Origin of the sequence: Streptomyces sp. AK02-01A, from assembly GCF_033795305.1 — a bacterium.
GTDB lineage: Bacteria > Actinomycetota > Actinomycetes > Streptomycetales > Streptomycetaceae > Streptomyces.
Genome location: NZ_JARBAE010000022.1, coordinates 57,672 through 115,342, shown reverse-complemented (window position 1 = coordinate 115,342; position 57,671 = coordinate 57,672). Strand labels below are relative to the sequence as shown.

51 protein-coding genes and 4 pseudogenes (2 of these 55 cut by a window edge) are annotated in these 57,671 nt (G+C 68.7%); 35 read left to right on the top strand and 20 right to left on the bottom strand.

Annotation, left to right across the window (positions count from 1 at the left end):
- Positions 1-285, bottom strand: the beginning of a protein-coding gene (locus PV679_RS21100; protein WP_319681887.1) for an aldo/keto reductase. Its footprint begins 717 nt before the window's first position; 285 of the gene's 1,002 nt are visible here — the first part of the coding sequence; it begins with the start codon at positions 283-285; its stop codon lies beyond the left edge, outside the window.
- A 220-nt stretch (positions 286-505) separates the two neighbouring features.
- Here PV679_RS21100 and PV679_RS21095 point away from each other — a divergent pair, with 220 nt between their 5' ends.
- Positions 506-2,875 carry a SpoIIE family protein phosphatase gene (locus tag PV679_RS21095; protein ID WP_319681886.1) on the top strand — a complete coding sequence of 790 codons (2,370 nt, stop codon included), beginning with the start codon at positions 506-508 and terminating at the stop codon, positions 2,873-2,875.
- Between the two features lie 171 nt (positions 2,876-3,046).
- On the opposite strand, the gene PV679_RS21090 is transcribed toward PV679_RS21095, so the two are convergent.
- A complete protein-coding gene (locus PV679_RS21090) occupies positions 3,047-3,673 on the bottom strand; it encodes a hypothetical protein (protein ID WP_319681885.1) in 627 nt (208 codons plus the stop codon).
- On the opposite strand from PV679_RS21090, the pseudogene PV679_RS21085 reads away from it, so the two are divergent.
- Positions 3,669-4,074, top strand: a pseudogene (locus tag PV679_RS21085) (alpha/beta fold hydrolase); the annotation flags it as partial. The gene PV679_RS21090 and the pseudogene PV679_RS21085 sit on opposite strands and share 5 nt — an antisense overlap.
- A 278-nt stretch (positions 4,075-4,352) precedes the next feature.
- Here the strand turns inward: PV679_RS21085 and PV679_RS21080 are convergent.
- Positions 4,353-4,763, bottom strand: a complete 411-nt coding sequence (locus PV679_RS21080) for a MerR family transcriptional regulator (RefSeq protein WP_319681884.1) — start codon at positions 4,761-4,763, stop codon at positions 4,353-4,355.
- Positions 4,764-4,883: 120 nt separating this feature from the next.
- Here PV679_RS21080 and PV679_RS21075 point away from each other — a divergent pair, with 120 nt between their 5' ends.
- Positions 4,884-5,597, top strand: coding sequence for an SDR family oxidoreductase (locus tag PV679_RS21075; RefSeq protein WP_319681883.1), 714 nt, complete (start codon positions 4,884-4,886; stop codon positions 5,595-5,597).
- Between the two features lie 172 nt (positions 5,598-5,769).
- On the opposite strand, the gene PV679_RS21070 is transcribed toward PV679_RS21075, so the two are convergent.
- Positions 5,770-6,498 carry a MerR family transcriptional regulator gene (locus tag PV679_RS21070; protein ID WP_319681882.1) on the bottom strand — a complete coding sequence of 243 codons (729 nt, stop codon included), beginning with the start codon at positions 6,496-6,498 and terminating at the stop codon, positions 5,770-5,772.
- A 173-nt stretch (positions 6,499-6,671) separates the two neighbouring features.
- On the opposite strand from PV679_RS21070, the gene PV679_RS21065 reads away from it, so the two are divergent.
- Positions 6,672-7,760: a PrsW family intramembrane metalloprotease gene (locus PV679_RS21065; RefSeq protein ID WP_319681881.1), complete on the top strand. Its 1,089-nt coding sequence runs from the start codon at positions 6,672-6,674 to the stop codon at positions 7,758-7,760.
- A gap of 151 nt (positions 7,761-7,911) precedes the next feature.
- On the opposite strand, the gene PV679_RS21060 is transcribed toward PV679_RS21065, so the two are convergent.
- From PV679_RS21060 to PV679_RS21050, 3 genes and pseudogenes are all read right to left on the bottom strand, one after another.
- Positions 7,912-8,799, bottom strand: coding sequence for a helix-turn-helix domain-containing protein (locus PV679_RS21060; protein WP_319681880.1), 888 nt, complete (start codon positions 8,797-8,799; stop codon positions 7,912-7,914).
- Between the two features lie 184 nt (positions 8,800-8,983).
- The gene (locus PV679_RS21055) at positions 8,984-10,438 is read right to left on the bottom strand and encodes an alpha/beta hydrolase (protein WP_319681879.1); all 1,455 of its coding nucleotides are present in this window, start codon (positions 10,436-10,438) and stop codon (positions 8,984-8,986) included.
- A 223-nt stretch (positions 10,439-10,661) separates the two neighbouring features.
- A pseudogene (locus tag PV679_RS21050) lies at positions 10,662-10,814 on the bottom strand (MerR family transcriptional regulator); the annotation flags it as partial.
- A 320-nt stretch (positions 10,815-11,134) separates the two neighbouring features.
- On the opposite strand from PV679_RS21050, the gene PV679_RS21045 reads away from it, so the two are divergent.
- Entirely contained in the window at positions 11,135-11,782 is a 648-nt protein-coding gene (locus PV679_RS21045) for a class I SAM-dependent methyltransferase (protein ID WP_319681878.1), read from the top strand.
- A gap of 159 nt (positions 11,783-11,941) precedes the next feature.
- On the opposite strand, the gene PV679_RS21040 is transcribed toward PV679_RS21045, so the two are convergent.
- Positions 11,942-12,391 (bottom strand): SRPBCC family protein, encoded by a 450-nt coding sequence (locus PV679_RS21040; RefSeq protein ID WP_319681900.1) that lies wholly within the window; start codon positions 12,389-12,391, stop codon positions 11,942-11,944.
- Between the two features lie 613 nt (positions 12,392-13,004).
- Positions 13,005-13,865 carry an enoyl-CoA hydratase/isomerase family protein gene (locus PV679_RS21035; protein WP_319681877.1) on the bottom strand — a complete coding sequence of 287 codons (861 nt, stop codon included), beginning with the start codon at positions 13,863-13,865 and terminating at the stop codon, positions 13,005-13,007.
- 152 nt (positions 13,866-14,017) lie between these two features.
- On the opposite strand from PV679_RS21035, the gene PV679_RS21030 reads away from it, so the two are divergent.
- Positions 14,018-14,635 carry a TetR/AcrR family transcriptional regulator gene (locus tag PV679_RS21030; RefSeq protein WP_319681876.1) on the top strand — a complete coding sequence of 206 codons (618 nt, stop codon included), beginning with the start codon at positions 14,018-14,020 and terminating at the stop codon, positions 14,633-14,635.
- Between the two features lie 445 nt (positions 14,636-15,080).
- Here PV679_RS21030 and PV679_RS21025 read toward each other — a convergent pair whose 3' ends face one another.
- Positions 15,081-15,869 carry an SDR family NAD(P)-dependent oxidoreductase gene (locus PV679_RS21025; RefSeq protein WP_319681875.1) on the bottom strand — a complete coding sequence of 263 codons (789 nt, stop codon included), beginning with the start codon at positions 15,867-15,869 and terminating at the stop codon, positions 15,081-15,083.
- Positions 15,870-16,004: 135 nt separating this feature from the next.
- Between PV679_RS21025 and PV679_RS21020 the strand changes: the two genes are divergently transcribed.
- Positions 16,005-16,610 (top strand): helix-turn-helix domain-containing protein, encoded by a 606-nt coding sequence (locus PV679_RS21020; RefSeq protein ID WP_319681874.1) that lies wholly within the window; start codon positions 16,005-16,007, stop codon positions 16,608-16,610.
- A gap of 31 nt (positions 16,611-16,641) precedes the next feature.
- On the opposite strand, the gene PV679_RS21015 is transcribed toward PV679_RS21020, so the two are convergent.
- Positions 16,642-17,556 (bottom strand): LysR family transcriptional regulator, encoded by a 915-nt coding sequence (locus PV679_RS21015; RefSeq protein WP_319681873.1) that lies wholly within the window; start codon positions 17,554-17,556, stop codon positions 16,642-16,644.
- Between the two features lie 212 nt (positions 17,557-17,768).
- On the opposite strand from PV679_RS21015, the gene PV679_RS21010 reads away from it, so the two are divergent.
- The gene (locus PV679_RS21010; RefSeq protein ID WP_319681872.1) at positions 17,769-18,359 is read left to right on the top strand and encodes a VOC family protein; all 591 of its coding nucleotides are present in this window, start codon (positions 17,769-17,771) and stop codon (positions 18,357-18,359) included.
- A 318-nt stretch (positions 18,360-18,677) separates the two neighbouring features.
- Positions 18,678-19,172 carry an ester cyclase gene (locus tag PV679_RS21005; protein ID WP_319681871.1) on the top strand — a complete coding sequence of 165 codons (495 nt, stop codon included), beginning with the start codon at positions 18,678-18,680 and terminating at the stop codon, positions 19,170-19,172.
- 425 nt (positions 19,173-19,597) lie between these two features.
- Here the strand turns inward: PV679_RS21005 and PV679_RS21000 are convergent, their stop codons facing one another.
- The 6 genes and pseudogenes from PV679_RS21000 to PV679_RS20975 all read right to left on the bottom strand — a co-directional run bounded on the left by PV679_RS21000 (position 19,598) and on the right by PV679_RS20975 (position 26,332).
- Complete coding sequence (locus PV679_RS21000; RefSeq protein WP_319681870.1) at positions 19,598-20,449, bottom strand: fumarylacetoacetate hydrolase family protein; 852 nt, start codon at positions 20,447-20,449, stop codon at positions 19,598-19,600.
- A 138-nt stretch (positions 20,450-20,587) separates the two neighbouring features.
- Positions 20,588-20,887 (bottom strand): annotated as a pseudogene (locus PV679_RS36215) (Tn3 family transposase); the annotation flags it as partial.
- Positions 20,820-21,368 (bottom strand): TetR/AcrR family transcriptional regulator, encoded by a 549-nt coding sequence (locus tag PV679_RS20990; protein ID WP_319681868.1) that lies wholly within the window; start codon positions 21,366-21,368, stop codon positions 20,820-20,822. The pseudogene PV679_RS36215 and the gene PV679_RS20990, both read right to left, overlap by 68 nt.
- Positions 21,369-21,394: 26 nt before the next feature.
- Positions 21,395-21,868 carry a nuclear transport factor 2 family protein gene (locus tag PV679_RS20985; RefSeq protein ID WP_319681899.1) on the bottom strand — a complete coding sequence of 158 codons (474 nt, stop codon included), beginning with the start codon at positions 21,866-21,868 and terminating at the stop codon, positions 21,395-21,397.
- A 271-nt stretch (positions 21,869-22,139) separates the two neighbouring features.
- Positions 22,140-24,800: an MMPL family transporter gene (locus tag PV679_RS20980; protein ID WP_319681867.1), complete on the bottom strand. Its 2,661-nt coding sequence runs from the start codon at positions 24,798-24,800 to the stop codon at positions 22,140-22,142.
- A 1,136-nt stretch (positions 24,801-25,936) separates the two neighbouring features.
- Positions 25,937-26,332 carry a nuclear transport factor 2 family protein gene (locus tag PV679_RS20975; protein ID WP_319681866.1) on the bottom strand — a complete coding sequence of 132 codons (396 nt, stop codon included), beginning with the start codon at positions 26,330-26,332 and terminating at the stop codon, positions 25,937-25,939.
- A gap of 116 nt (positions 26,333-26,448) precedes the next feature.
- Between PV679_RS20975 and PV679_RS20970 the strand changes: the two genes are divergently transcribed.
- The 7 genes and pseudogenes from PV679_RS20970 to PV679_RS20940 form a co-directional block, all read left to right on the top strand.
- Complete coding sequence (locus PV679_RS20970; RefSeq protein ID WP_319681865.1) at positions 26,449-26,988, top strand: helix-turn-helix domain-containing protein; 540 nt, start codon at positions 26,449-26,451, stop codon at positions 26,986-26,988.
- Between the two features lie 490 nt (positions 26,989-27,478).
- A complete protein-coding gene (locus PV679_RS20965) occupies positions 27,479-27,646 on the top strand; it encodes a hypothetical protein (protein ID WP_319681864.1) in 168 nt (55 codons plus the stop codon).
- A 383-nt stretch (positions 27,647-28,029) separates the two neighbouring features.
- Positions 28,030-29,322 carry a 4-carboxymuconolactone decarboxylase gene (gene pcaC, locus PV679_RS20960; protein ID WP_319681863.1) on the top strand — a complete coding sequence of 431 codons (1,293 nt, stop codon included), beginning with the start codon at positions 28,030-28,032 and terminating at the stop codon, positions 29,320-29,322.
- Positions 29,323-29,417: 95 nt separating this feature from the next.
- Positions 29,418-30,050: an MBL fold metallo-hydrolase gene (locus PV679_RS20955; RefSeq protein ID WP_319681862.1), complete on the top strand. Its 633-nt coding sequence runs from the start codon at positions 29,418-29,420 to the stop codon at positions 30,048-30,050.
- A gap of 80 nt (positions 30,051-30,130) precedes the next feature.
- The gene (locus PV679_RS20950; RefSeq protein WP_319681861.1) at positions 30,131-30,910 is read left to right on the top strand and encodes an exodeoxyribonuclease III; all 780 of its coding nucleotides are present in this window, start codon (positions 30,131-30,133) and stop codon (positions 30,908-30,910) included.
- An 84-nt stretch (positions 30,911-30,994) separates the two neighbouring features.
- On the top strand, positions 30,995-31,429 hold the full coding sequence (locus PV679_RS20945) for a DUF6278 family protein (RefSeq protein WP_319681860.1): 435 nt from the start codon (positions 30,995-30,997) through the stop codon (positions 31,427-31,429).
- Between the two features lie 90 nt (positions 31,430-31,519).
- Positions 31,520-31,627: pseudogene (locus PV679_RS20940) on the top strand (amino acid ABC transporter permease); the annotation flags it as partial.
- Between the two features lie 248 nt (positions 31,628-31,875).
- Here PV679_RS20940 and PV679_RS20935 read toward each other — a convergent pair.
- On the bottom strand, positions 31,876-32,619 hold the full coding sequence (locus PV679_RS20935; RefSeq protein WP_319681859.1) for a hypothetical protein: 744 nt from the start codon (positions 32,617-32,619) through the stop codon (positions 31,876-31,878).
- Positions 32,620-32,794: 175 nt separating this feature from the next.
- Between PV679_RS20935 and ggt the strand changes: the two genes are divergently transcribed.
- The gene (gene ggt / locus PV679_RS20930; RefSeq protein WP_319681858.1) at positions 32,795-34,615 is read left to right on the top strand and encodes a gamma-glutamyltransferase; all 1,821 of its coding nucleotides are present in this window, start codon (positions 32,795-32,797) and stop codon (positions 34,613-34,615) included.
- A 132-nt stretch (positions 34,616-34,747) separates the two neighbouring features.
- Here the strand turns inward: ggt and map are convergent, their stop codons facing one another.
- Positions 34,748-35,515, bottom strand: a complete 768-nt coding sequence (map, locus tag PV679_RS20925) for a type I methionyl aminopeptidase (protein ID WP_319681857.1) — start codon at positions 35,513-35,515, stop codon at positions 34,748-34,750.
- 244 nt (positions 35,516-35,759) lie between these two features.
- On the opposite strand from map, the gene PV679_RS20920 reads away from it, so the two are divergent.
- From PV679_RS20920 to PV679_RS20885, 8 genes are all read left to right on the top strand, one after another.
- A complete protein-coding gene (locus PV679_RS20920; protein ID WP_319681856.1) occupies positions 35,760-36,011 on the top strand; it encodes a helix-turn-helix transcriptional regulator in 252 nt (83 codons plus the stop codon).
- A 65-nt stretch (positions 36,012-36,076) separates the two neighbouring features.
- A complete protein-coding gene (locus PV679_RS20915; protein ID WP_319681855.1) occupies positions 36,077-36,460 on the top strand; it encodes a PPOX class F420-dependent oxidoreductase in 384 nt (127 codons plus the stop codon).
- 127 nt (positions 36,461-36,587) lie between these two features.
- The gene (locus tag PV679_RS20910) at positions 36,588-38,120 is read left to right on the top strand and encodes a hypothetical protein (protein WP_319681854.1); all 1,533 of its coding nucleotides are present in this window, start codon (positions 36,588-36,590) and stop codon (positions 38,118-38,120) included.
- Positions 38,121-38,311: 191 nt separating this feature from the next.
- Positions 38,312-39,154, top strand: a complete 843-nt coding sequence (locus tag PV679_RS20905; RefSeq protein WP_319681853.1) for a nitrilase-related carbon-nitrogen hydrolase — start codon at positions 38,312-38,314, stop codon at positions 39,152-39,154.
- Positions 39,151-40,446, top strand: coding sequence for an aspartate aminotransferase family protein (locus tag PV679_RS20900; protein ID WP_319681852.1), 1,296 nt, complete (start codon positions 39,151-39,153; stop codon positions 40,444-40,446). The genes PV679_RS20905 and PV679_RS20900 overlap by 4 nt, the downstream gene beginning before the upstream one ends.
- Positions 40,447-40,533: 87 nt before the next feature.
- Positions 40,534-41,937 carry a dihydropyrimidinase gene (gene hydA, locus PV679_RS20895; RefSeq protein ID WP_319681851.1) on the top strand — a complete coding sequence of 468 codons (1,404 nt, stop codon included), beginning with the start codon at positions 40,534-40,536 and terminating at the stop codon, positions 41,935-41,937.
- 21 nt (positions 41,938-41,958) lie between these two features.
- Complete coding sequence (locus PV679_RS20890; protein ID WP_319681850.1) at positions 41,959-42,960, top strand: TIGR03842 family LLM class F420-dependent oxidoreductase; 1,002 nt, start codon at positions 41,959-41,961, stop codon at positions 42,958-42,960.
- 143 nt (positions 42,961-43,103) lie between these two features.
- Complete coding sequence (locus PV679_RS20885) at positions 43,104-44,651, top strand: NCS1 family nucleobase:cation symporter-1 (protein WP_319681849.1); 1,548 nt, start codon at positions 43,104-43,106, stop codon at positions 44,649-44,651.
- Positions 44,652-44,764: 113 nt separating this feature from the next.
- On the opposite strand, the gene PV679_RS20880 is transcribed toward PV679_RS20885, so the two are convergent.
- Complete coding sequence (locus PV679_RS20880; protein WP_319681848.1) at positions 44,765-45,235, bottom strand: helix-turn-helix domain-containing protein; 471 nt, start codon at positions 45,233-45,235, stop codon at positions 44,765-44,767.
- Positions 45,236-45,315: 80 nt separating this feature from the next.
- Here PV679_RS20880 and PV679_RS20875 point away from each other — a divergent pair, with 80 nt between their 5' ends.
- The 10 genes from PV679_RS20875 to PV679_RS20830 all read left to right on the top strand — a co-directional run.
- Complete coding sequence (locus PV679_RS20875) at positions 45,316-46,029, top strand: SDR family oxidoreductase (protein WP_319681847.1); 714 nt, start codon at positions 45,316-45,318, stop codon at positions 46,027-46,029.
- A 213-nt stretch (positions 46,030-46,242) separates the two neighbouring features.
- Complete coding sequence (locus PV679_RS20870) at positions 46,243-47,388, top strand: alpha/beta hydrolase (protein WP_319681846.1); 1,146 nt, start codon at positions 46,243-46,245, stop codon at positions 47,386-47,388.
- Positions 47,389-47,618: 230 nt separating this feature from the next.
- The gene (locus PV679_RS20865) at positions 47,619-49,970 is read left to right on the top strand and encodes a SpoIIE family protein phosphatase (protein WP_319681845.1); all 2,352 of its coding nucleotides are present in this window, start codon (positions 47,619-47,621) and stop codon (positions 49,968-49,970) included.
- Between the two features lie 209 nt (positions 49,971-50,179).
- Positions 50,180-51,091: an RNA polymerase sigma factor SigF gene (locus PV679_RS20860; protein WP_416069765.1), complete on the top strand. Its 912-nt coding sequence runs from the start codon at positions 50,180-50,182 to the stop codon at positions 51,089-51,091.
- Between the two features lie 293 nt (positions 51,092-51,384).
- On the top strand, positions 51,385-52,992 hold the full coding sequence (locus PV679_RS20855; RefSeq protein WP_319681843.1) for an ABC transporter substrate-binding protein: 1,608 nt from the start codon (positions 51,385-51,387) through the stop codon (positions 52,990-52,992).
- Positions 52,989-53,942, top strand: a complete 954-nt coding sequence (locus PV679_RS20850; protein ID WP_319681842.1) for an ABC transporter permease — start codon at positions 52,989-52,991, stop codon at positions 53,940-53,942. Before PV679_RS20855 ends, PV679_RS20850 begins: the two co-directional genes overlap by 4 nt.
- Before the next feature lie 20 nt (positions 53,943-53,962).
- On the top strand, positions 53,963-54,823 hold the full coding sequence (locus tag PV679_RS20845) for an ABC transporter permease (RefSeq protein ID WP_319681898.1): 861 nt from the start codon (positions 53,963-53,965) through the stop codon (positions 54,821-54,823).
- A complete protein-coding gene (locus PV679_RS20840; RefSeq protein WP_319681841.1) occupies positions 54,820-55,920 on the top strand; it encodes an ABC transporter ATP-binding protein in 1,101 nt (366 codons plus the stop codon). Before PV679_RS20845 ends, PV679_RS20840 begins: the two co-directional genes overlap by 4 nt.
- Positions 55,917-56,963 (top strand): ABC transporter ATP-binding protein, encoded by a 1,047-nt coding sequence (locus PV679_RS20835; RefSeq protein WP_416069764.1) that lies wholly within the window; start codon positions 55,917-55,919, stop codon positions 56,961-56,963. The genes PV679_RS20840 and PV679_RS20835 overlap by 4 nt, the downstream gene beginning before the upstream one ends.
- Before the next feature lie 398 nt (positions 56,964-57,361).
- Positions 57,362-57,671, top strand: the 5' portion of a protein-coding gene (locus PV679_RS20830; RefSeq protein WP_319681840.1) for a hypothetical protein. Its footprint extends 77 nt past the window's final position; only the first 310 of its 387 coding nucleotides appear in the window; it begins with the start codon at positions 57,362-57,364; its stop codon lies beyond the right edge, outside the window.

Sequence of the window (57,671 nt, the reverse complement as noted above, 5' to 3'; positions counted from 1 at the left end):
CGCCTCGTCGCCGCCGGCGGACCTGACGATGCCGAACTTGGTGGCGACGGCGACCTGGTCCCGGCGGCCGGCGATGGCCTTGCCGATGCGCTCCTCGCTGTCGCCGTAGAGGTCGGCCGTGTCGATCATCGTCGCGCCCAGCTCGATCGCGCGGTCGATGAGCGCACCGGCGGTGTCGTCGGTGGCGTGTTCCTGTCCCTGTCCGTAAGGCCGGGCGAAGCTCATCGCGCCGTAACCCACGGCACCGACCGTCAGGCCACCGGGAGTGCGCGGGGAAATGGTCATGGAGCGTTCCTCGCTGGATCGTCGCGCAAGGCATGTCCTCACGTGTGGACCAACGTAAGTCCACACTCGTGGAAATGCCAAACGAGCCATGCTCCAGGGCCCCACGAGCACCGTCGCCGCTGTCAGGGTGTGGTCACGCCGTGCGCCGTGAAGCCGTGCGAGTGGTGAGTCGCCCGGCCTGTGGAACACTGGATAGGGGCCGCAACAGGAGCGGATGATCATGAATACTTCGGCGTGGCGGGAGTCCGGCGGGGAAGTCGTGGAACCGACCGCGGATCGCGTGGCACGGCTGTTGGTCGGCGCCGACGGCATGGTGACCGACTGGGGTTCGGCCGCGGAGCGTCTTCTGGGATACCGGGCTCGTGATGTCCTTGGCCGACCGGTGGCGGATCTGCTCGCGATGAGAAGCGGTGCCGATTCCGGGTACGGCGAGGTTGTGCTCCGGCACCGCGACGGCCATTCCGTGCGCTGCAGGCTCCGGGTCGAAGGACAGGACGGTATGGGCCCTTGCCTGGCCGTGGAGCTGTCGCCGGCCGGGCGCATCCCGCCCTCGGACGTCGAACGGGCGCTCCTGGAGGCGCTGTTCACCCGCTCTCCCATCGGTTTGATCCTCGTGGACCCTCAACTGCGGCTGGTGCGCTTCAACGCCGTGGCGGAGGGAATGCACGGCACCGGGATACGGGAGGTCGTCGGGCTGCGCCCGACTCAGGCGTGGCCCGAGTTCAGCGGCGAGACGGTGGAGCGGGTGATGGGCGAGGTCCTCAGGACCGGTGAGCCCGTGATCGAGTTCGAAAAACGCGGTCGGCCGCCCGGCGATCCCGCGCGGGAACACGTCTATTCGGCGTCCGCGTTCCGCCTCCAGGCCCGCGACGGCCGGATTCTCGGGGTGGCCGACGTCGTGGTCGATGTCACCGAACGCCACAGGGCCGAGCAGCGCCTCGCACTGATGGCCGAGGCCAGCGCGCGGATCGGCACCACCTTGGACCTGCTGCGCACAGCCCAGGAACTGGCGGAACTGGTGGTGCCCCGGCTGACGGACAGCGTCTCCGTGGACATCCTGGATCCGGTGTTCGGCGGGGAGAGGATCCCGCCCGGTCCCGTCACGGGAACCGCCGTCCTGCGGCGTGCCGCCTCGTGTTCCCGCCGCACCGATACCGCGCCCGGGGCCTACGCCACCGGAGAGATCAGCAGCTATCCGGGAGACGCGCCCGCCTGCCAGGTGCTGGCCGACCTCACGCCGCGGCTGGTGCGCGACATCACCGAGGACAGTCCGTGGGTGGGCGGCGATCCGGTGCGGGGACGCAAGATGCTGGAGAACCACGTTCACTCGCTGATGCTGGTGCCTCTCGTCGTCCGCGGCCGCGCCCTGGGACTGGTCTGCTTCTACCGGTGGGCCACGGCGGACGGCCCGTTCGACGAGGATGACCTCGCGCTCGCTGTGGACCTGACGAGCCGGGCGGCGGTGGCCCTGGACAACGGCCGCCGCTACATCCGCGAGCGCAACGCCGTACTCGCCCTCCAGCAAGGCATGCTGCCCCAGCGCTTCCCCACACCCCGCGCCGTGGACTGGGCTCATCACATGATCTATTCCGGAGCCGGCGGCGACTGGACCGACGTCATCCCCCTTCCCGGGGCCCGTGTCGCGCTCGTCACCGGCAGCACCCCGGGCCGTGGCGTGCGCACGGCCGCCACCATGGGCCGGCTCCGTGCGGCCGTGCACACCTTGGCCAATCTCGACCAGGCCCCGAACGAACTCCTCGCCCGCCTCGACGACCTGGTCCGCGCCCTCGGCAGGGAAACCGGCGAAACCAGCGCCGACACCCCCGTCGGCGCGACCTGCCTCTACCTGGTCTACGACCCCGTGAACCGCTGCGTCAGCATGGCCTCGGCAGGCCACCCCGCACCGATCCTCGCCCAGCCCGACGGCACCGTCACCGTGCCGGCCCCTCCCGCCGGCGAAGCCCTCGGCTGCCCAGGTCCACCGTTCGAGAAGGCCGCAATGGACCTGCCCGAAGGCAGCCTGATCGTGCTCCACACCCGCGGACTCCTTCAGAAGTTCCCGGCCCGTATCGGGTCGGCCGAGCTGGAACACCTCGTGACCTCGCCGACCGGATCCCCGCAGAACCTCAGCCTGACCCTCACCGAGACGCTGGTGCCCTCGGATCCGCACGAGGACGCGGCCGTCCTGGTGGCCCGCACCCGCCCGCTGGACCCGGACAGTGTCGCCGTCTGGGACCTGCCGTCCGATCCCGCCGCCGTCGCCACCGCGCGCCAACTGGCCACCCGCCAACTGGCGGCCTGGGGACTGGCGGAGGAAGACGCGTTCGCCACCGAACTGATCGTCAGCGAACTCGTCACCAACGCCATCCGCTACGCCGCGCCTCCCATCCGGCTACGTCTCATCCGCGACCGGGCCCTCACCTGCGAAGTGTCGGACTCCAGCAGCGCCGCACCCTTCCTGCGGCACGCCCGCACCACCGACGAGGGCGGCCGGGGCCTGCTGCTGGTCGCCCAGCTCGCCGAACGCTGGGGAACGCGCTACCAGGAACGAGGCAAGATCATCTGGACCGAGCAGCCGATCACCGCATAGCGCGCGGCGCGAGACCAGGACGGCGGTGCGGCCCGGAATGCGCCGGAGGCCGCGGGGAGGCGCGATCCCGGAAGGCTTCCGGGTTACGGAGACCCGTCCAGGGGCGTCCAGTTGGTCCAGGGCAGGTGCGTAAGCCTCGAACCCTCGCGTTCGGTGGGCGGATTCCAGCGGTTACCGCATGTGACGCTCGAACCAGTCGAGCATCTCCTTGGGCTCCCTCTGGAAGTGGAGGTAGCCGTCCCAGCGCGCCGTCGTGCCGTGGATCCAGACGAGCTTCTTCTCCGCGATCGGGATGTTGTCGTACATGGCCCGCACATCGCTGGGCCGGGTCATCAGGTCGTCGTGGACTTGGTACAGGAACGTCGGGACCGTGACGCTCTTCGCCGCCTCGACCGGTGACATCTCGTCGAATCGGAAGCTCACGATGAGCCGCACCTTCTCTTCGAGCTCGTCGATGCGCTCGCCGCTGCCGAGCCGTTCAAGGGTCCGCCGCATGGTCACGCCGACGGACAGGGGCTGCGGGGAGACCACACAGCGCACCTCCTCGAAGTGCTCGGGGTACATCTGCATCGCGAACATGGTCGCGTTGGAACCCTGGCAGCGGCTGAACAGCCCGATGGTCATGTCCTTGAGCTTTTCGTCGCCGCGCGCGTACATCAGCGAGCCGACGACGTCGCGTGCCTCGAAGCGGCCTCCGCTGCCGATCCCACCGTTGCCTGTGCCGCTGTGGCCGAGGTTGCGCATGTCGTAGGTGAGGACGTTGTAGCCGGCCTCGTGCAGGATCCGGTAGTCGGGCACGAAGTCGACCTCGAATCCGTCGGACGGCTATGACTCCGCGACGATGAGCGACGACATCGCCGAGCTGATGACCCACCTCGGACACGAGACATACGCCGTGGCGGGCGAGGACTGGGGAGCGGTGATCGGCTACCAGCTCGCCGCGCGCCACCGTGACCGTGTCACCGCTCTTGTGTTCGCCGAGGCCCTGTTCCCGGGATTCGGCCTCGCGGAAGAAGCTGGATGTCCCGGTCCTGGCGCTCGGCGGCTCGGCCTTCATCGGCGACCGCAACGAGTCCCAGATGCGGCTGATGGCCCGCGACGTCACCGGACATGTCTTCGACGCCGGCCACGACCTCGCGGAGGAAGTACCCGACGAGATGGCCGACGTGGTCCTGCCGTTCCTGGCCGCGCGCCGGTAACCGCAGCCGGCCGCCGAGGCCCGCGAGCTGAAGCGGCCCCCACGCCGTGGGGCCGCGTGGCCGAGCGGACCTGCCCGGTCCCGCGCCTCAAGAGCCGGAACTCTCCTGACGATCATGGCGCTCCGGGTCGTGATGGCGGTGAGTACCGGCCTCATCTACGTCACAGCACCCAGCGTCGTCGTACGCCTCGTGGCTCCGGCTCATCAGCGGCGCCTGCCGAGTGTCCGCAGCCATGATGTGGTGACCCGAGCGGGTGCGTCGTGCGAGGCGCGGGGGAGTCATCGGCTTCCGGCTGAGGCGGAGTCCCCAGTGAGTGACTGGTCGAGCGAGGACGGGCACGACTCCGTGTCCGGGTGCGTGGCGAGATTGATCAGGACATCGAGTCGGCGGCCCGCTTCCTGCAGCTCAGCGACCTTCGCTCTGATACGGACGCGCTCGTCGAGCACGCGGTCGAGCAACTGGGGACCGACGTGGCGGGCGTCGATGGCCGGCAGAAGGGTTGCCATCAGACGGCTGCCGAGTCCGGCCGTGTAGAGCTGCTGGATGAGCCCCACGCGGTCCACGGCCGACTCCGGGTAGACGCGCTGACCGCTGGCCGTGCGCTGGGGACGAAGAAGGCCCTGCTCCTCGTAGTAGCGCAGGGCACGCGTGCTGACTCCGGCCCTGTCGGCCAGTTCGCCGATACGCATCTGGCTCCTCCTGCTCGTGTTGTCGCCTGTCACGACTTGCCCTTCACGTTGACGTCAGGTTTTAGCGTAGGCGGCACAGGGCGGACGCGGATCTCCCACCGCCCACCGAAAGGACAGAACATGAACATTGCCGGTTCCACCGCGCTCGTGACAGGAGCCAATCGCGGGATCGGTCGGCGCTTCGTCGATCAGTTGTTGGCCCGGGGGGCCAGGAAGGTCTACGCCACGGCTCGACGCCCGGAGCTGCTCGACACGTCCGACTCGCGGGTCACGCCGCTGTACCTGGACTTGCTGGACGAGAAGTCGATCGCGGACGCCGCCGCGGCAGCCCAGGACGTCACATTGCTGATCAACAACGCCGGCATCGCGACCGGGGCCAACCTCGTGACCGACGACCTGGACACGATCCGGCAGGACCTGGAAACCCACCTTTTCGGCACGCTCCGGGTCATTCGCGCCTTCGCTCCAGCCCTCGCCGCCAACGGCGGAGGAGCGGTCGTGAACATCCTCTCCGTGCTGTCGTGGGTCGCCACCGAAGGGACAGGTTCCTACTCCGTGGCCAAGGCCGCGGAGTGGAACATGACCAACAGCGTGCGCCTTGAGCTTTCCGGTCAGCGGACCCTTGTCCAGGGCGTGCACCTGGCCGCCGCGGACACCGACATGACGGCGGGACGCGACGCTCCCAAGATCGACCCGGCGGACGTCGCACGAGCCAGCCTCGACGGTGTGCAGGCCAGGGTCATCGAGATACTGGTCGACGACCCCAGTCGCTTCGTCAAGGCCGCACTCTCGGGCGACCCCGCGCAGCTCTACAGTCCTCCGTCCGGGACCTGACCCTTCCCGGCGCGCCCAGAGCGGGTCTTCGGCTCGACCGGCTGTCGCGCCGGCGGATACAGGCGGCGACGGCGGCGTTCCGCTCGTCGTGGGCGCGATGGCCGGTGCCGTTCGACGCGGAGTGGCGCAGGGCCGCGAATTCGGACTCGATTCATACGCCTTCACAACCGGCTCAGATCAGACCAGTCGCTTTCCAGATGCGTACGAACACGTCGAGCTGCGCGGGGTTGTAGAGATCGAGCATCGCCTTGATCACGGCGTCGGTCGCTGCCTGCTGACCGGCCGCCGCGTGCTCGGCGGTATGTGGTGACCTCGGGTGCTTCTCAAGAAGCGCGCGCATCTGCGGGCTGATGCGCTGAGCGATCCGTTCGCGGGTTTCCTCGTCGGCATCCGGCGCGAGCGTGTCGAACTCGTCGGTCGCATCGTCTGGCTCGTAGTCCTGCAAGAGAGCTTGCCAGTGCTGTGTATCGTCACCGTCGATCACGTGGGAGATCACGGCGAACAATGACCGGTCCGCGTGCGACAATCGCGCTCGGGTCGCCGCAGCCGAAATGTCAAAGGGAAGGTCGGTCGGCACCGGTTGGCGGCGCAGTTTGGCTATCTCCTTTCTCGCCTCTTTCAGCTTTTGAATCGTGGCGGTGAGTTCCGCGTCCACCACGTCCAGGGTCTCCTCCAGATGCTCCGACTCGCCACCCTCCATGGTCGCGATGGTGGCGAGAGGGAAACCGAGTCTGGTGAGACGGCGGATCTGCAGAACTCGCACGAGGTGCTCAGTGCGGTAGGCCTTATAGCCGTTCGGCAGTCGCTCCGGCTCGTCGAGCAGGCCCATCTCGTGGTAGTGCCGGACGGTGCGCAGAGTCGTGCCGGCGAGTTCCGCCACCTCCCGCGTGCTCCAGCCCATGCTGGTCCTTCCCGCTCTGTGTCTCATGGCCATCGCTGACTTGAGTATGCCGCAACGGCACAGTGTCTCCTGGAAGGGCGACCGCGTACGGCGGTGGTGAGATGCCGAGAAGGAACAGAATGCAAACAGCGATGAGGCCGGGACGAAGTCGGGCGTGGATACTCTGGCCCCCGGTGGCAGGCGCCGCATGGATCGCATCCGTAGCCTGGGTGGCCAGTCAGATCGGGCTGGACGGGGTGATCGCCGGCCTCGTGCTGTCTGTCCTCCTCGCCTTCCCGATCGTGAGTGCTTTCGTGTGGCTGGACCGCTGGGCGCGTGAGCGTCCGCGCCGACTTGTTTCGGCGTTCGCGTGGGGTGGATCGCTGGCCGCGTTCTCCGCGATCTGGTCGCAAGAAGGACTCCAGACCCTTGTCGACACCACGGTGAGCACCGATTTCGGTGACTGGTTCCGCCCGCTCGTCATCACGCCTGTCACCGAGGAAGTCTTCAAGGGCCTGTTTCTGGTATGGCTGTTGATCTACCGCCGCAGGCAGATCACCGGCCTGCTCGACGGGATCGTCTACGCGGGTCTCGTCGGCGCCGGATTCTCCTTCACGGAGAACATCCTCTACCTCGGCCGCGCCATCACCACCTTCGCCGAATCAGACACGTCCGACGCGCACGCGGTCGCGGTACTCGGCATCAGCCTCTTCCTGCGCGCGGTGATGGTGCCGTTCTTCCACCCACTCATGGTCACCTTGTTCGGGATAGGCATCGCCGCGTCGGCCGGCAAGCGCAGCCAAGCCGCGCGCATCGGACTCGCCCTCGCAGGTCTGCTCGCCGCGATCACGCTGCACGGTGTATGGGACTGGACCTCTCTCGCCGGAAAGGATCCGCTTCTGATCTACAAAATCTACGGAGCCGTCCTGGTCCCCGTATTCCTCACGATGCTGATCCTCGCGCTCGTGCTCCGCAAGCGCGAAGGGAGAATGATCGCCGCATCGCTGCCGGTTCTCGCGCGCGACGGATACATCGCTCCCGAAGAAGTGGCACCACTCGCGAATCTCAAAGAACGCCGCCGCTGGAGGAAAAATATGCGACGCCGCTCCGGTCGCACCGCGGCTCACGCCACAGGCCGCTATCAAGCGGAGGCGAGCGCGCTCAGCATCCGAATGACCCGCGCACACGTCACCGGAAACCGAGATGGGCTCGACGAACAAGCACAGGCAGCCGCGTTCGCCAGAACGGAAATGCTCAGGGCCCTCGCGGTTTCGAATGCCTAAGGACTGTCCCGTAATCCCGGCGGGCGCGCGGGATTACGGGACGGCCCTTGGGTAAAGGTATGCGGATGGGCAGGCCGGAGGCGCGGACGGCGGTGGACCACTCCCTCACATGTGAGGCGGCGATGCCGTGCGAGGACACGCGTCGGACGGCCTATGTGGCGATCGTCTTGCGGTAGGCCGAGGGCCGGACACCGACGTGGCGCAGGAACGCCGACGACAAGGCGCTGGGTCCGGCGAAGCCGCACCGCTGGGCGATCTGCTCGACGGTGAGGCTGGTCTCCGACAGCAGTCGTTGGGCCAACTCTATGCGTAGCCGGGTGAGAAACCGATGTGGCGTCTCGCCGGTGGCGTTCCGGAAGACGCGTACGAAGTGGTAGACGCTCAAACGCACCTCCGCTGCGATGTCGGCGAGGGTGAGCGGCTCGGCCAGGCGGTCCCGCATGACGGCAATGCCTTTGCGGACAGCGGCGTGCTCATTCCCCGGCACGCGTGGTGCCCGGCCCCGGGACAACAGGTGCACCGCGAGGAACGCCGCAGCCGACTCGGCATACAGGTCACTCGCCTCCCGGTTGGCCGGGAGTGACCGGACGAGGTGTTCGACGACCGGGTCGCCTGTGCCCAGTCTGGCGGACAGCGCCTCGAAGTCCGGTTCGTGCTGGTCCAGTTGACCGGCAGTCTGCTTGATGACGGCCTGCGGGATATGCACCTGGATGGTCGACAGGACCGATGTCGCCGCGTAACTGCGCACCGTTGGCCGGCCCGGCACCATGAGTTCCAGCCGCCCGGCCCTCCAGCGGCGCTTGGCCGATGACCCTCCGGAGGTGACCCGCATCACGGCTTCTCCGGCGGTACACAGCACGAGATGCAGGTCGGAAGTTCCGGGGAGCAGCAGGTGTTCGACCTGGCGTGCGTGCACGAAACACTGCACGAGCAGCGATCGCCAGTTGGCCTCGTGCCAACTGCAGTAGCTGCGACGCACGTACCGCGGCATGTCAACAGCGCCATACGGCGCCAAGTCGAAGTCAGGCGAATCGAACACAGTGGGAGTTTACCGACATCCGCGGGGGCCCAAGAACTGGTCGGAACCGAGTTGCGGTGCGCCGGCCGAGCGGCTGCGCACGAGCACGTCGACGCCCCACCGGCAGTGCGATGGCAGGCCCGGTGCAGGAGTGAGTGTGCCGCCGGAGGCTCTCTTCTCGTGCACCGGGTGGCGCCGCCGGCGGTCAGTTGGGCTCTGCGGCGCAGGCGAGGTCGTGCGCGGGCCGTTGTCCTGTGGTCAGGAATGTCGTTACCGCGTTGTTCGCGCACGTGTTCTTGCCGAAGGGATACACGCCGTGGCCGCCCTGGTCGGCAGTCACCATCCTGGCCCGGTCGCCGAGGGCCTGTCGCAGCCTTCGAGCACCGGCCAGCGGTGTACCCGGGTCGCGCAGATTCTGCACCATAAGGATGTTCGACGGGCCCCGGTCGCTGATGCGCACCGGCGGCTCGACGGGGTCGGTCGGCCAGAACGCACACGGCCCGATATTCGCCGTCATCCCGCCGAGCATCGGATACCGGACCCCGTCGAAGGCGACGGCGCGCTGGTAGGCCCCGATCGATCGCGGCCAGCGCGAGTCGGCGCAGAGCGTGTAGAGGCGGCTGGATACGGAATTGTCCAGGTCCGCTACGGGCGTCCCAGGGGGTTCGGACGGCAGGGGCTTGTCCGTGTCCAGCGCCTGCCAGATCTCGGCCAACGTGGCGAACGACGCGTCGCTGTAGAGCAAGCCGAACGTGGCTCCGCGGAACAACGTGCCGTCGAGCCCCTGAACCGGTTTGCCGTCCAGTCGCAAGGCGAGGTCGAAGTATTTCGCGGTCACCTGTCCCGGTGTCGTGCCCAGGCCGTACTCGGGATGGGCGGCGGCGAACTTCGCGAAGTCGGGGAACCGGTCCTGCAGGCCGCGAGCGAACATGCGCATGGCCGTCACGTCGTAACCGTCGGGGCCCAGGTTGCTGTCGAGTACGATCCGGTCGCCGCGCTCGGGGAACAGCATCGTGTACACCGCGCCGAGGTAGGTGCCGTAGGACGTGCCGGCGTACGAGATCTTGGGCTCGCCCAGCGCGGCCCGGATCCGGTCCATGTCACGTGCGGCGTTCGCGGTGGTGGTGTGGGGCAGCATCCACGCCGTCTTCGACGTGGCGCACTGCGTGGCGAGAGTCTTCGCGTACGTGGCCTCCCGCGCGACATCGGCGCCGGTGTTCGCCTGCTTGGGAAAGTTGCCCCGCGCCTGCTGCTCCGGTGTCACATCACAGGTCACCGGTGTGCTGTGGCCGACGCCGCGTGGGTCGAAGCCGATCACATCATAGGTGTCGCGCACGCTCTGAGGCAGACTGGTCGCCGCCAGAATGGCCGGGTAGTCCAGGCCCGTTCCTCCGGGGCCGCCAGGATTGGTCAGCAGCACGCCACGGCGCCGCTCGGGCTTCTTGCTCGCCAGGCGGGAGATCGCGATCTTGATTTTCCTGCCGTCCGGATGCCGGTAGTCCAGCGGGACGTCGACCGTCGAGCACTCCAGGCCGGGCAGGGTGACATCCGCCGGACACGGGCCCCATCGCACGGTGCTCGGCGCTGCCGCTACCGACGCACCTGGGATCACGCTCACCGCCAGCGCGGCGACGAGGGAAAGGGACAGGGTTATGCGCACGTGACATCCTCCTGGGCGCTGCACCCGGGCACCCTGGGTAGGCGGGGTGGATGGGCGGGTGTGTGGTGAAAGGGGCAGGGGAAACTGACCAGGACGGGGCGGGTGCTTGGAGCATGCGCTTCGCCAGATCCTGACGGGTCTGCTCGTCGGCGTCGGCGGGCAGGCGATCGAGCAGCTCGGCGATCTGTGTGAGCGAGAGCCCAAGCCCCGTCAGGCGTTTGATCCGCAGGACCCGGACGAGATGGACCACGCTGTAGCTCTTGTAGCCGTTGGCGCGGCGGACCGGCTCGCTGAGAAGACCGATGTCGTGGTAGTGCCGTATCGCGCGCAGTGTCGTTCCAGCGAGCTCAGCGAGCTGACGAGTGCTCCAACTCACCGCATCCCCAGGCTTCCAGTTCCTGTGACGCAGACGCGCCAACAGAGCCAGTTAAAACGATGCCGCGACGGCACAGTCAAACGACGGGCGTCGACCTCTGCTCGTGTGTTCTCGAAACGCGGATCCTGAGCGTCTGCGGACGCACAGCTTGTGGACATGAAGCACCATCCCGCCGACCGAGGCGGACGCGGTAGCGCCGCGCACATCGCGGCCCGGAACGACGACCAAGCAGGTGGCGGCTGATCCGAGGGCGGGCCGGAGATGCCGCGGTACGGGATACGCGCGGCCGGAGCGGCCTCTTCGGGACTACTGTCGCGAGCATGGTCGAACACGATGCCCTCAGTGCCACCCGCGAGGCCTACGACGCTGCTGCTCCCACCTATGCGCGGATGTTCCGTGACACGCTGCGTGACCGGCCCTTGGACCGCGCGATCTTGCATGCCTTCGCCGAGGTCGTACGTGCGAGTGGGGACGGGCAGGTCGCGGACCTGGGGTGTGGGCCTGGCCATATCACCGCTTATCTGGACGGGTTGGGGCTGGCGGTGTTTGGCGTTGATGCCTCTGCCGCGATGATCAAGTTGGCTCAACAGGCATATCCGGGCCTGCGGTTCGACGTGGGCTCGATGGCCGAGTTGAACATCGCTGACGGCGTACTGGGCGGCGCACTCTCACGTTGGTCCATCATCCACACTCCGCCGCAAGAACTGCCCGTCATCCTGGCGGAGTTCCACCGCGTGCTGGCGCCCGGCGGCCACCTGCTGGTCGCCTTTTCGGCGAGCGAGGATCCGTCTCACCTGACACAGGCCTTCGATCACACAGTCGCTCTGGCCTATCGGTGGTCGCCTGATCACCTCGCCGCGATGCTGCGCGAGTCCGGGTTGGCCGAGGTGGCCCGGATGGTTCGCGAGCCTGAGCCCACCGACCGACGGCAATTCCAGGAGATTCAACTGCTCGCCCGTAAAGCCTGAGGGCTGTCCCGTCATCCCTTCGACCTCGCCGAGCCGGTGCGCGGCCGCAAGAGAAGTTCATCTTCACGCGCCGGTGACAGTCCCAACGCCCGCCTCGTCCAACGTGCTTGGCGGGTATGGCTCCGGCCGAGCCCACTCGTCATTCGGCAACTGCCACGGTCACGAGGAACGTTCGGCAGCTTCGGCCAGGCCCGTGACCATGCGCTGCATGGTTCGCGTCAATTGGGGACGAAGAATGAAGTGCATGCCGAACGCCACTTCATACTCGCCAAGCCAATGAATTTCGACGCCGCCCTCGCTTTCCTCGTTGAGCAGTATGCGTGCGGAGTAGTTTTTCATGAACGGATTACTGGCATCTTCATAGGCGAAAACCTGTTGGGAGTGCAATTCGGTGATTCGCTCGCTCGTGACAACACGGCCCGTGCGAAATGCCCTTACGGCGCCGACCTCGTCGCGTCCCTTCGGCGAGAGATTTTCTGACCTCTCCAAGATGAGCGCGTCAACAGTTCCCCACTGCGGCCAGCTATGAGCATCCAACAGCAGAGACCAGACCTTCGACGACGGCGCCTTCGATCTGGCCGTCACGTCGTAAGCACCCTTCATTTTCATCACTTCCGTTACTTTTCGAGAGCCTAATGACTTATATTTCAAAAAATCTATGGCGTGCCGAAGCGATCTGACGCAACGCTTCTTTTACCTCTTGAAGGTGACCTTCGCGGGTCCCGCCGATCTGTTTTCCGCACGCATACGCCAAATGTTAACGGTATGAAACCTTGACGGGAATGCGCGAGATTGGCAAAAAACATGCGTGAGGTTGCGGTCGCGTGGGTGCGCCAGATGAAGTGACGTTGGCGGTGGGTGGTGTTGGTTGGGGAAGTCGCGCCGACGGTGGGGCATGCGCCGGTCCGCTGGACCGGAGGAAAGTGCGGTCCTCGCCGGCCCTTCGTTGGTGCACCGGGCGCGAGGGGCCGGAGGACGGAGCCTGGGGCCGCCGGTGTCCACGGGCGCGGCCCGGGGGACACCGGCGGCCGGTCTGCTGCCCAGCTCTCTGGGCGCGTCGGGCTACCGTTGTGCTCGAATCGGCGTTTCCGACGCGACCGATCCGGATGAGCGGTGCGTACAGCACCTTCGCGGCGCAGGGCCAGCAAGCAGTGTGACCTGTTCTCGGTCAGTGTGCTGCGCGAGAGTACGCAGGTCTGCGAGTACCCGGAGGGCCGCGTACTCAGATGTTGTTGGCGATGCGTTCGTGGTCTCGTTCGCCCTCACGGGTCTGGATACCAGCAGCGAGCAGCTTGTGGGCGAGCTCGGTGACCTCATCGCCGAATGCCGCGAACAGGGCCTCGTTCTCGACGGCATAGGCCGGGAGAGGTATCGGCTGCGCGACCGCGTTGACCGTGGCCTTGGTGCCGGAGATCACTTCTGGCCGCAGGCTGGCGATCCGCCGGGCAAGGGTGTCGACGAACGTATCGAGTTCGGCGGCGGGCAGTGCGCGGTTGATCAGGCCGTACCGCTCCGCCAGTTCCGCGCCGACGAGTTCGGCGCCGAGAATGAGCTCAAGCGCACGGGCCCTGCCCGCCAGGCGCGTCATGTTCACCGTGCCTCCGCCTCCGGGGAGGATCCCCATCAAGGACTCGGGCTGCCCTTGCCCCGACTTGCCGATCGCCGCGAATCGCATGTCCAGGTACATGAAGAACTCATTGCCGGCGCCGCGTGCGAAGCCGGCGAGCTTGCCAATGGTGACCTGAGGCAGCGAGCGGACCTCCTCGCTCATGGCCTGAAGGATGTTCAAGCCATCGGGAATTGTTGCGTCCGGTGCGGCCGCGATCGCGGCGCGAGTGGCGGCAGGCAGAGCATCCGGGTCGGTGAGATAGGCCATATCGCCGTGCGCGATGAAGAACTCCGGGTCGGCGCTTTCGAAAACGATGACGCGGACGTCGGCGTCATCGCGCACTCGTGCGATGAATGCCCGTAGCGACGGCAGTAGGACTGCGTCCATCAGGTTCAGGGGCGGGTGATCGATCGTGACTGTCGCAACACCTTTCAAGACGTTGATCGACAGGGCGGGGAGGTCGTTGTAGCTCATGGAGGGTGGCTCCGTTCCAGGAGGCTCGCGCTTGATCGCGCTGCCGGCCAGGGAAGCGCACTGCGCTTCTCGGTGTCATGGCTGACACTGAGTATCAGCTTAAGAACTCACGCTCTTATGTGCAACTGAGTGTGTCGTAGTACACTCGTTCCATGAGCTCAGCGCCTGTCGGTACTCGTGAGATCGGTCGTCACGCGGTGAGGGCTGAGCTGGCCCGCGTGGCCTTCAATCGGTTCTGCCTCACCGGCTTCAATCAGGTCACCTTCACCGACCTCTCCGAAGCTGCCGGAGTGTCGCGAAGCACCTTCCTGCGCTACTTCGGCACCAAGGAAGACGTGGTCCTGTTTGTCTTCGACCCCCTCGGCGGCGTCATCGTCGACGCACTCGACGCCGATCGGGAAAACGAGGACGATTGGAGCAGGCTGCGTAACGCTCTCGGCTCAGCTGTGACGTTCCTCGTGCGTGACGTCCAGGAACTCCCCACGATCCTCGGCCTCATTGAGCAGACGCCCGCGCTCTGCGCGCGGCTCAGGGAGAAGCAGACTGAGTGGCGACGCGAGATCGTTGCGCGATTCCAAGAGACGACCGCGTCGACAGAAAACTCGTCGGTCATCGCGAACGTCCGTGTCGCGGCGGCGCTCGAATGCTTGTGGATCGTCCTCGGGCAGTGGAGCGCGAGCGGCGGTCAGGACGACCTCGACGGACTGCTGGACGCTGCGTTCGCCGCCTTCTCGACTCCGGCTCGTCGGCAGCCGGACGCTCCGTCATAATCCGTACCCGGCACCGCCGTTGGCGCTGAGAAGCAGCCCGCCTGTCATCAGCGGTACGGATGACGAGGGATGACGACACGTAGAGGAAGCAGCACAGATCCAGCAGCGCAGGACGTCACGTGGCTGGTCAACAACTTCGGCGGGGAAGTGATCGTGGACGTTCTCTCCGTGCTGTCGTACAGCCACCTCGGAAAGGCCGTGTTCCCCTCCGTGGCCAGGGCCGCGGAGTGGAACACGACCAACAGCGTGCGCCTTGAGCTTGCCGGTCAGAAGACACTTATGCAGGGCGTGCGTCTGGGTGCCGCGGACACTCCGCGGCGGCATCGACGAACGGGTATGCGCGCGCTGGAGCCGCGTCCGCCGCGAGCTCGTCGAACAGCTTGGGGATCCGCTCCCATGGGAGATGTCCTCGCGGCCGGCCCGCTGGCGCGGCTGAGCAGCGCGTTCAGACGGCCTTGGTGGCTCCCGCATCGACGAACCAGTTCGCGCCGATCGCGCTCGGCATGGTCGGGGAGGCCAGCAGCAGCACCGCCCGGGCGATCTCGGCGGGGTCGATCAGGGTTTCGGTGAGCATCCCGTTCTGCTTCGGCAGGCTTGCCACCAGCGTGTCGTGGTCGACGCCCACGATGTCCGCCACTCGCGCGATGTATCCGTCCTTGCCCGTCACCAGGTCTGTGCGCGTCGATGACGGCGACACCGCGTTGAGGCGTACTCCGGAGGACGCCACGCGCTCGGCGAGCTGTCGGGTGAAGGTGTTGAGGGCTGCCTTGGCGGCGGTGTACGGCAGCGGCTCCGCCCCCGGCCGACGGGCGCTGTCGGAGCTGATGTTGACCACGGCGCCCCTGGCCTCGGTGAGCGAGGGCAGGGCGGCGCGGATGGTCCGTACTGCCGCGTCGAGGTTGAGGGCGAACCCGGCTGCCCAGACGTCGTCTCCGCCGTCCAGCGGATCTCCGAACGCCTCGTCCGGCATGGCGCCGCCGCCGGCGTTATTGACCAGGACATCAAGCCTGGGATCGGCGGCCAGGACGGCCTCGACCATGCGCCGCGGGCCGTCGGCCGTGGAGAGGTCGGCGGAGACGAAAGCGGCTCCGGTGGCCTTGAGCTCGGGCGTGAGGCTTCGCGCCGTCGCGGTCACCGAGGCCCCTTCCTCCTGAAACGCCCGAACGATCGCAAGGCCTATACCCTTGCTCGCCCCGGTGACCAGGACGCGCTTGCCGGCGAGTTGAAGATCCATGACGTGCTCCTGTGGTGAGGAAACTCCAGCGTTATAACTGAAACAGCATTGCCTCACTTAGTCAACGAAGCGAGTCAGATGTGTCTCACTTACTGTCGTTGAGGATAGGGTGACGCTGACGAAGGAGGGGGTGGCATGGGCGGGAACAGCCCTACCCAGCGGATACGGGCGGACGCCGAACGCAACACGGCCCGCATCCTGGAAGCAGCCGAGACCGTGCTCGCTGTGGACGCCAACGCGTCCCTGGAGCGGATCGCGGACGCCGCGGGACTCGGCCGCGCCACCGTCCACCGCCGGTTCGCTTCCCGCACCGCACTGCTGGACGCCCTGGCCGAGGAGCTCAGTCAGCGCTATCTGCTCGGACTGGCAGAAGCGCGAGTGAAGACCGCGCCACCTCTGATCGCGCTGCACCGTCTCACGGAGATCGTCTTCGACCTCAAGCTCAGCCACCGCTTCGCCATCCAGCTCACCGCGGCCCTCACGCCGGCCGTTCTCGACGGCCTTGACCTGCTCTTCGCTCGCCTGCGAGACACGGGAGCGATCACCGCGGTGGATCCCGCCTGGTGTCGCCGGGTCTATCTGGCCCTTCTGCACGAGGTCCACGACTTGGCCGCGGACTCTCCGACCCTGGCCTCCTCGGCCACCGGAGACGAGACCGAGGCAAAGGTCAATCTCCTCGTCCGGACCGCGCTCGGCGCACTGGGCGGCAGCCACGACACGACGGCCCTGCTCAACGGCTGACCGCGGAGCGGGTACATCCGCTGGGGAGCCGTCACACGGATGATTCGCGCTTCGCGGCCTCGTCGCGCATGGCCTGGAGCATGGCTCTCGCGCCGGCCGACGCTTCGGTGGCCGTGACCATCACGGTCTCTCTCTTGAGTACGAGCGCGGGATCTTCGACACGCAGCCACTTCACGCCCTGCGGGACGGTGTCCGCGGCCAGCCCGGGCATGACCGAGACACCCAGTCCCGCGGCGACGAGCCCCAGGCGCGTCTGCCAGCCGCGCGCCTCGTAGGCCACGCGCGGAGCTTCAATGGTGGGCCAGGCGCCGAACTGGGGCCCGCCCTCCCCACCGGCTCCCACGATCCACGCTTCCTGCGCCAGGTCGTCGACGTGCACCTCGTCCCGGGAGGCCAGCGGATGGGCCGTGTGGACGGCCACGCCAATGCCGCCGCCGGTGCGTATGACCTCGATGCGCAGCCCGGTGAAGTCGTAGTCGGGGAGTCCTTCGCCGATCGCCACTACGGCCATCTCGATGCGTCCCGCGCGAAGGCGGCGCAGTTGGGCGGGGCTGCCCGCTTCCCACAGGCTCACGGTGAGGGCCGGGTGTGCCTTTCGCAGGCGAGCGATGGCCTGGGGCACCAGCACGGCCGCCGCGGTGGGGTACGCGCCGACGGCCAGGCGGCCCGCGAGACGGTCGCGGAGCCCGGCGATCTCCAGTTCCGCCGCTTCCGCGTGCGCGATCATGCGGCGCGCGTGCCGCAGCAGCACCTCCCCGGACAGCGTCGCCCGGACCCCGCGGGCGTGCCGCTCGAACAGCGGGGCTCCCACCGCGGCTTCCGTGGCGATGATCTGGCGCGACACCGCGGACTGCGTGTAGCCGAGCGCCTCGGCCGCCGCGGTGAAGGACCCGCGCTGAGCGACTTCGAGCGTGACCCGCAGGCCCGTCAGCGTCAGTTCCGGCATGGCCCGACGATATGCGTGAACCGCGAGGCGGGCAAAGGACGACTCTTCATGCCGACTGTGGCGCGGCGGCGCGACAGCGGGCTGTGCGCGGAGGCGGATGCGCGGGGACGGTGCGCGCGAGGGCGGGTCCTTCGCGCGAGACCCGCTCAGGGATTACGGAACAGCCGTCAGCCATGCTGTTTTGGCATGGGAGCGATGAAAAGGAATCGCTGGTGGAATGGCTCGGACAGCGCAACGATGTCTGTATGAACGAAACAGTGCAGACGCTCACCGCCTTCGACCTCGCTCGCCCGGCACAAAACCAGTTGGCTCAGGGATTCCTTCAGTGGTGCGTCGTCGCGCCCGATCTGGAGTCGAAGTGCGCCGAATTGGAGCGCGTGTACGGACCCGCGGGATTCTGGATTATGGAAAACGCCCCGCTACTGGAGACGACCTACCGCGGTAAGCCGATCGACCTGCGCGTGGACATGGCTCTGGGGTACATCGGCGACACCAATATCGAGGTCATCAGCCCTCGCCGTGATGGGGATGCAAATCTCTACACCGAGTTCCTCGATGAGCAGCCGGAAGGCGGCCTTCACCATCTGGGATTCCAGGTGCACGACTTCGAAGCGACGGCCGCAGATTTGACCGCCACGTTCGGACCCGCCGTGCAAGCCGGAAACTTCTCCACCGGCGGAAGCCACTTCGCTTACTTCGATTCTCGCCCAGTGACCGGGGTCCACACCGAGATTCTCTGGTTCGACACCGAAACAATTGCGGCGATGGCGGACCTGCGCGCCGGAAAGCCTCCAGTCATTTGATCGGACGCCGGCCGGGTCGGAGAGCCCACGGTGCCACCGACCTGGCTGACCGTCCTTGCGTCGTCCCATGCGCCTCCATGCGGCGAGGGCCGTTCGCACATGCCGACCCCGCGCGGTCTACTCGCGCCACAGGTGGACCGAAGACTCTCCGGAAGGAAAAGCCATGTGAGAACGTGAGCATAAAGCCATCGGCGCGCTTTCTTCTTCGATGGGCTGCGCCGAGTTCGTCCCCGCAGCATCTTTTGATTGGAACCGACTCCAGGTTCCACAGTTCGGTGTCGGCTTCGGCAGACGCACGTCTCCACGTGGCACGGCACCTTGAACAGCCTGATCCAGAGGAAAAAAATGCCTAATTTCATCTCTCCCGACGACACCCACTACGACGAGCGCTCCCGCGCGCTCGTCCGCATCGGACGGGACGCCATCTCCAAGGCGAATCCGAGCGCACTGCGCGCTTACTTCAGTGCGGACTTCACGTTCCATGGCCCTGATGGTGAGCTCGGGTTCGAGGAGCTGGAGAGCTTCTTCAGTCAGATGCGCAACGCGTTCACGACCTACTACTGCGAGCGATATGAGATCGTCTCCGCTGGGAATTTGATCGGGTGCCGGACGGAGATGGGCGGCATATTTGAAAAGCCGTTCGATCTGACGCCGATCGGAACTGTTCAGCCGCACGGCAAGCAGGTGACGCTGACGCTGATCAACATGTTCCGCTACGACGAGGACGGCAGGCTGGCGGAAGAGTGGGTCCAGTACGACAACCTGGAGTGGCTGCGCCAGCTTGGCGTTGAACTCACCCCAGCCTCTCGCTGATGACCCGAGCCGTGCCGGCCCGCGACCCGTGGCTGTCGCGTGACCACCGGCGCGGTTTGATCCTGAACGGGTGAGGGCCTTCCGGGTTCGGTGTGGATTACCACGTCTATACGCGAATGATCAGAAGGCCCTCATGCGCCTCCGTGATGCACCTCTGACCGGGACCGGTCGCCGCACGAGCTGTGCGCCAGTGTGAAGCGCTGATGGTGCGTGGCGATTTCGTGTGATGGCCGTCTAAGGGCTGTCCCGTAGCGATGGGTGTACCCGGCCGGATTGTGGCCGGCTTCCGCACGGCGGCAACGGCCGCAGCACATCGCCAGGTACGCGGATGTCAGTCCAGTCGCGTCGGCGAGATCCGCCGGCAACCGCGCTCCGGCATGACCGGCCACCCCGGCCCGTCAGCGGTGACGCGTGTTCCCGGATGGTCAGCGCGGTTCATCGATGACCGGATTCTCCAGGGCTCCGATCTTGTCGATCTCGATGCGAACGGTGTCGCCCGCCTTGAGATACTTGCCAGGCCGGTGCCAGGCGATGCCGCTCGGGGTGCCCGTGGCCAGCACGTCGCCGACCTCCAGGGTGAACGCACTGGAGAGGTAGGAGACCTGCTCGTACAGATCGAAAAGCATGTCCGCCGTATGCCCGTCCTGGCGCAAGTCACCGCTGACATAGGTATGCAACCGCAGATCGAGCGGGTCGCCGATCTCGTCCGGAGTGACAATCCATGGACCGATCGGACCGTGGGTGTCGAAAGACTTGCTGACCACCATGCCCGGCTCAAGCTCCTGCCAATCGCGCACACTGACGTCGTCGACGATGGTGAATCCCGCGATCACGTCCAGTACCGCGCTCTTCTCGTTCGGGACGTCCTTGCACTGCTTGCCGATCACCACACCGAGTTCGCCCTCGTAGTCGACCTCGTCCGGAGCGGCCGTCGGAATCCAGACCGGATCGCTGGGGCCGATGATGCAGGTCTGCTGCTTGTTGAACCATGCCTGACGGCTTGGCCGCTCCATATGGGTCTCTTCAAGATGAGCGGCGTAGTTGTAGCCGATGGCGAGAAACTTGGGCGGCCTGGGCACAGGCGCACACAGCTTTACCTCCGAGAGCGGCACCCTCGGGGCTGAGCCGGAGGAGGCCCGCACCTTCTCAGGATCACGCTCCAGCAATTCGATCATCGTCGCCATCGAGGGGTCGGCCGCCGTGAGGTCTACCACCTCGCCATCATTGACGAAGCCGACATGCTGCCCAGAACCGGCGTCGAACGTCGCGAGTTTCATCGCTCACCCTTCGTGGCAGCGACCGTTCGAACGGCCGTTGCCGATTCGAGATACGCCACTACCAATTACGACACAGGGTTCTTCTTCCCTCAAATCAGGAAACCGTGAGACAAGGCGCGACAGTTGTCACCATCGGGGTCCGAACGTCCGCAGTAGGTCGTAGGACCGGACCTGGTTGCTGATGAGCGGCCCGGCCAACCGGAGCATGTCCGGCCAGTGCGTGGCGATCCGCTTGAGGTTGACCTTGTCGCGAGCCACGGCCGTCAGCGGCCCGTACCCGACGGCCGGTTCCTCGCCATGGCCGTCGGGCAGAACCAACCCGGGTTTGTAGGTCAGGGCGTAGAGACGCGGGCGTATCCCCGGTGTCGGGTCATCGATTGCTGAGGACGTGTGCCCACGGCTCGTCGATGTCCGCCAGACCCAGCACGGCGACCACATTGTCGAGCATTCCGGCGCCGAACCATTGCCGCACGGCGTCGTCGTCGCCCAGCAACTGCCGAACGGTGTCAACCTGCTTGGCGTAGCACCGGCGCACGGCCTGTCCCACCAGTGGCTCACCGGCGGCACAGTTCGCGTGCATGAGGAAACGCAGGATGGTCCGGTCCGCGACGAGCGCGGCGTAGGCGCCGCGCGCCGCATCCAACGCCGCCTCGGGCGTCGACCCGGCCCCATCCGACGCCGGCGAGTGCGCGACCAGGGTTTCGGTCATCACGACGGACACGTGGTCGACCGCCGCCGCGAACAGCGCTTGCTTGTTCGGATACAGGCGGTAGAGGTACGGCTGAGAGATACCGACCCACTCGGCTATCTCGTGCGTCGTCGTACCGTAAAAGCCCTTCTGTCCGAAGCAGTCAATCGCGGCGGCCGCGATGGCCCGACGTCGTTCGTCGCTCTTCGTGCTGGTACCGGCGGCAGGCATGGGAATCAGTTGAACACGGCTCCCCTTCAGCCTCCAAAAGTCACGCTGTGATCGAGGTCGGACGGCGCCTCGTGGGGTGTGAGTGCCTCGATCGCCACCAGCGGGTTCCAGTAGTCCAGGTAGTGGGTGATGAGCGCGTCGTCATCGGTACGGACGACGGAGACGCACGTCTGCTCGTACGGCTTGCCGGTCGGCCGCGCAGTGCCCGTTGAGCGGAATTCGGCGATCACAAGACTCGGATCGACCGTCTCGTGGAACACCATGTCGCCGAACTCCACGTCAAAGGTCTCGGGAAAGTGACTCATGTGTGCGAACAGCGCGTCTCGCCCCGTTACCCGCCGAGGCATGCCGGCCGGTGCGAACGGAAACTCCAGGACCGCGTCCGGTGCGAACAACTGCACCCATTCATCGGTCCGCCCTGCGGCGGTAAGGCGCAGGTGCTCGGCCACAGCGTGCTGGGCAGCGGCACGGCGGTTGGCGTTGTCTTCCCTGGCTGTCATCTTCACTCCTACGTTAGTGGTCGATTGATAACGTACCACTCGGAGCGGCTGCTGAGCCGTCAGCCCAGACGCGCACTTCACGGACGCGGCGCGCGGCTGTACGTGCGTCCATGGTGGTGAGAGAGCGGATGTCATCGAACCGGACGGAGCCCGGCTCCGGTGACCCTGGCGGTGGGCGTCGCCGACCAGGTGGCCGTCTGTTCGCTGCGGCCGTAGTCCTGGGCCCTGTCGCTCAGACAGGGCCCAGGTGCCGTCAGGAATCCAGGCCGCGTCAGTTCTCTCGCTGGTCGAGATTGGTCTTCCTGACCTGGCTGGGCAGTATGAAGGGGTCGATCAGCCAGCCCATTCCCAGGAGACCGGCCGTGCACAGGTAGAGCACTCCGCGGCCGGTCCTCCCCAGGTAGAAGTAGTGCGCGCCGAACAGGCCCAGGAGGAACCACCAGAGGTAGGCGATGCCGACCGACGCCCGGCGGTGACGTACCTCCGTCTGCGCCGGTGCCACCGCGGACGTCTCCGCTCGCACCTCCGTCACCGCCCGCCGTTCGGCCAGGACCGGGGTGGCGGTGAATCGCCGCGGTTCGGGGTGCCGGCTGCGGTGGACCGGCAGTGGCTCTGCCCCGGCGGGTACCGGTACCTGTACCGGCGTCGGGACCTGCGCCTCAGGTCCCGCCCACACCCGCGTCCGGGCCTGCGCCGGTGCCGCTGCCGGCGCGGGCTCCGGGAGTACCGTTTCGTTCAGGCCGATGTGGCGGTGGAGCCGCTTGAGCGGGGCCGGGGCCCACCAGTTGGCGCGGCCCAGCAGGGTCATGACGGCGGGGACGAGGACGCAGCGTACGACCGTGGCGTCGATGGCCACAGCCGTGGCCAGGCCGAGGCCCAGTTGCTGGACCGAGCCCATGCGGCCGGTGATGAAACAGGCGAAGACGATGACCATCAGCAGCCCGGCAGAGGTGATGATCCGGCCCGAGTGCTGGAGGCCGCGCCGTACCGCGACGTCGGTTTCGAGGCCCTCGGCCACGTACTCCTTGATGCGGCCGAGCAGGAACACCTCGTAGTCCATCGAGAGGCCGAACGCGAAGGCGAGGACGGACACGACGGTGAAGGGACTGAAGCCGTCGACGGTCAGCAGACCGAGCGGGTCGGCGAGGAGGCCGTGCTGGAAGACCAGGCTCAGCAGGCCGAACGCCGCCCCGAGGGACAGGGTGTTCATGGCGACGGCGGTGAGGGGCACGACGACGGAGCCGGTCATCGCGAAGAGCAGGACGACCATCGCGAAGAGCGTGACCGCGATCGCCAGCGGGAGCCGGTCCGTGATCTGCTGGAGTACGTCGTCGAGGCCCGCCGCGTCGCCGGTGACCCACGACTGGCCACCGTCGGGGCGGTCGGCGCGGATCGTGTGGACCAGGTCCCGGGCCGTGGCGCCCTCGGGGTCGCCGGTGGTGTCGATGCCGACGGTCGCCAGCCCCGGGCCGGCCTTCTGCGCCGGGTAGACGCGGGTGACACCGGGCGTGTCCGTCCAGCGTCGCGCCCAGTCGTCAAGGGCGGCGGCATCGGTCTTGGCGACGACCGTGATGGTCGGAACCGTCGGCAGGTCGAACCGGTCGGCGAGCTGATCGGAGACCCGTACGGACTCCAGGGTCCTCGGGAGCGCTCCGGTGTCGTTGAGGTGCATCGACATCGACAGCACGGGAAGGCTCGCGGCGACCAGGGCCACGGCTGTGACCAGCATGGTGGTCAGCGGACGGCGCTGTACGCGGCGAGCGAGCCCGGCGAAGACGCCCGTCTCGGCGGAGGCGGCACGCTCGTCAGGCCCCGGCGCTCCAGCCTCCGCCCGCGGCTTACGGCGCCAAGCTCCACCGCGCCGCGTCCGCCGCTTCGCGGGCTTGATCCGGTTGCGGGCGAAGCCGACCAGCGCCGCCGTCAGCGTCAGTGCCACCAGCATCGACGCCAGCGCGATCGCGACACCGGCCGCACCGAGCGCCGCCAGCTCGGGGATGCCGAACATGAGCAGTCCGGTCAGCGCCGCGGCCACGGTCAGGGCACTGAAGGCGATGGTGCGCCCCGCCGTCGCCCATGAGCGGCTCAACGCCGCTTCCGGAGGGAAACCGGCCCCCAGCTCCTCGCGGTAGCGGGCGACGAGCAGCAGCCCGTAGTCGATGGACAGGCCCATCCCGAGGAGCGTCACCACTGTCACCGCGTCCGAAGTGATCGACGTGAACCGGGTGATGAGCAGCAGAATCGTCATCGAGGACGCGATCGACACGACCGCGCCGAGCACCGGCAGCCCCGCCGCGATCACACCGCCGAAGATGAACACCAGCACCACCAGCGTGACCGGCAGCGACAGCGACTCCGCGCCGTTCAGGTCTTTGGACGCCTGTTCCGTGAACTGCTTCTCCAGCGCCGGTTCGCCGCCGACGGTGACCCGGGCGCCGGTCTGGCCGCTGTCCACGAGGGTCGCGGCGAAACCGTGCAGGGTGCCGGTGAGCGCCTCGACCGCGGTGGCCTCCGCCTCGTCGTCCAGCTTGGACAAAGTGATCTGGACGAGCAGACCTGCCCCGTCCTTGGCCGTCAGCATCGCCGTCTCGGCCTCGGGCAGCCCCGTGTCGTACGGAGTGACCACCGAGGCCACCCCGTCCACCCGCTTGAGCGTGCCCGCGAGCGACCGTACGTCCTGCCGTACCGCCGGCGCCGCCGCATCGGCGCCGTCGATGACACCGATGACGACGCCGCCATGATCGCTTCCCTTGTCGAGTACGGCACCGGCCTGGACCGACTCCATGGACGACGATCCACCGCCGCCCGCGATCGCGCTGAACACGGGCCCCGCACTCAGGACGCCCACGGCGACCGCGGCCGCCCAGATCAGCAGCACCTGCCAACGGCGCCGGAAGCACCAGTGCCCCATACGGGCGATAAGACCTTCAGCCATGATTGTTTTGACCGTCTCTCATTGCTTCGCGGCGCGACCGGCGGTGTGCTGATCTTGAGCCGGGTAATGCTGTAGATCTTGCTTCGGGCCGGGCCGCCGGACCATGGGAGCACCAGCAGAAAGCGGGGTGGGGATATCCCCACCCAAGGGCTGTCCCGTGGCGGCTCCCTGGCCGGTGCCCGGATCTACGCGGCAGGAGCTTTTCCGCAGCAACTCGGCTTCTCGGAGCGGTCGTTGAGACATGACGTGTTCCGGTCGCCCTCTGAGGACGCGTTCGATCGGTAAAGGCCAAGGCGAGAAGTGCTCGGTCTCCTGGCCAGGGAATTCAGCCCCTTCAGCGCGCTGGCCGCGAATGAGGACGCGTGGAGGGTCCCAGTGAAGGCAGGTCCCACAGTCCGTGTGCTGTGGCGGATCGCGCGTGGCCGCCTGAGGTTCAGGAAGCGGCGGCCCGGGTGTCCAGGAGGCTGTGAGCCGCGTCGACGAAGGCCAAGAACGGTTCGCGAGCGGTTTGTGGAAACTCGGCAGGCCGGCGTCGTCGGGGACGGCGAGGGAGGCGCGGGCGGTGTCTTGAGGCGGGCAACGTCGTCCTGGGCGCTGGGCCCTCGTGCATGGGGGCGAGGACGATGATGAGGTCGTGTCCGGCCGCCAGTGTGGCGTCACCAGGCTGCACCGGGCCGCACTGTCAGGTCTTTGTGAGGGCTTCCGCACCTCAAGATCGGGACAGCCCTTACCGAGCAGCCATCGCACGGGCGGACGCCGTGCTCGCCGCCGCCGCGCCCGAACAGGAGCCCGCCGCCTGGCTCGTGGAGATCCGGCCGGCCTGGCAACTGCCCGGCGTGCGGCACATCTTGATCCGCGTGCTCACGAAGGCACCTGCCACAGTGGTCACTTGGACGCGGTCCGCGAATCGACCGACGGCACCGCCTGACTCGGCGGCAACCCTTACCGGGCGAGGGCCTGTTGTTTGGATCTCCGCATCGTCGCGGGCCCCGACACCCACACATGCCCGCTCAGCCGACGCCCCGCAGTCGCATGCACCGGACCCCGGCCCCTCACCCGCGGAGAGCTGAACGACAGACCCAAGAGACGAAGGCTCGTGTCAGTCCATGCCCTGCCGGAGTCCATTGGTCCGGCGCTCAAATCGCTGAGATTTCCAGTGGATTCATGTAGTCGCGGAACCGGCTTACCTGACCGTCCTGCCGCGTGACGAACCAGATGTAACTCAGGTCAAGCGGCGATCCGTCCGCGGAGCGGTGATGGCGGGCGACGGCCTCGACGATCAGGTCATCCTGGGTCTCGTAGGCCCGGACTTCCGTAAGAGAGCCGTAGCGGAGCCGGCCGCCGTCAAGCAGGCCACGCATAAAAGTACCGATCTCCTCGCGACCCTCAAGCCGCACCGGGCCAGTGGGGGTGAAGGGAATCTCGTAGAGCGCGTCTGGAGCGAAGATCGATGTGAAGCCGTCGAGGTCACGGGCCCACAGCGAGTCGAGCGCGCGAGAAAACCACTGCGGCAGGGTGGATGATGAGCTCATGGTCTCTCCAGTCAGGTTTCGAACTTGTGTGTCCTGAGCAGCCTAACATCAATACGGACCGTCAGTCCGAAATTCTTGGACGGAGGCGAGGCCGCCCTTCGACCTCGCCTGCCGTCGTGCTCGCCGCCGCGGACGACCTCTTCGCGCGAGCCGACGTCAGCGGTGTCTCCGTGGATGACATCGCGGCGGCGGCACATGTCGGGAAAGGGACGATCTTCCGGCTCTTCGGCAGTCGCGACGGCCTGCTGGACGCCCTGTGGGCCACCAAAGCCCAGGATCTGCGGGACCAGGTGGAGAACGGCCCTCCGCCGCTCGGGCCCGGAGCCTCTGCGCGGGAGCGGGCCGTCGCCTTCCTTGACGCGGTGCTCACCTTCAAGCTCGACAACCGCAACCTGCTGAGAGCTCGGGAAGTCGCAACGGCAGGACTGCTGCAGAGCGAGCAATACCGGTGGATGCGGGACCTGCTGGCGCAGACCGTGACGGAGGCCATTCCCACTCTGACAACCGAGGACGCCGAATACCTGGCGCATGTCTTGCTGGCGACCGTACACATCAATCTCATTGACGAGCTACTGGCATCAGGACAGACGCCCGCCGCGATACGCCGCATCCAGCGAGCACATGTACTCGCCGTCTTGAGTAGCGAACTCGGCTGAGGGCTGTCCTGTTAATCCCCGGCGGGCGCGCGACGACAGCTACGGCGCCTCGCCGCGTTGTCGGAACACCCGGATACGTCCAGTATGCGAGCGTCCCTCCGCCGTGCGATCCACCGCATCCGACGCCGCGCGCTGATCCACCAGGGATGACGGGACAGCCCTTACTCGACCCTGCGAGTGAGCAACGAACACGGCGTCGCACGGACCATCCTCGACAACCCACCGGTGAACGTGCTCGGTGTGACGATGATGCGCGAGCTCCGCACACTGCTGACCACGCTCGCGGACGACTCAACGGTCCGGGTGATCGTTTTCTCAAGCGCCGAACGGAATTCTTCCTCGCCCATGTGGATATGCGGATCGGGGACGGCGCGGAACCCGGCCCCGGCGCTGGACGCGAAAGAGGCCCTGCGGCGGCGCAGCGGTGCACGTGGGCCCCGACCGACTCAGGTAACTGTTCCTGCCCGACGCGTCGGAAGAGATGCTGTCCGTGGCTCTCAGTGCCGTGCGCGAGGACGAGCCGGACGGGCCGGTGAAGGGAACGCTCATCATCGTGAACACCCGGACGACGACGGGGAACAAGACCGTCGTCGAGAAGGACACGAAGTCCATGGCGGGTGAGCGTTCTCTCACTGCCCGTACCGGTGGGATGCCTTGAAGAAGTCCACGGCTCTCCAGGCCGCCGAGAAGCCGGCTCCGGGAAGGGCCTACGTGGACCCCGGCTCCCTGCGCGTGAAGGTAGCCGGGGAAATCCACACCGTGAGGCAACTCCGCACACGGGCCCACAGGTTGCGCCGAGTGCGTCTCCGCGACGCTCGGGCTTCCTGCTTCACCTGTCTCGCCGACCAGGGTGTTCCCGGCCACCTGTTGGCGCGCTGGGCCGGACCCACGAACGTCAGGACCACCAGGCGTCGGTACCTCAGGCCGGACGTTGAGGATCTTCGCCCAGCGGCGGCCACCTGGGACGGTCCGCACAGCGCTCCGGCGGACCGGCATACCGGGCGGTCGTGAGAGATCGCGAGATGTGAGAGGTTCGGACGCGTGAGTGAGACGACGACTAAGACACTGCAGTACCGCATGGACGGGCCAGAAGACGCACCCGTCCTGATCTTGGGCCCCTCCCTCGGCACCACCTGGCACATGTGGGACCGGCAGGTACCGGAGCTGGCCCGCCAGTGGCGGGTGTTCCGCTTCGATCTGCCCGGCCACGGCGGCGCACCCGCGCACCCCGCCACCAGCGTTCCCGAACTGGCGGAACGGCTGTTGGCCACACTCGACGGGCTCGGGGTCCAGCGCTTCGGTTACGTGGGCTGCTCCATCGGCGGTGCCATCGGCTCCGAGCTGGCGCTGCGCCGCCCGGACCGGATCGCCTCGCTCGCGTTGGTCGCCGCCTCGCCCCGGTTCGGCTCGGCCGACGAGTTCCGGCAGCGCGGAGTGATCGTCCGCGCCAACGGTCTGGATCCGGTGGCCCGCACCGCGCCGGAGCGCTGGTTCACGCCGGCCTTCGCCGCCGCTCAGCCGGCCATCGTCGAATGGGCCGTGCAGATGGTCCGTACGACGGATCCCGGCTGCTACATCGCCTGCTGCGAGGCGCTCGCCGCCTTCGACATCCGGGCGGAGCTGGGCCGTATCGCCGTGCCGACGCTCGTCCTGGTCGGCGCCGAGGACCAGGTCACCGGACCGGCCGAGGCGCGCACCCTGGTGGCGGGGATACCGGACGCGCGGCTCGCGCTGGTCCCGGGCGCCTCACATCTGGCGCCCGTCGAACAGCCCGGCGCCGTCACGGACCTGCTCGTCCACCATTTCTCCACCGCCTGGTACAACCCGTCCGACACCTCGACCGGCCTGACGGTGCTGCCCGACCGGACGATGGCGCCCGCGCTGTCCGCGATGGTCGGTCCGGTCGCCGAGATCGCACCCGCCGAGCAGCCGGAGGCCGTGACCACCGGGCGTCCCGACCCGTACGAGGCCGGGATGCGGGTCCGCCGCCAGGTCCTCGGAGACGCGCATGTCGACCGTGCCATGGCCTCCGCTGACGACTTCGCCGGCGACTTCCAGGAGCTGATCACCCGCTACGCCTGGGGCGAGGTGTGGACCAGGGAGGGACTGGACCGCCGCACCCGCAGCGCCGTGACGCTGACCGCGCTGGTCGCGGGCGGCCACCTGGAGGAGCTGGCCTTCCACACCAGGGCCGCGCTGCGCAACGGCCTCACTCCGGCCGAGATCAAGGAAGTACTGATCCAGACGGCCGTCTACTGCGGTGTCCCGGCGGCGAACACGGCGTTCCGGGTGGCCGGCGCGGTGATCCAGGAGGAGACGACACCCGAGGCGTAGCGGGGTGATGATGGAGAGAAGCGCGCGGCGAGCGCCCGAGCGGGAAGTGCGCGGACCGGAAGCGCGGGAGAAGGCGACGAGAAGGGCGGTTCGCGGTGAAGCTGACCAAGAAGACACATGCCTGCGTCCGGCTGGAGAAGGACGGGCGGATCCTCGTCATCGATCCGGGCGCCTACACCGAGGAGGACGCCACGGCCGGTGCGGACGCCATCCTTGTGACGCACGAGCATCCCGACCATTTCAACGAGGACCGGCTGCGGACCGGTCTGGAGGCCAATCCGGACGCCGAGCTGTGGACGCTGCGCAGCGTGGCCGAGCTGGTCTCCGCGGCCTTTCCCGGCCGGGTCCACACGGTCGGGCACGGTGACACCTTCAGCGCGGCCGGGTTCGATGTCCAGGTGCACGGTGAGCTGCATGCCGTGATCCACCCGGACATCCCGCGGATCACCAACGTCGGCTATCTCGTGGACGGCTCGCTCTTCCACCCGGGCGACGCGCTGACCGTGCCGGGCGTGCCGGTCGACACGCTGATGCTGCCGGTGCACGCGCCCTGGAACAAGATCTCCGAGGTGATCGACTACGTACGCGAGGTCAAGCCGCGCCGCGCCTATGACATCCACGACGCGATGCTCACCGAGCTGGCCCGGCCGTTCTACGACACGCAGATCGGCTCCCTGGGCGGAGCGGACCACGGCAGGCTCGCCTCCGGAGAATCCGTCGACCTGTGACCCGGGGCCGTCCGGACCGGCCGTGCGGTCCGGACGCCGCCGATCCATGACTGTCGGACCCCGCCGATAGGCTGTCCTGTATGCGTATCGCCACCTGGAACGTCAATTCGATCACCGCTCGGCTTCCCCGGCTGCTGGCCTGGCTGGAGAGCAGCGGTACGGACGTGCTGTGCGTCCAGGAGACCAAGTGCACCGAGGAGCAGTTCCCGGCGGACCGGTTGCGTGAGCTGGGCTACGAGTCCGCGGTCAACGCCACCGGCAGGTGGAACGGCGTGGCGCTGATCTCCCGGGTCGGCCTGGAGGACATCGTCAAGGGCCTCCCCGGCGGCCCGGAGTACGAGGGCGTCACCGAGCCGCGGGCCGTCTCCGCGACCTGCGGTCCGGTCCGGCTGTGGTCGGTCTACGTGCCCAATGGCCGCGAGGTCGCCCATGACCACTACGCGTACAAGCTGCGCTGGCTGGAGGCGCTGCGGAAGGCGGTGGCCGAGGATTCGGCGGGCCCGCGTCCGTTCGCCGTCCTCGGTGATTTCAACGTCGCTCCGACGGATGAGGACGTCTGGGACCTGTCGCTCTTCGAGGGCGCCACTCATGTCACTCCGGCGGAACGTGCCGCGCTCGCCGCGCTGCGCGAGGAGGGCCTCTCCGATGTGCTGCCCCGTCCGCTCAAGTACGACCGCCCGTACACCTATTGGGACTACCGCGAGCTGGGCTTCCCCAAGAACAGAGGCATGCGCATCGACCTGGTCTACGGCAATGGCCCGTTCGCCGGCGCCGTCACGGACAGCTATGTCGACCGCGAGCAGCGCAAGGGCAAGGGCGCCTCGGACCACGCGCCGGTCGTGGTCGATCTCGACGTCTGAGGCCCTGCCACCGAACCCGGCCCCGCGCCGGGGCGCCCGCGCGCCCTATGGTGCCCCGGCCGGGCGAGTGGCAGGCTGAGTGGTATGAACATCTTGGACAACTGGCGCAAGCGGCACGGCGGCGGACAGAGTACGCCGCTCGCCTCCGCCGCCGGCAGCGATCCGGAGGGTGTGGCCGAACTGCTCTCCGAGTGCGCGCTGCTGCGTGTCCGGGCAGGGCAGGACGGTCTTCAACTCGACGACTCACCGGCCTCCTTGGAGGCACTCGACCAGCTTCCGCCGCGCTGGCGCGACGATCCGGAGGAGCTGCCCTGGCTGGGCAATGACGCCGGACTCTATCTGGGCACGGTGATCGTCCGTACGGTCCCGGGCGCCGCCTGGCACATCTGGCCGGGCGGGCATCCCGTGGTGCGGCTGGTCTCGGGACGGGAGATCCGGGTGGTGGAGGCGGGCCTCGACTGGGCGGTGACCGGCGCGCCCGAGCTGTCCCAGGTGTACGCGGAGGCGGCCGAGGCCTGACGCCTCCGGTCCGTGGTCCGGTCCGGCGCCGGAGGCGGACGCTTCTCGTGCGCGGGCGGCTGTCCCGGCCGCGCGGATCTCGACTAGGCTTTGCCGTTCATCCCTGTGGTGATGGTGATCTCGCCGATCTGCCGCGGGACGCGCATGCTGCGCCTCTGGTCCGCCAACCGGAAGGCCCGGCGTCAGCGGCGTGCTCCGGGGAGAGGCTGGACGCTTCGGCCCCGGCCCACCCAGGGAGACCGCTGCCGAGCGTGCAGTGGGTCAGGGGCGATGGCCCGCCCGGCAGCAGCCGGAGATCAGTTCTCGTTCGGCGGTACCGGCGGATACGGCGGTCCGGCCAGGACGGGGAGAAGGTCAGCTGTGCGCCGGTCGGGCTGCTCTCGCCAGTGCGACTCCCGGCACCGGTTCGCGGTGCGGAGGTGCACGACGGCCGGTGCGGGAGGACTTCAGTCCTTCGCGCGATGCGAATTGTGTACGACGGGGACGGGCGCCTGGGCCGCTCGGGTGACATCGGCGACCAGCTCGACCACGTCGGCTCCGTACGCCTGCGAGTTGACCACCTTGAGCAGCAGGCAGAACGAGCCGTCGCCGTGCTTGCGGGCGAGCTTCTCGTGATGGCGGGCCAGATAGCGCGACGCCGCCTGGTTGGTGATGGCCCGCTGCCCGCAGAAGAGGAAGACCGGTCTCGACTCCTCTCCGGCGGTCAGCCGGGCCAGCAGGACATACTCGGCGACGCCGGGCTCGGCGCGGTAGCGCTCGGAACCGATCTGGAAGGCGCCACGCTCCGGGCCGGGTTCGGGATCCGTATTGATCTTGACGCCGGGCAGCAGCGAGCTGAGATGGGCGGCCATGCGGCGGTTGGAGACCGGACCGCCGAGACAGAATTCCGTACGCTCGCCGAAGCCCTGCCGCGCCGTGTCGTGCTGGATTATCTGGGCGTGCGCGCCGCAGTCCTTGATCATGGCGGCCAGCTCCAGCAGAGCGAAGACGTCATAGCGGTGGACCGCGCCGTCGCCGCCCGCCTCGCGATTGACGACCAGCAGGCATTCGGAGTTGCCCGGCAGCCCGAGGAACGCCTGCTTCCTGCGGAGCCTGCGCCGCCAGAGATAGGTGCGGGCGAGCCAGCCCAGTGCGGCGCTGATGCCCGCGGCGACCACGCCGAGCACGATGTTGCGTATGTCGTCATCCATGGGCGCGCATGGTAGCGGTGGCGCCCGGGCCATGGGCGTCCCGGGCCGTGGACGCGGGCGGTCCGGCTTGACTGGTGGGCGTCGACGGGATGCCGCAGCATGGTTCGAGACGGGTCCTGGCGGGGCAGGTGCGGTGAAGTTACGCTGCGCGGACTGCTCTTGACTGGAGGTACGGATGCGTCGCTCCGCTGCACGGAATGTGTCGGCCGTGGTCGTTGCCGCGGCCATGTTCTCGGTCGGTGCCGCCGCCCCGCCCCTGTCGCCGCACGCGGCGCCCCGGGCCAAGACGCCGGTGAAGACGCCCGAGGCGGCGGGATACGGCGGAGCGGTCGCGAGCGTCGACGCGGACGCCACGGCCGCCGGGATCGAGGTGCTCAAGCACGGCGGCAACGCCGTGGACGCCGCGGTGGCCACCGCCGCCGCGCTCGGTGTCACCGAGCCGTACTCCGCCGGAATCGGCGGTGGCGGTTACTTCGTCTACTACGACGCCGCGTCCCGTAAGGTCCACACCGTCGACGGCCGCGAGACCGCGCCGAGGTCCGCGGACAGCTCGCTGTTCCTGGAGGACGGCAAACCGCTGCCGTTCGCGGACGCGGTGACCAGCGGCCTCAGCGTCGGCACGCCCGGTACCGCGGCTACCTGGGACACGGCGCTCGACGCCTGGGGCAGCCGGTCCCTGGGACAGTTGCTGAAGCCCGCGGAGCGGCTGGCGAAGGACGGCTTCACCGTCGACGACACGTTCCGCTCCCAGACCCAGTCCAACCAGGAGCGGTTCGCGGACTTCCCGGACACCGCGAAGCTCTTCCTGCCCGGCGGAAAGCCGCCGGTCGTCGGATCGGTCTTCAAGAACGCCGATCTGGCGCGTACGTACGAGGAGTTGGGACGCAAGGGCGTCGACGCCCTGTACCGGGGCGAGCTGGGCCGCGACATCGTCCGTACGGTGCGCACACCGCCCGTCGGTCCGGACGCCACCCGCACGGTACGGTCCGGCGATCTCTCCACCAGGGACCTTTCCGCGTACCGGACGAAGCGTCAGGCGCCGACGAAGGTGTCCTACCGCGGGCTCGACGTGTACAGCATCGCGCCGTCCTCGTCGGGTGGTACGAGCGTCGGTGAGGCGCTCAACATCCTTGAGCGCACGGACCTTTCGCGGGCCACGCAGACGCAATATCTGCACCACTTCATCGAGGCCGGCCGGATAGCCTTCGCGGACCGGGGACGCTGGGTCGGCGATCCGGCCTTCGAGGACGTGCCGACGAAGGGACTGCTGTCGCAGCGCTTCGCCGATTCACGCGCCTGTCTGATCAAGGACGACGCGGTGCTGAAGAGCCCGCTGGCGCCCGGCGACCCGAGTGACCCCACGCCGTGCGCGACCGGCGGGACCGCCGCGCCGACCACATTCGAGGGCGAGAACACCACGCATCTCACGGCGGCCGACAAGTGGGGCAATGTCGTCGCCTACACACTGACCATCGAGTCGACCGGCGGCAGCGCGATCACCGTGCCGGGACGCGGCTTCCTGCTCAACAACGAACTGACGGACTTCTCCTTCGCACCGGCCAATCCGGCCGTCCACGACCCGAATCTGCCCGGTCCCGGCAAGCGGCCGAGGTCGTCCATCTCTCCGACGATCGTGCTCGACTCGCACAGCCGGCCGGTCCTGGCGGTGGGCTCGCCGGGCGGCGCGACCATCATCACGACGGTGCTCCAGACGCTGACCGGCCGGATCGACCGGGGTCTGCCGCTGGTCGACGCGATCGCCGCGCCGCGCGCGAGCCAGCGCAACGCGCCGACGACGGAGCTGGAACCGGCACTGTGGAACAGCCCGGTGCGCCGGCAACTGGAGTCGCTGGGGCATGTGTTCACCCAGAACCCGGAGATCGGCGCGGCGACCGGCGTACAGCGGCTGCCGGACGGCCGATGGGTCGCGGCGGCGGAGAAGGTCCGCAGGGGCGGCGGCTCGGCGATGGTGGTACATCCGGCCGGCCGGCGGTAGGCCCGGTCTGACACATGGCGCCGTCCGCCCGGAGGGCAGGCGGGATGTGTCAGACACGTCCTAGCGGCGCGTCGCGGTCTTCCGGGTCCTGTCCGGCCGGTCCTCCGGTCCCGGACAGGACCCGGAGCCATGTCAGAGCAGCGTCAGGACGCGCGGTCCCTCGTCGGTGATCGCGACCGTGTGTTCCGCGTGGGACGCGCGGCTGGAGTCCAGTGTGCGGACCGTCCAGCCGTCGCGGGCCGTGAAGTGCCGGTCGGTACCGCTGCTGATCAGCATCGGCTCGATCGCCAGGACCATGCCGTGGCGCAGTGGCATACCGCGGCCCGGGCGGCCCTCGTTGGGCACGCCCGGGTCCTCGTGCATGCTCCGGCCCACGCCGTGTCCGCCGAAGCCGTCCGGGATGCCGTAGCCCGCCGCGCGGCAGACCCGGCCGATCGCGTGGGCGATGTCACCGATGCGATTGCCGACGACGGCCGCCGCGATGCCCGCTTCCAGTGCCTCGTTGGCCGTGTCGATGAGCCGGAGATCGTCAGGGCGGGCGCTGCCGACCGTGAAACTGATCGCCGAGTCGCCGACCCAGCCGCCGAGCACCGCACCGCAGTCGATGCTCACCAGATCTCCGTCGTGCAGGCGGGAGGAGTCGGGGATGCCGTGCACGATCGCGTCGTTGACGGAGGCGCAGATCACCGCCGGAAAGGGCGTGGGCGCCCAGCCGGGATGGTAGTCGAGGAAGGGCGAGCCGGCTCCGGCGTCACGCAGGACGGCACGGGCGATTTCATCGAGAGCGCGCAACGTGACTCCCACGGCCGCCGCTTCACGTACCGCCGCCAGTGCCTGTGCGACAACCCGTCCGGCGGCGCGCATGGAATCCAGGGACGCATCGGTTTTGATCTCCACCATTCCAATAACTATACCGGTCGAGGTGTGGCGGAGGAATCGCGTGGGCGCCGTGTCCGGAACCGGCCTGCGCTGCCGGTACGCGTCCCGGCGCGCGCCGGGACGCGTTGTTCCTCTCGTACCGGCCCGCGTTGGTGAGGCGGTACGGCGGTGTCAGGGGCGCCTTGCGGTCCTACGCGCCGGACGCCGCGGGCCCCGCACTCCGGGCGGACGGCGCCGCTTTCGCAACACGCCCTAGAATGACGGCATGGTACGCAGCCCCCTCACCCCGGAAGAGCGCGAGCGAGGCGAGCGGCTCGGCCGACTGCTCCGTGAGGCGCGCGGTGCGCGCAGTATGGTGGAGATCGCCGCCGTGGCCGGGCTGTCGGCCGAGACCCTGCGCAAGATCGAGACCGGCCGCGCTCCGACGCCCGCCTTCTTCACCGTGGCGGCGCTGGCCGGAGCGCTGGGCCTGTCGATGGACGAGATCGCGGTGAACTGCGTGCCGGTGCCCGTCTGAAGCTCTCCCGCCTCCTTGCGATCGAACTCCTGTCAGGAGCCCGGAGACGGCGTAGTCTCCCGTCCGTGACGACCTTGGATGAGCTCGGACGCAGCCGTTATGTCAGCCTCACCACTTATCGCAAGGACGGTACGGGTGTCGACACCCCCGTCTGGCACGCGGTCGAGGGAGGCGAGTTGTTCATCTGGACCAGGTCGGATGCCTGGAAGGTCAAACGGATCCGCCACAACAGCCGTGTCGTCGTGACGAGGTGCGACGTGCGCGGGCGGATCGCGGAGGGAGCGCCACGCGCCGAGGGCACGGCGCGGCTGCTCGACCCGGCGGCGACGGACGCCGTCCGCAAGCTGCTCTCCCGCAAGTACACCTGGCAGTTCTGGGCCGTCGACTGGCCGGCCAGGATCGCGCGGCGCGGCGCGCGTCCGCAGATCGGCATCGCCATCACGTTCTGACGCCGCCGGCCGAGCGCACCGCACCGCCTCGGAAAACTGTACGTAGCCGCCCTGTAACACGACTGAGGTCGAATGCCTGCGGACCGGAGGGCTCCCTCCGGCGAGGCCGGGCAGGGACGGGGCAGCGATGGCGGTGCATCAACTCCCGGAGGAGATAGGGGCGTTCGCCCGTTACTTACGGGATCTGACATCACTCCTCGATCCGGGAGACGGCTGGTACGGCGTCTTCTGCCATCGTGACCCCGACGGTCTGCGCGCCTGCTGCGACGGCGTCGAGATCCCGCCCTGGGACGTGGTGGAGGCGCTGCTCCAGGACTTCGCGGCCGGACGTGACGAGCGCGCGGCGGCGGTCGAGACCGTACGCGCGCGACGACTCCACGCGGCGGCCGCCGCAGCGCACGACCGGCGCCCCGGCGGGACCGAGGCGCTCTCGGAGCGGCTGCGGCTGATGCTCCGCGAGCAGGCGTACGCGATGGACCGGGCCGAGGAACTGGTCCGCCTCCTCCGTACGATGCCGGCGGGCACGCCCGACGCGGAACAGCTCGGTCATGAGCTCGCCTGGGTCCGCGACGACCATGCCCGCGCCTCCGCGCGCTGCGCCGAACTCCGCGCCAGGCTGGCGGCGTTGACCACACCGGGCCGCGCCACCACGGCCGCGCGCCCGGTGGCGCCGGAGGGCTGGTTCCGTGGTGAGGTGCCGCCGCCGGAGGACCGTTCGGTCTTCTCGGCTCCCGCGCCCGGTGTGTCCGGCGCGCGCGGGCTCTCGGGATGGTCCGGCGGCGGACGCGACAACGGTCCCGGCGCGCTCGCGGACCGAAAGGAATCTGACGGTCAGTCAACTCTGGTTGACGGGACGGGTATTCCTCAGTGGGCGGGCCAGGACGGTCCGGCCGCCGCGTCCGGCGCCGGGCCCGCTCCGGCCGACCGGCCACGGGAGAAGAAGCGCGCGGCCCGGCGCAAGCCGCGCGGCGCGCGCTTCGCCGGGCTGGAGATCGACGAAGCCGAAGAGGCCGCGCCGGCGCCCGTGGTGCCCGCACCGCCTCCCGCCGCTCCCGCCACACCACGTGGCGCGCGGTTCGGTGGCGCGCCCGCCGCTCCCGTCAGCGAAGCGGCGCCCGCGCACTCGCCGGAGGACCGGCGGGCCGCCGTCGAGATCGTCGAGTCCCTCATCCGGCTGCGCGCCGACGGGCGCAGCGGAGAGGCGCATGTCGTGCTCTGTGAGGCGGCCGGGCGGCCTCCCGAGCAGCTTCCGCTGCTCGCCGCCGAGCTGCACCGCGCCGGTCTCGGCGCCGACTGGGCCGAGCTGCTGTGGGAGGCGGCCTTCCTGCCGCCCGTACAGCTCGCCGCGGCCGCCGGTGCGCTCGCCGTGGCCGGCCGCGACGACGACTGCGGTCAGCTACTGCGCCAGGGAGTGTCGCGTCCCGCCGCGGAGATCGCGGACGCCGTTGTCGCGCTCGGTGAGGCGGGCCGGGCGCCGGAGGCGCGAGCGCTGCTCAGCGCCTTCGTACAGGCCCGCACCCCCGAGGACGCGGCGCTCGTCGCTGTGCCCGATCCGCGCCGTCTCGTCCCTCAGCTTCTGGACGCGGCCCGCGCCGTCTCGGCGTCCCGTGAGCGCGACCTTGTCCACGCCCTGCGTATGGCCGGAATCGTGGGCGCCTGACCCTGCCGGAACCGTACGGCCCGTTGATTCGAACAGCCAGGAGTCGACCGCTCGGGTGTGAAACTTGATCGACTCTGCGGGTTAACGACGATGGTCTTGCCCCCGTGTGTGACGGGGCTTACCTTCTCTTCCTACGCGAATTATCTACGTGCGTAGAAGCTCATCGACGCCCCCGGCCGAAGGAGCAGCTCGTGGCCAGAGTCGTACGCGCCGCACTCGTCCAGGCGACCTGGACCGGCGACACCGAGTCCATGATCGCCAAGCATGAGGAACACGCCCGCGAGGCGGCCCGGCAGGGCGCGCGAGTCATCGGGTTCCAGGAAGTGTTCAACGCGCCCTACTTCTGCCAGGTGCAGGAGCCGGAGCACTACCGATGGGCCGAGCCCGTCCCGGACGGCCCCACGGTCACCAGGATGAGGGAGCTGGCCCGGGAGACCGGGATGGTGATCGTCGTCCCGGTCTTCGAGATCGAGCAGTCCGGCTTCTACTACAACACCGCCGCGGTGATCGACGCCGACGGCTCGTACCTCGGCAAGTACCGCAAGCACCACATCCCGCAGATCAACGGCTTCTGGGAGAAGTACTACTTCAGGCCCGGCAACGCGGGCTGGCCCGTCTTCGACACCGCGGTGGGCCGGGTCGGCGTCTATATCTGCTACGACCGCCACTTCCCGGAGGGCTGGCGCCAGCTCGGACTGGGCGGTGCCGAACTGGTCTACAACCCCTCCGCCACCTCGCGCGGTCTGTCCAGCCATCTCTGGCAGCTCGAACAGCCGGCCGCCGCCGTCGCCAACGAGTACTTCATCGCGGCGATCAACCGCGTCGGCCAGGAGGAGTACGGCGACAACGACTTCTACGGGACGAGCTACTTCGTCGACCCGCGCGGCCAGTTCGTCGGCGAGACCGCCAGTGACAAGGCGGAGGAACTCCTCGTACGTGACCTGGACTTCGGCCTGATCGACGAGGTCAGGCAGCAGTGGGCGTTCTACCGGGACCGCCGCCCCGACGCGTACGAAGGACTGGTGCAGCCGTGACCCACCAGGGCGCCGAACATCTCCACGACCGTCATCGCGCCGTGCTGCCGGACTGGCTGGCGCTGTACTACGAGCGGCCGATCGAGATCACTCACGGCGAGGGCCGCCATGTGTGGGACGCCGACGGCAACCGCTATCTCGACTTCTTCGGCGGCATCCTCACCACCATGACCGCGCATGCGCTGCCCGAGGTCACCAAGGCGGTGAGCGAACAGGCCGGCCGGATCATCCACTCGTCCACGCTCTATCTCAACCGCCCGATGGTCGACCTGGCCGAGCGGGTCGCCACTCTGTCCGGTATCCCGGACGCCCGGGTCTTCTTCACCACCTCGGGCACCGAGGCCAATGACACGGCGCTGCTGCTGGCGACCGCCTACCGCGGGTCGAACCAGGTCCTGGCGATGCGCAACAGCTATCACGGCCGGTCCTTCTCCACCGTCTCCGTCACCGGCAACCGAAGCTGGTCGCCGACCGGTCTCTCTCCGCTCCAGACGCTGTATGTGCACGGCGGTGTCCGCACCCGCGGGCCGTACGCCGGTCTGACCGACGCGCGGTTCATCGAGGCGTGCGTCGCCGATCTGGAGGATCTGCTCGGGCACACCCGCGCGCCCGCCGCGCTGATCGCCGAGCCGGTGCAGGGTGTCGGCGGCTTCACCATCCCGCCGGACGGGCTGTACGCCGCGTTCCGCGAAGTCCTCCACCGGCACGGCATCCTGTGGATCAGCGACGAGGTGCAGACGGGCTGGGGCCGTACCGGCGACCACTTCTGGGGCTGGCAGGCGCACGCCGAGAACGGTCCGCCGGACATCCTCACCTTCGCCAAGGGCATCGGGAACGGCATGTCCATCGGCGGTGTCGTCGCCCGCGCCGACATCATGAACTGCCTTGACGCCAACTCCATTTCCACCTTCGGCGGCAGCCCGGTCACGATGGCCGCCGGACTCGCCAATCTCTCGTATCTGCTGGAGCATGACCTTCAGGGCAATGCCCGTCGCGTCGGCGGACTCCTGACCGAGAGACTGCGCGCCGCCGCCGCCGGGACGGACGCCGTACGGGAAGTGCGCGGCCGCGGACTGATGATCGGCATCGAACTGGTCAGGCCCGGTACGGACGAGGCGTCACCGGAGGCGGCGGCGGCCGTGCTGGAAGCGGCGCGCGAGGGCGGGCTGCTGATCGGCAAGGGCGGCGGCCACAACACCAGTGTGCTGCGGATCGCGCCGCCTCTCTCGCTGACCGTGGCCGAGGCCGAAGAGGGCGCGGCGATCCTCGAACGGGCCCTGCACAGCCTCTAGCCGGCCGGGCCCGGCCGGCCGGACCGTTCCGCCGAAGCGGCCGGCGCCCATGGCTCGGCCGACCGTATGAAAGGGAGCGCCACCACCATGAGCACCCGCACCCTGATCCGCGGCGGACTCGTCGTCACCGCCGCCGACGAGACCCATGCCGATGTGCTGATCGAGGACAGCCGGATCGTCGCCCTCGCGGCGCACGGCTCCGGCGCGGCCGAGGGCTGGACCGCCGACCGTACGATCGACGCCACCGGCAAGTACGTCATCCCGGGAGGTGTGGACGCCCACACCCATATGGAGATGCCCTTCGGCGGCACCTTCGCCGCCGACACCTTCGAGAGCGGCACCACGGCCGCCGCCTGGGGCGGCACGACCACCGTGGTGGACTTCGCCATCCAGGCCCCGGGACAGAGCCTGCGCGAAGGGCTGGACGCGTGGTTCGCCAAGGCCGACGGCGTGTGCGCCATCGACTACGCCTTCCACATGATCATGGCTGACGTCAATGAGAGCTCCCTGAAGGAGATGGACCTGCTCGTCCAGGAGGGCATCACCTCCTTCAAGCTCTTCATGGCCTATCCCGGCGTGTTCTACAGCGACGACGGCCAGATCCTGCGGGCCATGCAGCGGGCGTCGGGCAACGGCGGCCTGATCATGATGCACGCCGAGAACGGCATCGCCATCGATGTCCTGGTCGAGCAGGCGCTGGCCGAGGGCCGTACCGATCCGCGCCACCACGGTGAGGTACGCAAGGTCCTGCTGGAGGCGGAGGCCACCCACCGGGCGATCCAGCTCGCGCGGGTCGCGGACGCGCCGCTGTATGTCGTGCACGTATCGGCCGAGGAGGCCGTCGCCGAGCTGGCCGCCGCCCGGGACAAGGGACTGCCGGTCTTCGGCGAGACCTGCCCGCAGTATCTCTTCCTCTCCACCGACAATCTGGCCGAGCCGGACTTCGAGGGCGCCAAGTACGTCTGCTCCACACCGCTGCGGCCGAAGGAGCACCAGGCCGCACTCTGGCGCGGACTGCGTACCGACGACCTTCAGGTGGTGTCCACGGACCACTGTCCGTTCTGCTTCGCTGGCCAGAAGGAGATGGGCCGCGGCGACTTCTCCAGGATCCCCAACGGCCTGCCCGGAGTGGAGAACCGGATGGATCTGCTCCATCAGGCCGTGGTCGAGGGGCACATCACCCGGCGCCGCTGGATCGACATCGCCTGCGCCGCACCGGCCAGGATGTTCGGCCTCTATCCGCGCAAGGGCACCATCGCGCCCGGCGCCGATGCCGATGTCGTCATCTACGACCCGCACACCGAGCAGACCGTCTCGGCGCGGACGCATCACATGGATGTCGACTACTCCGCGTACGAGGGCAGGCGGATCACCGGACAGGTGGAGACGGTCCTGTCCCGCGGAGAGCTCGTCATCGACCGCCGGACGTTCACCGGCCGTGCGGGGCACGGGCAGTACACGCCTCGCTCGACCTGCCAGTACCTCACCTAGGACACAGGAGCGGACAAGGCCATGGACTTCGGACTCGTCCTCCAGACCGACCCGCCGGCCTCGGCGGTCGTCGGACTCATGCGGCGCGCGGAGCGCAACGGCTTCCGGTACGGCTGGACCTTCGACTCGGCCGTGCTCTGGCAGGAGCCCTTCGTCATCTACAGCCGCATCCTGGAGCACACCACCACACTGACCGTGGGACCCATGGTCACCAACCCGTCCACCAGGACCTGGGAGGTGACCGCCTCCGCCTTCGCCACGCTGAACGAGATGTACGGCAACCGCACGGTGTGCGGCATCGGGCGCGGCGACTCGGCGATGCGGGTGGCGGGCCGCAAGCCGAACACTCTGGCCCGGCTGGGCGAGTCGATCGGTGTCATCCGCGATCTGGCGGAGGGCCGCGAGGCGGTGGTCGACGGACAGCCGCTGCGGCTGCCGTGGGTGCGGGACGGCAGGCTGCCGGTGTGGATGGCGGCGTACGGGCCCAAGGCCCTGGCCATGGCCGGGCAGCGGGCCGACGGCTTCATCCTCCAGCTCGCGGACCCGTTTCTCACCGAGTGGATGGTCAAGGCGGTCCGTACGGCCGCGTCGGACGCCGGCCGCGATCCGGACTCCGTCACGATCTGTGTCGCGGCGCCCGCCTATGTCGGCGACGACCTCGCGCACGCCCGTGAGCAGTGCCGGTGGTTCGGCGGCATGGTCGGCAATCATGTCGCCGATCTGGTGTCCCGGTACGGAGAGCACTCCGGTCTGGTGCCCGAGGCGCTGACCGACTACATCAAGCGGCGCGAGGGATACGACTACAGCCACCACGGCCGCGCCGGGAATCCCTCCGCGGACTTCGTGCCGGACGAGATCGTGGACCGGTTCTGTCTGCTCGGGCCGGCCGAGGCGCACATCGAGAAGCTGACGGCGCTGCGCGCGCTCGGCGTCGACCAGTTCGCCGTCTACAACATGCACGACGCGAAGGAAGCGACCATCGACGCGTACGGCGACGAGATCATTCCCGCGCTCCAGGACTGAGCGGGAGTGACACGACGGGCGGCCACGGCGCTTCCTCCGCCGCGCCCGGCCCGCGCCGGACATCCCGCTCAGCACCGAACCCGCCCCGCACGGCCTCGTTCGACGTCCCCGACAACCGCTCTCGAACGAAGGGTCCCGCCGCCATGACCGCGACCGTACCGCCGGCGCCGTCCGAAGGACCGATATCCGGTCCGCCGTCCCGGACCGACTCCCAGGGCCGGGTGGAGCTCGCGCCCGGCGCCGCTCCCGACGACAGCCGTTTCGTCAATGACGACCTGCTGCCCGTCCCTGTCGCCCGGCGCCGCTGGACGACCTACAACTTCGCCGCGCTCTGGGTCGGCATGGCGCACAACATCCCTTCCTGGCTGCTCGCCTCGGGGCTGGTCACGCTGGGCATGGACTGGAAGCAGGCGGTCTTCACGATCGCACTGGCCAATCTGATCGTGCTGTTCCCGATGCTGCTGACCGGGCACGCGGGACCGAAGTACGGCATACCGTTTCCCGTCCTCGCCCGCGCGTCCTTCGGACTGCGCGGCGCCAATCTGCCGGCGCTGATCCGCGCGGCCGTCGCCTGCGCGTGGTTCGGCATCCAGACCTGGATCGGCGGCCAGGGCATCTTCGTACTGCTCGGAAAGATCTTCGGCGGCTGGACGGACGCGTCGAGGATCGGCGGACAGCCCTGGACGCTCTGGCTCTGCTTCGTCCTCTTCTGGGCGCTCGAACTCGCCATCATCTACCGCGGGATGGACACTCTGCGGCGCTTCGAGAGCTGGGCCGCGCCCTTTGTCATCGTCGGCGCGCTGGTCCTGCTCGTCTGGATCTCCGTCAAGGCGGGCGGTCTCGGGCCGCTGCTCGACCAGCCGTCCAGGCTCGGCTGGGGCGCGGACTTCTGGCCGGTCTTCTTCCCGTCCCTCATGGGGATGATCGCCTTCTGGTCCACGCTGTCCCTGAACATCCCCGACTTCACCCGCTTCGGCGCGGGACAGCGCGCCCAGATATGGGGACAGTCGCTCGGTCTGCCCACGACCATGACGCTCTTCGCGCTGCTGTCGGTGTTCGTCACGTCCGGTTCTCAGGCGGTGTACGGCGCTCCCGTCTGGGACCCGGTCGCGCTCGCGGCCAAGACCGACAATGTCTTCGGACTGCTCTTCGCGCTGGTGACCGTGCTGGTCGCGACGATCTCGGTGAATATCGCCGCCAATGTCGTCTCACCCGCGTACGATCTCGCCAATCTGGCGCCGAAGCTGATCAACTTCCGTACCGGCGCGCTGATCACCGGGGTCGTCGGTGTCGTGATCATGCCGTGGAAGCTCACGGCCACGCCCGAGTTGTACATCTTCACCTGGCTCGGGCTGGTGGGCGGTCTGCTGGGTACGGTCGCGGGCATCCTGATCGCGGACTACTGGATCGTCCGCCGGGCGGTCCTCGACCTCGGCGATCTGTACCGGCCCGGCGGTCGCTACTGGTACACGAACGGCTGGAATCCACGGGCGGTGCTCGCCTTCGCCGTCGGCGGTGTGCTGGCCGTGGGAGGTTCCCACTCGGCGCCGGGAGCGGGACCGTTTCCCGAGGACGGTCTGATCCCGTTCCTGCGACCGCTCGCGGACTACGGCTGGGCGGTCGGTCTCGGTGCCTCGCTGGTGCTGTATGTGCTGCTGACACTGCCGGGCGGGCGCGTCAGGACGACATGATGTGGCGCGCGTCCGGACACCGCGGTGGCCGGACGGCGCGAGGCGCGGGAACGGCCGTCCGGGAAGCCCTGGACGGCCGTTCCGCCGTTGGACCGCAGGTGGACCAGGTGGTCTCAGGAGGGATACGAGGCCGTCCGGATGAACTTCACGGCGTCCGTCGGGACGGTGGTGTCGGTGTCGTCGACAAACGCCACACGGACCGGACGGCCCAGGTCCGCCGACCGCCGCACGACGCTGGGACCCACCGCGCGCGGACGGTTCTCGTCGCCCCACTGCTGCAGCGCGGCGAGGATCAGACGCAGCTCCTCGCCGGCCGGAGTGAGGTGGTAGCTGAACCGGGTGCGGGAGCCGGGCTCCCGGTACGGCTGCTTCGTCATGACGCCCGCGTCCACCAGCGTGCCCAGGCGGGCGCTGAGAATGTCCGGCGCGACGCCGAGCCGGTCCTTGAAATCGGCGAACCGTGTCACGTTCGCGAGAGCGGCCTCCCGCAGGATCAGCAGAGTCCACTTGTCGCCGACGACTTCCAGTGTCCGTGCGATCGAGCAGGCCGGTTCCGTCCTGTCGTCATGGTCGGGCCTTTTCATGCCACCAGTCTACCTCTGAGTTGCATCTGCCTACCCAGGTGTCCTAAGTTGTAAATACCTACCCAGCCACGGGAGAACTCATGGACATCCAGAACTCGGTCGCGCTGGTGACCGGTGCCAATCGCGGTTTCGGCCGTCATCTCGCCGCCGAGCTGCTCAGCCGCGGGGCCGCCAAGGTCTACGCCGCCGCGCGGAATCCCTCGACGGTCGACCTCCCCGGCGCCGTACCGCTGCGGCTCGACATCACCGATCCCGATTCCGTCGCGCGGGCCGCTCAGGCGGCGCCGGACGTGACGCTCTTGATCAACAACGCCGGTATCAGCACACACGCCGGTCTGGTCAACGGCGACATGGCGGACATCAGACTGGAGATGGAGACACATTTCTTCGGCTCCCTGAATGTCACCAGGGCCTTCGCGCCGGTGCTGACGGCCAACGGCGGCGGGGCCGTCCTCAACGTCCTGTCCGTGCTGTCCTGGGCGCACTATCCGGCGTACGGCGGCTACAGCTCCGCCAAGGCCGCCGAATGGGCGATGACCGATGTGGTCCGGCAGGAACTGGCACCGGCCGGCATCGATGTGACGGCCCTTCACGTCGGCTACATGGACACCGACATGGCTCACTACGTCGAGAGTTCGGACAAGGTCGACCCCGCCAAGGTCGCCGTCGCCGCACTGGACGGTATCGAGGCACGCGCCCTCGAAGTGATCGCCGACGACAAGAGCCTGCGTACCAAGGCCGCGCTCTCCGGCGATCCCGGTCAGCTCTATCCCGGCCTGCCTGTGCGGCGCTGACAGCAAACCAACTGGAAACGACCGGAGCCGGCCGCCTCCGGCCATGGCGGCCGGCGGCTGACGCCGTCGGCGGACCGGAAGTCGTCGGACATGGCCCGACGGCCCTTCTCCGGGACGCGGTCCCACACTTCCGGGCTAGTCCGGCGCGCCCGGCGCGGCGCCCTCACCGCATGCTGATGAACGAGGCCCCATTGCTTTCCGAAGGGAAGTGCCATGGCTTCATTCATACCCGCGGGTTCGCGGCGCCGGGTGCGGTACGGCCTGGTGGCGACGTTCACCGCCGCTGCGGCCGCGATCAGCGGCTGTGCTGGTCCGACGGACCACCAGTCCGCGTCGTCAGGCGCCGGTCAGCCCGGTCTCGCTGTGGCCTCGGCCACGCCGAAGTACGCTCCGTGCGGTAATCCGCCGGTGAAGCTGGAACCGCAGAACCAGGCGTTCCTGAACCAGCTCGCCGCCGAGGGCGGGCCCCCGCTGTACGAGATGTCGTACGCGGCGGCGCGTGAGGTCCTCAACAAACTCCAGTCGGGCCCGGTGGCCAAACTGCCCGCGGACATCAGCGAGCGGACCGTGCCCGGCGGTCCGACCGGTCCGGTGTCCATCAGGGTCGTCCGCCCGCCCGGCGTGAAGGGCCCGCTGCCCGGCATCGTCTACATCCACGGCGGAGGCTGGATCCTGGGCAACGCGCAGACCCATGACCGGCTCGTGCGCCAGATCGCCAATGGCGCCCGCGCCACGGTGATCTTCGTCAACTACACGCCGTCTCCCGAGGCACAGTTCCCGGTGCCGCTGGAGCAGGCGTACACCGTGGCGAAGTGGGTCGCCGATCACGGCGCCGACATCGACGTCGACTCCTCCCGGCTCGCCATCGCCGGAGACTCGGTCGGCGGCAACATGGCCACGGCGGTGACCCTGATGGCCAAGCAACGCGGCGGGCCGCGCTTCCGCGAGCAGGTGCTGCTCTACCCGGTCACCGACGCCCGCTTCGACACTCCCTCGTACAACCGGTTCGCCGAGGGCTGCTGGCTCACCCGCCCGGCGATGGAGTGGTTCTGGGACGCCTACGCTCCCAACCACGCGGACCGGCAGAAGATCCTCGCCTCGCCGCTGCTGGCCACCGTCGACCAACTCCGGGGCCTGCCCAAGGCGTTGGTGATCACCGACTCCGACGTCCTGCTCGACGCCGCCAAGGCATACGCGGACAAGCTGCGCAGTGCCGGAGTCCCGGTCACCTACACCCACTACCCGAGCATCACCCACGACTTCATGATGCTCAACGCCCTGTCGGGCACCAAGTCCGACAAGGACGCCGTGGCGGAGACCAACAAAGCACTCCGCGACGCGCTCTACGCGAAGCAGTGACCCGGCAGAGGTGAAACGGTGGGCCCGGCCGACCGGGCCCGCCGATCCGCCGGCCGTTCGGTGCCACCCATGGAGGAGGCACCGAACGGCCGGTCCGACGTGTTGAGCGGCCGCGATCCACACACCTCCTGCCGCGCGGAGCCCGTCCGCGGCCGACCCGACCGATGAGTACGGCGTTGTTCGGCGCGATCGCGCGACGCCGGACAGACTGGTGTCGGGAGGTGGTCGAGGTGGCCCGTGACGATCCGTTGCTGATCGTGGACGCCGAAGGTGTGGTGGTGCGCTGGAGCGCCCGTGCGGCGACCTTGTTCGGACGGCGGGCGGAGGACGTACTGGGGCGCCAGGCAGCGGACCTTCTGCGTGACCGCCGTGTGGCACCGGCCTCTGCGGACCGCCTTCAGGTCCCACCGGGACTGACGGTCGGCGCCGAGACCGGCGAGGACGGCTCCGTCGTCTGGGCGGTGCGCGCGTCGTCCGGTGGCGAGGGACAGACGGATGGCGCCGCGCTGGAGGCGTTGTTCCGTGAGTCGCCGGTGGGCCTGTTCGTCCTCGACGCGGATCTGCGGCTCGTACGGGTCAACCAGGCGGGTCGCGCGATGAGCACGGTGGCGGTGGAGGAGATCCTCGGCCTTACGCTCAGTGAGATCTTGGCACCTGCCGAGCCGGAACCGGTCGACAGGATGGTGCGCGAGGCGCTGCCCGGCCGGCTGAGCCGTGACACCTTGCTGCGGGTCCGCGCCGGACCCGAGCAGGCTCCGACGACCGTGCTCTCGCTCGCGTCGTTCCGGCTGGAGGACGCCGGGGGACAGGCCATCGGCGTCGCGATCTCGGCCACCGATGTCACCTGCCAGGACCGGATACGGACACGTCTTCGTGTCGCCGACGCCGTACGCGACAGAGTGGGCACCACGCTCGATGTGGTCACCACCTGCCAGGAACTGGCGGACACCGTCGTGCCGGAGTTCGCCGATATCGTGGTGGTGGACGTCGTCGAATCGGTCGTGTGCGGTGAAGACCCTCCGCTCGGCCAGACGGCCAGGACCACACCGCTGCGCCGGGCCGCGTTCCGAGGCCGCGACAGCGCCTGGACCCACGACGACGCCTTTGCCGCGCCGGCGTATCCGGTGGGCGATGTGCGGAGCATGCCGGCCCGTACTCCGTTCGCCCAGTCCCTGGTGGACCTGCGGCCGCGGCTGATCTCCGTGCGGCCCGACGCTCCCTGGCTGGCCGCCGAACCCGAGCGGGCCGAGGTGCTCCGCGCCTGGGACGCGCGTTCGCTGATCGTGACACCGCTGGCCCTGCACGGCGGCGTCCTCGGGCTGGTCAGTTTCTACCGGGTCGCCGGCACCCCGGCCTATGTCGAGGAGGACGTCGACACCGCACTCTCCCTGGCCTCCCGCGCGGCCGTGTGCGTCGACAACGCCCGTCGCTTCACCCGGGAACACACGGTGGCGGCGACGCTGCAACGCCGGCTGCTGCCTCCGGGCCCGACCACCGGCATCGCTCTGGAGACGGCTCATCTGCATCTGCTGGGCACGGAAGGCGGCGGGGGCTGGTTCGACACGATCGCGCTGTCCGGGTCCAGGACAGCGCTGGTGATCGGCGAGGTCGCGGGCCGGGGCATCCAGGCCGCGGCGACGATGGGACAACTGCGCACCGCCATCCGGTCGCTCGCCGCTCTCGATTTCGAACCGGACGACCTCCTCGCGCGCCTCAACGACATCGCGCTGTTCCTCGCCGACGAGCGGGCCGACCTTCCGTCCGGCGACCCGCTCCACCGGCGGCGCCTGACGGCGAGTTGCCTGTACGCGGTGTACGACCCGTTCACTCTGCGGTGCACCGTGGCCTGCGCCGGACATCCGGGGCCGCTGATCATCGAACCCGACGGCGCGGTCCACCGGCCGGACCTGCACCGCGGCCCCGTCCTCGGGACCGAGGGAGGAACTCCCTTCGCCACGAGCTCTCTGCGGCTCGCCGAGGGTTCGGTCCTGGCGTTGCACTCCGCGGCCATGCCTGTCTCCGCCTCCGCCTCCGCCAGGGCCGGTGTCCTGGAGAGCCTGAGCAGTGTCCTCGCGGATCCGAGCCGACCGCTCGCGGAGCTCTGCGACGAAGTGCTCTATACGCTGCGGGAGCCGGTGGAGCGTGGTGACGCGGTGCTCCTGCTGGCCCGCACCCGGCCCTTCCCGGCCGACCGTGTCGCCTCCTGGGAGCTGGACTGCGATTCCAGAGCTCCCGAGGCGGCCCGGGCACACGCGCGCCGTCAGCTCCGTGCCTGGCGGGTGCCCGCGGACACCGCGTACGAGACCGAGCTGATCACGAGCGAACTGGTGACGAACGCGGTGCTGTACGGAGCTCCGGAGGTGTCCCTGCGGCTCATCAACTCGCCGCCGCGCCTCACCTGCGAAGTGCATGACAGCGGCGGCGCCGCGCCACGGCTTCGCCATGCGCGGGCCGGCGACGAAGGAGGCCGAGGGCTTTTCATCGTGTCGCAGCTCGCTCCTGCCTGGGGCGTCCGGTACACCGACGACGGGAAGGCCGTCTGGACGGAGCAGCACTACGAGCAGCCGGCGGCCGACCGATGACCGATGACAGCCGGCCGGCCGTAGGCCCTGTCCGACACATCCCGGGACTCCGCCGCACCGGCGCCCGCGTCCGGTGACCGACCCGGCACCGCGCATGCGCGTCCCTGCCGCGCGCCGTTCACAAGAAGCGGAAAAATCCTGTCCGTTACGGGTGTGAGAGCGGGCTGAGCGGGCAGGCGGCGGTCGCCGAACCGCTACTCCGGGAGGGGATGAACGCCATGTCGATATCCGCACCGTCCACGAGGCACCACACACTGCTGGAGACGGAACCGGTGGTCCGAGGTGGTGCTCTCGCCCGGACCGGTGAGCTGCCCAGGATCGAGGACGCCGGAAAGATCGCTCCGAAGGACGCCCGGAACCTGTCGAAGCTGTTCTTCGACCGGCTCCAGGTCCTCGAAGAAGGCACCGCCGAGTACCAGTACGCCCGCAACACGCTGATCGAGATGAACCTGTCCCTGGTCAGGTTCGCCGCGCACCGCTTCCGCAACCGCAACGACCAGCTCGAAGACATCATCCAGGTCGGCACCATCGGCCTGATCAAGGCCATCGACCGCTTCGACCTCTCGCGCGAAGTCGAGTTCACCTCCTTCGCCGTCCCGTACATCGTGGGAGAGATCAAGCGCTTCTTCCGGGACACCAGTTGGGCCGTGCATGTGCCCCGCAGGCTGCAGGAACTGCGTATCGAACTCGCCCAGGCCAAGGACCGGCTCGCCGCGGCCCTCGACCGCGACCCGACCGTCAGGGAACTCGCCGAGCATCTCAAGCTGAGCGAGGAAGAGGTGGTGGAAGGGCTGATCGCGGCCAACGGATACAACAGCGACTCGCTCGACCTGCCCACCGACGGCGCCGACGCGCAGGGGCCCGGCAAGGGCGCGGCCTCCGTCGCCGACTTCATCGGCTCCTGCGATCCCGGGATGGAACTGGTCGAGGACCTGCACACTCTCGCGCCGCTCCTCGACACTCTCGACGACCGCGAACGGCACATCCTCGAACTCCGCTTCGGCCAGGAACTGACGCAGGCTCAGATAGGTGAGCGGCTCGGCATCTCGCAGATGCATGTCTCCCGTCTCCTCTCCCGCACTCTCGCCAAGCTCCGTACGGGCATGCTCACCGAAAGCTGATTCCGGCCGCTTCCCGCTCCGGCCCGCCTCGACCCGGCCCGGTCCGCTCTGGTCACGACCGCCACGCGCGTGTCCGTACCAGCGGCGGCCGGGCCGGTCGCGCGGGCGGAGGAATCGTCGGTCTCGGGTACGACCTCCGTACTTGAGCTGTTCACGACCGATTTGCCGCGCCGGGTTACCCGATCTTCATCGAAAACCTTCCAGCGTCACGAAAAGGCCCTTGTCGGAGGCTCTGTATGCGAAATACGGTCGGCGGTATTCCTTGATCAGCTCATGGCGGGAGGCAGTACCTCGTGCGCCGAACAACCATCGGCACCGTCGCCGCCGCGTTGACGTTCCTCATCTCGGGCTGTGTGTCGCTCCAGTCCTCCGCGACCGAGGTCGGTGGAGTGCGGATGACCGACGAACGCCCCGTACGTGACGGCGGTACGCTCACCGTCGCGCTCAACGCGGACCCCGACAAACTCGATCCGAGCCTTGCCCAGACCCTGGTCGGCCGCACGGTCTTCGCCGGGATGTGCGAGAAGCTGTACGACATCGACGAGCACGGGACGATCGTTCCACAGCTCGCCACGGCGCTTCCCACCGTCTCGGCCGACGGCCGCACCGTCACCGTCCCGGTCCGCCGCGACGCGAAGTTCAGCGACGGCACCAGGCTCGACGCCGACGCCGTCGTCACCTCGCTGCTGCGCCACCGCGATCTGCCGGCCTCCGCGCGCGCCACCGAACTCGCTCCGCTGCGCACCGTCGAGGCCACCGGCCCGTACACCGTCAGACTCACTCTCAAACAGCCGTACGTCCCGCTCGTCGGAGTGCTCGCCGACCGCTCGGGGATGGTGATGTCACCGGCCGCGCTGAAGAAGTACGGCAAGGACTTCACCAACCATCCCTCCTGCGTCGGTCCCTTCCGGTTCACCGAACGCGTCGGCGGCGACCGGATCGTGCTGGAGAAGGACCCGGACTACTACAACGCCGGCCAGGTCCATCTCGACGGTGTGATCTACAAGCCGATCCCGGACGGCAATGTCCGCCTCGCCAATCTGCGCTCCGGCGATATCCAGGTCGGCGACCAGATGGCGCCGGTCGACGTACGCAGCGCCCTCACCGAGCCCAAGCTCCAGGTCTTCAACTCGCCGTCCCTCGGCTACCAGAGCATCGGCCTCAACGTCGGCAATGTGCGGGGCCTCGGCGCGAAGCCCGGGAAGATCGACACTCCCATCGCCCGGGACGTCCGGGTCCGCGAGGCGTTCGAGCTCTCCATCGACCGTGAACTGATCAACAAGGTCGTCTTCCAGGACATGTACGAGCCGGCCTGCGGGCCCATCTCCCCGGGATCGGCCATCGCGCCCGGCGTGCGCGCCACGCGATGCCCCAAGCGCGATGTGGCGCGGGCGAGGAAGCTGCTCAGGGACGCCGGAGTGAAGACGCCGGTGCGGATGGAGCTGAAGGTCTCCACCACTCCCGAGTCCAGCCGGTTCGGCCAGGTCGTCCAGGCCATGGCCAAGGAGGCCGGCTTCGCGATCACACTGCGGCCCACCGAGTACGCCACGCTGCTGGAGGAGACCGACGCCGGGAAGTACGACGCGTTCGCCAGCGGCTGGTCAGGCCGGCTCGATCCGGACGGCAACATCGCGAGCTTCCTCCAGACACAAGGAGCGATGAACGCGTACGGGCTCTCCGACCCGGCGATCGACCGGCTCGTCGCCGACGGCCGCGCCGAGGCCGATCCGGCGCGGCGCGCCCAGATCTACGACGAGCTGACGCGCCGCGTCAGCGCCGAACACGCCCTGATCTATGTCTACCGGCAGAAGAACTACGCCGTCGCCACGACATCGGTCGCGGGTGTCCGTATCTACGGCGACGGACTGGTCCGGATCACGACCGCGGGGTACACCCGATGACGAAATACCTGCTGAAGCGATTGCGGCAGTCCCTGATCACTCTCTTTCTGGTCAGCGTCGTGGTCTTCGCCGGCATCAGGGCCCTGCCGGGCGATCCGGCACTCGCCCTCGCCGGTGAGGAACGCAGCCCCGAGGCGCTCGCCGCGGTCCGCGAGAGCTATGGACTGAACGACAACATCGTGGTCCAGTACGGGCGTTACCTGGGACATGCCGTCACGGGCGACCTCGGCACCTCGTCCCGTACCGGCCTGCCCGTCGCCGACGCCATCGCGGCGGCGCTGCCCATCACCCTCGAACTGGCCGCGCTCTCCATGCTCCTGGCGGTCGTCCTCGGTATCGGAGCCGGTGTGGTCGCCGCCGTACGCCGCGGAAGGCCCGAGGAGTGGCTGGCCAACGCCATCGCCCTGTTCGGCCTCTCGGTACCGACCTTCTGGCTCGGCATTGTGCTGGTCCTGGCCTTCGCCATCGCCGTACCGGTCTTCGCGGCCTCCGGATACGTGCCCTTCGGCACCGATCCGCTGGACAATCTGCGCCGTATGGTGCTGCCTTCGATCGTCCTGGGCTCCGGGCTCGCGGCGGTCGTGATGCGCCAGACCAGAGCCGCGATGCTCGATTCACTCTCCGCCGACTATGTCCGCACGGCACGCGCCAAGGGCCTGACCCGGCGCCAGGTCATCGGCGGCCACGCGCTGCGCAACTCCCTGGTGACGGTGGTGACCGTCCTCGGCCTGCAACTCGGCCATCTGATCTCCGGCGCCGTCGTCACCGAGCAGATATTTGTGCTGCCCGGCTTCGGCAAGCTCACCATCGACGCCGTCTTCACCCGTGACTACGCGACGCTGCAGGCCGTGGTGTTGTGCACATCAGCCGCGTACATCCTCATCAATCTGCTGGTCGACGTGTTGTATTCGGTGATCGACCCGCGCATCCGGCTCGGAGGTGCCCGGTGACCACAGCCGTACTCACAGCGATCCGGACGGCCGGGACACGGACGGCGAGCAGTCCCGGACTCCGCGCTCTGCGCAAGAACCGGCTCGCTCTGACCGGAGCCGCCATCGCGGCGGTGTTCGTCCTGGCCGCGCTGTTCGCGCCACTGCTCACACCGTACGATCCGGCGCGGCCGGACTTCGCCGACGCGCTCGCGCCGCCCGGCGCGGCCCACTGGCTCGGCACCGACGATCTGGGGCGCGACCAGCTCTCCCGCATCGTGTACGGCGCCCGGGCGTCCATGCAGGTCGGCGTGGTCGCGGTGGTGCTGGCCTTTCTGGTCGGCGTACCGCTCGGACTGCTGGCCGGGTATTACGGGAAGTTCGCCGACAGCGCCGTGTCCCGGCTGACCGACACGATGCTGGCCTTTCCGTTCCTGGTGCTGGCGGTCGGCCTGGCGGCGGTGCTCGGTCCTTCGCTGACCAACGCCACGATCGCCATCGGGATCTCGCAGATACCCGCGGTCATCCGGATCACCCGCGCCGAGACGCTGCGGCTCAAGCACGCCGACTATGTTGCGGCGGCGATCGCCAACGGCGGCGGTGACGGGACCGTACTCGGACGGCACATCCTGCCCAACGCGACCTCGGCGCTGATCGTCCAGGCCACGGTCGGCATTCCCGCCGCGATCATCGGCGAGGCGCTGCTGAGCTTTCTGGGCCTGGGCGTGCAGCCACCGGATCCGTCGCTCGGCGTGATGCTCTCCGGCGCGCAGTCGTTCCTCGCACCCGCGCCCTGGATGGCGGTCTTTCCCGGCCTGGCGATCGTCGCCGCGACGCTGGCCTTCAATCTGCTCGGCGACGGACTGCGTGATGTCCTCGACCCCCGTGGAGGCACCCGATGAGCGCGGCATCCGTGGTCACCGAACGCGCGATGAGTGAACCGGACGGCCCTCGGGCCGTGCTGAGCGTCCGCGATCTGTCCGTCTCGTTCCGCTCGGACACCCGGACCGTACATGCCGTCGACGCCGTCTCGTTCGATCTCGCACCCGGTGAAGTCCTTGCCGTGGTCGGTGAGTCGGGCTGCGGAAAATCCGTCACGTCGATGGCGGCGATGGGACTGCTGCCGCCCAGCGCGACCGTGACGGGATCGATCAGGCTGGACGGCCGCGAACTCGCCGGAGCATCGGACAAGGAGCTCCAGAAGGTCCGCGGCAAGGACATCGCGATGATCTTCCAGGAGCCGATGACCTCACTGAACCCGGTACTGACGATCGGCCGGCAGATCGGTGAAGTGCTGCGCAGGCACCGCGGACTCGGCCGTCGCGAGGCCAGGGAGCGCGCGGTCGAACTGCTCGAACTGGTCGGCATCCCGGCGCCGCGTCAGCGCGTCGACGAATATCCGCACCAGCTCAGCGGCGGGATGCGCCAGCGTGTGATGATCGCGGTCGCGGTCGCGTGCGACCCGGGCGTACTGATCGCGGACGAGCCCACCACGGCGCTCGATGTCACCGTCCAGGCGGGCATTCTGGAGGTCCTCCAGTCCCTGCGGGAGCGGCTCGGCACGGCCATCGTGCTGATCACGCATGACCTCGGCGTCGTCGCCGACACCGCCGACCGGGTCCTGGTGATGTACGCGGGCCGCGCGGTCGAACAGGCCCCGGTGCACGAGCTGTTCGCCGCGCCTCGTCATCCGTACACCGCGGGTCTGCTGAGCGCGGTCCTCCGGCCGGGCGCCGAGGGCAAGCGCCGGCTGCCGGAGATTCCCGGTCTTGTGCCCAGCCTCGACGAACAGCCGGACGCCTGCACCTTCGCACCGCGCTGCGCGAACGCGGACGAGCGGTGCCTGGCGGCCAGGCCGGACTTCGAAGCTCCGGCCGGGACCCGGCACCGGGACGTGCCTCATCTGGCTGCCTGCTGGCATCCGGTACCGGTCCCGGCACCGCGGCCCACCGCCGGGCCGGACCTGCCCGCCGACAAGAACAAGGAGGACGGACAGTGACCACCGCTCCAGTAGCTCCCGCCGAGGCCGCCGGCGCGCCGCGCGCCGACGTCCCGCCGGTCCTCGAAATCACCTCCCTCACCAGGCACTTCGCCGCGTCCAAAGGGACCGTCCGCGCTGTCGACGGAGTGAGCCTCACCGTCGCGCGCGGCGAGGTGGTCGGTCTCGTCGGCGAGTCCGGAAGCGGGAAGTCGACCGTCGGACGATGTGCCGTACGGCTCGACGAGCCGACGTCCGGGACCGTACGGATCAACGGGACCGACATCACGCGTCTGCCGCCTCGGGCGCTGCGGCCGCTGCGCAAGGACTTCCATCTGGTCTTCCAGGATCCGTCGTCCTCGCTCGACCCCAGGATGACCGTCGGCCGGATCATCGCCGAGCCGCTGCGGCTCCACGGAATGGCACGCGGTGAGGCCGCCCGGCAGCGGGTGGCGGCGCTGCTGCGCCAGGTGGGGCTGCGGCCCGAACACATCGACCGGCATCCGCACGAGCTGTCCGGCGGCCAGCGGCAGCGCGTCTCCATCGCACGGGCGCTGTCCGTCGACCCGGATCTGCTGATCGCGGACGAGCCGACCTCGGCGCTCGACGTCTCCGTGCAGGCGTCCGTCCTCAACCTCCTCGCCGATCTGCAGCGCGACCGGGGCTTCGGCTGCCTCTTCATCACGCACGATCTGGCGGCGGTGGAGTTCCTCGCCGACCGGATCGCGGTGATGTACCTGGGGCAGATCGTCGAGGAGGCCCCGACCGCCGCGCTGTTCGCCGACCCCAAGCATCCCTACACCCAGGCGCTGCTCTCGGCGGCGCCGGTGCCCGACCCGGTCGAACAGCGTTCCCGCCAGCGCATCGTGCTCAGCGGAGAGCTGCCGAGCCCGCTCGCGCCGCCGCCGGGCTGCCGCTTCCACACGCGCTGTCCGGTCGCCGTCGACCGCTGCCGGAGTGAGATCCCCGTACCGCGGTCGATTCCGGCGGCGGCGGATGGCGGCCGACAGGTCTCCTGTCATCTCGTCACCGAGGACGGCACGGCGCCGGACGCGGCCGTGTGACGGGAGCGGAGCCACGGAGACGCGGCTGACGGGCTCCTGTCGCGGCTGCCGGTACCGGTCGTACCGCTCGCGGTTCACACGCGCCGTCCAGCCGCGCGGTATTCGGGCGTGGGCTCTTGTCGTGCCGCCGCCTCACGATCGGTATTCAGATGGTGTACATCGGGTAGACGTGTGCAGTACACCTACTGATAGCATCAACAGCCCCTGCGACAACGGGCGTTGCGCGGAAAATCCGGCGCGCGTGAGGACCGGGGGCAGCACGGCGAGGGCCACTGTCGTCCTTCCCGGCGTACGGCGGCCACGGGTGCCCTCGATCCGGTCGTCCGGACGCGGAGCGGCGACCGGGCGGTCGAGGTCACCGTGGGATCCGCGGAGCGGCGCGGAGGAAGGCGAAGGGTATGAGTTCCGGTACGGACGGCACATACGAGGCCAGTCCCGCCGCGCTCCGGCGCGCTATCACAAGCATGGAGGCGCTGCCCGAGATCGCCGAGCGCATACGGCAGCGCTTCATCAGGCGGGAACGCGACTTCACCGAATGGCCCGGCTGGACCGACGACTTCGCTTACCAGGCCCGGCCCGGCTACGAGGAGAACAATCAGTACTGCATGGAGGTCGCGGACGGCCTCAGGGAAGCCCTGAAGGGGCTCGTCGACGCCACCCACGCCAACCTCAAGGAGATCGAGGACACCCAGCAGAGCTCCACGGAAA

Coding starts and splice junctions, on each gene's coding strand:
- PV679_RS21095 (WP_319681886.1), top strand. CDS start 506: ATGAATACTTCGGCGTGGCGGGAGTCCGGCGGGGAAGTCGTGGAACCG.
- PV679_RS21080 (WP_319681884.1), bottom strand. CDS start 4,763: ATGCGTATCGGCGAACTGGCCGACAGGGCCGGAGTCAGCACGCGTGCC.
- PV679_RS21075 (WP_319681883.1), top strand. CDS start 4,884: ATGAACATTGCCGGTTCCACCGCGCTCGTGACAGGAGCCAATCGCGGG.
- PV679_RS21070 (WP_319681882.1), bottom strand. CDS start 6,498: ATGGGCTGGAGCACGCGGGAGGTGGCGGAACTCGCCGGCACGACTCTG.
- PV679_RS21045 (WP_319681878.1), top strand. CDS start 11,135: ATGGTCGAACACGATGCCCTCAGTGCCACCCGCGAGGCCTACGACGCT.
- PV679_RS21040 (WP_319681900.1), bottom strand. CDS start 12,391: ATGAAAATGAAGGGTGCTTACGACGTGACGGCCAGATCGAAGGCGCCG.
- PV679_RS21035 (WP_319681877.1), bottom strand. CDS start 13,865: ATGAGCTACAACGACCTCCCCGCCCTGTCGATCAACGTCTTGAAAGGT.
- PV679_RS21030 (WP_319681876.1), top strand. CDS start 14,018: ATGAGCTCAGCGCCTGTCGGTACTCGTGAGATCGGTCGTCACGCGGTG.
- PV679_RS21025 (WP_319681875.1), bottom strand. CDS start 15,869: ATGGATCTTCAACTCGCCGGCAAGCGCGTCCTGGTCACCGGGGCGAGC.
- PV679_RS21020 (WP_319681874.1), top strand. CDS start 16,005: ATGGGCGGGAACAGCCCTACCCAGCGGATACGGGCGGACGCCGAACGC.
- PV679_RS21015 (WP_319681873.1), bottom strand. CDS start 17,556: ATGCCGGAACTGACGCTGACGGGCCTGCGGGTCACGCTCGAAGTCGCT.
- PV679_RS21000 (WP_319681870.1), bottom strand. CDS start 20,449: ATGAAACTCGCGACGTTCGACGCCGGTTCTGGGCAGCATGTCGGCTTC.
- PV679_RS20990 (WP_319681868.1), bottom strand. CDS start 21,368: ATGCCTGCCGCCGGTACCAGCACGAAGAGCGACGAACGACGTCGGGCC.
- PV679_RS20985 (WP_319681899.1), bottom strand. CDS start 21,868: ATGACAGCCAGGGAAGACAACGCCAACCGCCGTGCCGCTGCCCAGCAC.
- PV679_RS20980 (WP_319681867.1), bottom strand. CDS start 24,800: ATGGCTGAAGGTCTTATCGCCCGTATGGGGCACTGGTGCTTCCGGCGC.
- PV679_RS20975 (WP_319681866.1), bottom strand. CDS start 26,332: ATGAGCTCATCATCCACCCTGCCGCAGTGGTTTTCTCGCGCGCTCGAC.
- PV679_RS20950 (WP_319681861.1), top strand. CDS start 30,131: ATGCGTATCGCCACCTGGAACGTCAATTCGATCACCGCTCGGCTTCCC.
- PV679_RS20945 (WP_319681860.1), top strand. CDS start 30,995: ATGAACATCTTGGACAACTGGCGCAAGCGGCACGGCGGCGGACAGAGT.
- PV679_RS20935 (WP_319681859.1), bottom strand. CDS start 32,619: ATGGATGACGACATACGCAACATCGTGCTCGGCGTGGTCGCCGCGGGC.
- ggt (WP_319681858.1), top strand. CDS start 32,795: ATGCGTCGCTCCGCTGCACGGAATGTGTCGGCCGTGGTCGTTGCCGCG.
- map (WP_319681857.1), bottom strand. CDS start 35,515: ATGGTGGAGATCAAAACCGATGCGTCCCTGGATTCCATGCGCGCCGCC.
- PV679_RS20920 (WP_319681856.1), top strand. CDS start 35,760: ATGGTACGCAGCCCCCTCACCCCGGAAGAGCGCGAGCGAGGCGAGCGG.
- PV679_RS20910 (WP_319681854.1), top strand. CDS start 36,588: ATGGCGGTGCATCAACTCCCGGAGGAGATAGGGGCGTTCGCCCGTTAC.
- hydA (WP_319681851.1), top strand. CDS start 40,534: ATGAGCACCCGCACCCTGATCCGCGGCGGACTCGTCGTCACCGCCGCC.
- PV679_RS20890 (WP_319681850.1), top strand. CDS start 41,959: ATGGACTTCGGACTCGTCCTCCAGACCGACCCGCCGGCCTCGGCGGTC.
- PV679_RS20885 (WP_319681849.1), top strand. CDS start 43,104: ATGACCGCGACCGTACCGCCGGCGCCGTCCGAAGGACCGATATCCGGT.
- PV679_RS20880 (WP_319681848.1), bottom strand. CDS start 45,235: ATGAAAAGGCCCGACCATGACGACAGGACGGAACCGGCCTGCTCGATC.
- PV679_RS20875 (WP_319681847.1), top strand. CDS start 45,316: ATGGACATCCAGAACTCGGTCGCGCTGGTGACCGGTGCCAATCGCGGT.
- PV679_RS20870 (WP_319681846.1), top strand. CDS start 46,243: ATGGCTTCATTCATACCCGCGGGTTCGCGGCGCCGGGTGCGGTACGGC.
- PV679_RS20860 (WP_416069765.1), top strand. CDS start 50,180: ATGAACGCCATGTCGATATCCGCACCGTCCACGAGGCACCACACACTG.
- PV679_RS20850 (WP_319681842.1), top strand. CDS start 52,989: ATGACGAAATACCTGCTGAAGCGATTGCGGCAGTCCCTGATCACTCTC.
- PV679_RS20840 (WP_319681841.1), top strand. CDS start 54,820: ATGAGCGCGGCATCCGTGGTCACCGAACGCGCGATGAGTGAACCGGAC.